This window comes from Rouxiella aceris, from assembly GCF_012933545.1.
Taxonomy (GTDB): domain Bacteria; phylum Pseudomonadota; class Gammaproteobacteria; order Enterobacterales; family Enterobacteriaceae; genus Rouxiella; species Rouxiella aceris.
In genome coordinates this window covers 57,672-115,342 of record NZ_JAADJU010000012.1, presented here as the reverse complement: position 1 = coordinate 115,342, position 57,671 = coordinate 57,672, and the positions used below count along the sequence as shown (strand labels likewise).

The window sequence follows — 57,671 nt, the reverse complement described above, 5'->3', positions numbered from 1 at the left end:
GGCTGGACAAGATGATCGGCGAGCTGCTGGCGCTGTCGCGTACAGAAAATAACGTAATGCCGGACGAAGAGTATTTTGATCTTAACGGTTTGGTTGCGGCGGTGGTCAATGACGCCTGCTATGAGGCGCAGCTTCCCGGGGTGGAAATTGTGCTCAATAGCAATGTGTCATGCGAACAGGATTATACGGTGAAAGGCAACGCCGAGTTAATGCGTCGGGCGATTGATAATGTGGTGCGCAATGCGCTGCGCTTTTCTGCTCGCGGTCAAACAATCAACGTCTCGCTGTCTACCACCAGCGATAATTATCTGTGTGTGGAAGTGGCCGATCAGGGGCCGGGCGTTGAAGAAGATAAGCTATCGAGCATCTTTGATCCCTTTGTCCGCGTTATGTCACCGCTTGCTGGCAAAGGCTATGGCCTTGGGCTGGCGATCACCAAGAAAGTGATACTGGCACATCAGGGGAAAATTGAAGCGCGTAACGGCTCACCCAGGGGCCTTATTATCGATCTTAAGGTTCCACACTGGAAAAGCTTGATCGCGCAGGGATGATATTGCTGGTAGTGCGGTAGTAACGGAGAAAGCAGAGACAAAAAAAACGGCGCAATCAGCGCCGTTTTTTTATTGGAGTGTCATTACTTTTTGATACGGATGATTGGGGTTTCACCCACCACCACAGTACCAGAAAGTTTGATCAGCTCTTTAATCTCATCCATATTGGAAATGACCACCGGTGTCAGCGTTGACTTGGCTTTTTCTTCCAGCAGGGCAAGATCAAATTCGATCACTAAATCGCCTTTCTTAACGCGTTGGCCTTCTTCAGCGATACGCTTGAAGCCTTCGCCTTTAAGTTCGACTGTGTCGATACCAAAGTGAACAAACAGCTCAATACCGCTGTCGGATTCGATTGAGAAAGCATGGTTAGTTTCGAAGATTTTACCAATAGTACCATCAACAGGCGCGACAATTTTGTTGCCTGTAGGTTTGATAGCAATACCGTCACCCACGATTTTTTCAGCAAAAACAACGTCGGGAACATCTTCAATATTGACAATTTCACCAGACAGCGGCGCAACAATTTCAATTGTGCCAACGTCTTTCTTATCATCAGAAACCAATGATTTTAGTTTATCGAACAAACCCATGATCTTCTCCTAAGCATTAATTTGGGCAGCTTTAAAGCCAACGGCAATTAGCAGAGTGTTTTTTCTTCAATGAACTTGTTAACCAGGTTCATCAACTCTTGCGCCGTAGGTTGAGCCAGAGCCTCTTCTGCCAGCGCCTTCACATCTTCGAAATTTGTATTACGAATGATTTTCTTGATGCGTGGGATAGAGATAGCACTCATGCTGAACTCATCTAGACCCATGCCCAATAACAGAAGTGTAGCACGTTCGTCACCGGCTAGCTCTCCACACATGCCAGTCCATTTACCGGCGGCATGAGATGCATCAATAACTTGTTTAATAAGTCCAAGAACTGATGGAGACATAGGGTTATAAAGATGAGAGATCATTTCGTTACCGCGATCGACCGCCAGAGTATATTGGGTAAGATCGTTGGTACCAATACTAAAGAAATCAACCTCTTTGGCCAGATGATGAGCAATCACTGCAGCGGCAGGTGTTTCCACCATCACACCCACTTCGATAGATTCATCAAAGGCTTTGCCTTCTTCGCGCAGCTGGCCTTTAAGCATTTCCAGCTCACTGTTCAACTCACGAACTTCCTCAACGGAAATAATCATTGGGAACATGATGCGCAGTTTGCCAAAAGCAGAGGCACGCAGAATAGCACGCAGCTGATCGTGAAGAATTTCTTTACGATCCAGGCAGATGCGGATTGCACGCCAGCCCAGGAACGGGTTTTCTTCTTTCGGGAAGTTCATGTACGGCAGTTCTTTGTCGCCGCCGATGTCCATGGTACGCACAATCACTGCCTGTGAACCCATAGCTTCAGCAACGGCTTTATAAGCCTGGAATTGCTCTTCTTCGGTAGGCAGACTGTCGCGGTCCATAAACAGGAATTCGGTGCGATACAAGCCAACGCCTTCTGCGCCATTGCGCTCAGCGCCCGCCACGTCACGTACGGTACCGATGTTTGCACAAACTTCAACCTGATGACCATCCAGGGTGATAGCTGGCAAATCTTTCAGCTTAGCCAGATCGTCTTTTTCAGTGATGTATTGATTTTGAACGCCTTTTAACTGATCAATAATATCTGCCGTTGGATTGACGTAGATTTTATTGTTGACCGCATCGAGGATCAGATAATCATCGTTCTTGACTTGCTGGGTCACATCGCTGGTACCGACAATGGCTGGCAGTTCCAGAGAACGCGCCATAATCGAGGTGTGCGAAGTACGACCACCCAAATCGGTGATAAAACCCAGAACCTTGTTCAGATTCAGCTGTGCAGTTTCTGACGGGGTCAGATCCTTGGCCACCAGAATAACTTCATCCTGAATGGAGCTGAGATCGACAATGGTCATGCCCAGAATGTTTCTCAACAGGCGTTTACCGATATCACGTACGTCGGCCGCACGTTCTTTCAGGTATTCGTCATCGAGCTCTTCCAGGGCCTTGGCCTGGCCTTCAATAACAGAGTAAGCAGCAGCATCGGCAGAGGCATGGTCATCTTTGATGAGGGCTATGATTTCTTGTTCTAGCTCTTCGTCTTCCAACAACATAATGTGGCCTTCGAAGATGGCTTCTTTCTCTTCACCGAAGGTCTGGCCGGCTTTGGTTTTGATCGTTTCCAGCTGTGCTGAAGCTTTCGCACGGCCAGACAGAAAACGTTCAACTTCCTGATCGACTTTCTCAGGAGAGATTTTTTTCCGGTCGATGACAATCTCATCTTCCTTCAGCAGTAATGCTTTGCCGAAAGCGATACCGGGAGATACTAAAATGCCTGAAATCATAACCCTACCTTACTGTTGACTGGTGTTAACTATGCAGAGACCGTTAGCGCCTGGTGGCAAGCATGAGTTAATTCAATGAATTATTTAGTTAGCTTCTACTTTACGGTCTCTCTGACTAAGCTGATTATTCGAGCTCTGCCATCAGTTTTACCAAGTGTTCAACGGCTTTCTGCTCGTCTTCACCTTCAGCAGAAAGGGTGACGACAGTCCCCTGGGTCAGACCTAAAGTTTGCAATTTAAACAGGCTTTTGGCGCTTGCGCTTTTACCGTTAGAGGTCACGGTAATGTCTGAAGTGAAACCTTTGGCTTCTTTCACAAATTGCGCAGCAGGGCGAGTGTGCAGACCATTTGGAGCGGTAATAGTAACTTCTTGCTGGAACATTGATGTTTCCCCAACTTAATTTAAAGTAATGTTGTGGAGCTAAAGTTTAGCTTATCAGCCTGATTTTAGCTTGTGAGATTAGCGCCTGACTATGGTCCAGGGGCAAGCTTCGATGCAACAGAAAAAGCAAAAATTCGCACGCAGGGATAAATCCTTTCACTCCATGCTGTCTCTTTTTCGTTCTGTGACCATTATGCCGCCTTTCACTATACTGTAACAAATCAGTAAATCGATTCAGCTTCCAGTATTTCGTTAGGCGATTAATTTTGCGCATCGAAATAATTGATGCGTTAAATACTAAACCTGGGCGCGAAAATCAATGATGAAGTGGTATAAACTTTGACGCAGTCCACAAAAAAGCACCCAAATAGGTGCTTTTTTAGTCGTTATTTGGAAATGTGGTATTATTGTTGCAATTCTTTTTCTGTAAACAAATCTGCAAACAATGCGGTACTCAGGTAGCGTTCACCGGAAGAAGGAAGAATAACCACGATGGTTTTGTCGGCAAAATCTGCTTCTTCGGAAAGCTTCACGGCGGCCGCGACGGCAGCACCGGAAGAGATACCGGCCAGGATGCCTTCTTCCACCATCAGACGACGCGCCATATCAATGGATTCATCATTGGTGATAAGTGTAACACGGTCAAGCAGGTCCAGGTCCAGGTTACCAGGAATGAAACCGGCACCAATACCCTGAATTTTATGTGGACCCGGTTTTACTTCCTGACCAGCCAGCGTCTGGGTAATGACCGGTGAATCTGTCGGTTCTACTGCCACCAAGGTAATGCTGCTTTTTTTGCTCTTCAGATAGCGGCCGGTACCGGTAATGGTGCCGCCGGTCCCCACGCCGGCAATCAGCACATCCACGTCGCCATCGGTATCTTCCCAGATTTCCGGGCCGGTGGTTTGCTCATGAATTGCCGGGTTGGCCGGGTTGCTGAATTGCTGCAGGATCAGATAGCGTTGCGGGTCGCTGGCCTGGATCTCTTCGGCTTTGGCAATGGCACCTTTCATGCCTTTTGCCCCTTCGGTCAGCACCAGATTGGCACCCAACGCCTTAAGCAGTTTGCGGCGTTCTACGCTCATGGTTTCAGGCATGGTCAGCGTCAGTTTATAACCGCGAGCGGCGGCGACGTAGGCCAGAGCTATCCCGGTGTTACCGCTGGTAGGTTCCACCAGCTCGATATCTTTGGTCAGAATACCGCGTTTTTCGGCATCCCAAATCATATTTGCACCAATACGGCATTTGACGCTGAAGCTTGGATTGCGTGATTCAACTTTAGCCAAAATGCGACCATTGCCAATACGATTCAGGCGAACCAGCGGCGTATGGCCGATTGTTAATGAATTGTCTTCATAGATCTTGCTCATAGCCCGTCCTTTAACTGTACCTTGAAATCAATAAGTATAATTTCATGAAAATAAGAGGAAAACGTAAAAATCATACGCTAACGCGTTTTCCCGTGAAGTAAAGAATTGGTATATGTTATGTGATTCGGAAATAAACTCCTTTGCCGCTGTACCACGGCAAAGGATAGCACGCTGATTATCCATCGATTACCTGCGCTGGCCGGGCGCTGGCAAGCTTTAACCTTAGCGCCCTGCGACGTTGCCAAGGTGATTATTGCGGTAACGATCGACCCACATGGCCGTTGCGCCGCAGACGGCAACCGGCAGAATTAACAGATTCAGTAGCGGAACCAGGGTACAGAGACTGACCAGCGAACCAAATTGCAGATTGTCGATTTTATGGCGTCCCAGGGAACGACGCATATCGGCAAAACTGACTTTATGATTATCGAAAGGATAGTCGCAGTATTGGATAGCCAACATCCAGGCGCTAAAAAAGAACCACAGCACCGGTGCCAGGGTTTGTCCTATTCCGGGAATAAAATGCAGTATTAGCAGTAGTAGGGCTCTTGGCAGGTAGTAGCCCAGTTTCTGGCACTCGCGTTTCATAATGCGCGGCAAATCTTTCATAATTCCCCAGATACCGGCATCGGGCAGCACTTTACCGGTCAGCCGCGCTTCGAGCTGTTCTGCCAACAGCCCGCTAAATGGCGCGGCGATCAGATTGGCCAGCGTACTGAACAGGAAACTGAATACCAGCAAAATGGAAACCACGGCGATGGGCCAGATAACATAGTCCAGCCAGCGCAACCAGGCGGGGACATGACTCATCATTGCCGGGATCCATTGTCCCAGTTGACTGAATAGCCACCAGAAGGCGCCACCCATCAATAATATATTGACCAAAAGGGGGATAATCACAAAGCGGCGGATACCCGGTAACGAGATTAACTTCCACCCTTGAGCAAAATAGTGAACACCGTTGACTTCAGATGACGACATAAAAGAAATTTTCTCTCTAAATTGAATAGGCTGGGCTATCATATCGGTATGATTTTGCACTGACCAGGCACTTGTTGGCTGAAAAGTAGTCAAAAAAGGTGCAGCAATCATGTTTATTGGCATAAAACAGTGTCCAGACTTGCACTTATCAACTCAGGCAAATAAAGTTAGACAGGTGAATGTTTGCCGTGGTGGCAATGAATTATTACCTAATTACATTTAAAATGCAGGTAGACGGCAATTTGGCTCATCGGTGATCACCCAGTGATGCGGGCGAGCAAGGAAAGTTAAGGCTTTCTGCATTTTGCATGATGACGGGTACAGAACAACAGAGATAGCAATGATGCAGGATTTGCGTCTGATATTAATCGTTGTTGGCGCGATCGCCATAATAGCGTTGTTATTACACGGTTTGTGGACCAGCCGTAAAGAACGCTCTTCGCTTTTTCGCGATCGTCCAATTAAACGAGTGAAAAAAGAAAGAGAGCAATCCCCGAGCGAAGACTTCGTTGATGGGGTGGGCGAAGTGCGCGTGCGTGCTGCTCATCCACAAGATGAGCCGGGCCTGGGACGCTATGACGAAAATGAAACATTTGCTCCGATGCATGCGCAACCCAAAGCTGCGCCTCAGCCATCTGTGCAGCAGGCCCCGCAACGAGCTGTGCCACCTCAGGCACCGGTTCAGCAGCCTGCACAACCTGCAGCGGGCTATGATGACCCGTTATTAGGCGGCTATTCGACGCAATCGACTCACGCACCGCGCCCTGAATCGCCGGTGACCTCTGCAGCCCAGCCTGCAGTGCGCACCGCTCCTGTACCGCCTGCGGAAATTCATGCCGATGCAGCGCCGGCGGCGCAAGCCGAACCGCAAGCTTTTCAACCGGCTGAGCCAGAAGCGCCACCAGCCAAAGCCAAACTGCAAGAGACCGTGCTGGTCCTGCATGTTGCTGCCCACCAGGGCGGCGTGATTGGCGGTGAAGTGCTGTTGCAGAGCGTGCTACAGTCAGGCTTTCAGTTTGGTGAAATGAACATTTTTCATCGTCATGTCAGCCCTGCGGGCAGTGGACCCGTGTTATTCAGCCTGGCGAATATGGTGAAACCGGGTTCCTTCGATCCCGAGAATATGTCTGAATTCACCACGCCGGGTATCACCCTGTTTATGATGGTGCCGTGCTATGGCGATGCTCACCAGAACTTTAAACTGCTGCTGCAGTCCGCTCAGCGAATTGCTGACGATGTCGGTGCCGTAGTGCTGGATGACGAACGTCGGATGATGACACCGCAGAAGCTGGAAACCTACAAGGCGCGCATTCGCGAAGTGCTGGAAGCTACGTCCTAGTTTCTGCCGACCGCTAACATTGTTATCTACCTAAAGCTTCCAAGACGCCCTGTTTTGAAAGCTTTAGGCTCCAACCCCCGTATAACGGGGGTTTCAGACTGCTGACAAAGTCCATTATTAGGGAGAGTGCACCGTTGGGGTCGTAGCGGGCTTGCCCGCCGGAGCGCCCCTAGGTGTGCTATGCCCGGGTATCTCGATCATCAAGACGACTTTGTCATCAAACTCCAACCCCCGTATAACGGGGGTTTTTATCTTTATGGTGAGTCATGGCCACAATTCAAGAAGAAATCAATCAACTGCGCAGCCAGCTGCGTCACCATGAATATCAATATCACGTGCTGGATGCCCCGCAAGTGCCGGATGCCGAGTATGACCGGCTGATGCAGACTTTGCGCCAACTCGAAGAACAGCATCCGCAACTGATCACCGCCGATTCCCCCACCCAACGCGTGGGTGCCGCACCGCTTGCGGCTTTTGAACAGGTTCGGCATCAGGTGCCAATGTTGTCTCTGGATAACGTTTTTGATGAAGACAGCTTCCTGGCGTTCTATAAGCGCGTTCAGGATCGTCTGAAAGTGACGACCCCTCTGACCTTTTGTTGTGAGTTGAAACTCGACGGTCTGGCGGTCAGTCTGCTGTATGAAAATGGTGAATTGACCCAGGCCGCCACTCGTGGCGATGGCACCACCGGTGAAAACATTACCCTCAATGTGCGCACCATTCGCGCTATCCCCTTGCGGCTGAGCGGTGACAATATCCCGTCACGCCTTGAGGTACGCGGCGAAGTCTTTATGCCGCAACAGGGGTTCGAAGCCCTCAATAATGAGGCGCGCCGTACCGGTGGCAAGGTGTTTGCCAACCCGCGCAATGCTGCGGCAGGTTCACTGCGCCAGCTCGATCCGCGGATTACTGCCAAACGTCCGCTAACCTTTTTCTGTTACGGCGTCGGGGTGCTGGAAGGCGGTTCGCTGCCTACCAGCCATTTACAGCGTTTGTTGCAATTTAAAGCCTGGGGGCTGCCGGTCAGCGATCGAGTGCAACTCTGTACCGGCAGTGATCAAGTATTGGCGTTTTATCGTCAGGTTGAGCAGGATCGTGCACAACTTGGATTTGATATTGATGGCGTAGTGATCAAAATCGATTCCCTGGAGACACAGGAAAGCCTCGGCTTTGTGGCTCGTGCGCCGCGCTGGGCCACTGCTTTCAAGTTCCCGGCCCAGGAACAGATCACCCAGGTCAAAGATGTGGAGTTTCAGGTTGGACGTACCGGGGCGATTACGCCGGTAGCGCGCCTGGAACCGGTGTTGGTGGCCGGGGTGATGGTCAGCAATGCCACTCTGCACAATGCCGATGAAATTGAGCGCCTGGGCCTGCGCATTAACGATACGGTAATTGTGCGCCGTGCCGGTGATGTTATTCCACAGGTGGTTGGGGTGATTGTTGAGCAGCGCCCAGAAGATGCCCGCGAGATAACGTTCCCTACGCAATGCCCGGTCTGTCATTCCGATATTGAACGCGTGGAAGGCGAAGCAGTAGCCCGCTGTACGGGCGGCCTGTTTTGCGCCGCGCAGCGTAAAGAAGCGCTCAAACATTTCGTCTCGCGCCGCGCCCTGGATGTCGATGGCATGGGCGACAAGATCATCGATCAACTGGTGGAAAAAGAGTACGTCAAAACGCCGGCGGACCTGTTTCGTCTTAGTGCCGGCATTATGACCGGGTTAGATCGCATGGGGCCAAAATCGGCACAGAATCTGGTTGCCGCGCTGGAAAAAGCCAAACAGACCACCCTGGCACGTTTTCTTTATGCCCTGGGGATCCGCGAAGTCGGCGAGGCCACCGCGGCTAATCTGGCTGCGCACTATGGCTCGATTGAGGCCCTGCGCGCCGCTGATATCGACTCGCTCAAACAGGTGCAGGATGTCGGCGATGTGGTGGCCAAACACGTGGTCAATTTCCTGTCAGAGACGCATAATCAGCAGGTGATTGCCGAGCTGCTCAGCCCGGAAATCAATATTCGCTGGCCGGCACCGCAGGTGATCGTTGCCGAGGAAATCGACAGTCCTTTTGCCGGTAAAGTGCTGGTATTAACCGGTTCTTTGTCGATCCTCTCCCGTGATGAAGCCAAAGATCGGTTAACGGCGCTGGGCGCCAAAGTGACCGGCAGCGTATCGAAGAAAACCGATATGGTGATTGCCGGTGAAGCAGCGGGTTCCAAGCTGGTGAAAGCCCAGGAACTGGGGATCCCGGTAATTGATGAAGCCGAAATGATCCGTTTATTAGGTGATTAATTCCTATGGAAAAAGAGGACCTGATTGAGATTGCCAACACCATCATGCCCTTTGGTAAATATCAGGGGCGCGTGTTGATCGATCTGCCGGAAGAGTACCTGCTGTGGTTTGCCAGAAAGGGCGAATTCCCTGAAGGCAAGCTGGGCATGCTGCTGGAAATGACGTTGGCGATCAAGATTGAAGGCCTGCAAGATCTGCTGACCCCCCTCAGGCACGGGGGGCGTGCTTTTCAGGGAAAAACCGAGCGCTGAAATCCGCGCTCGTTATCCTTACTGACCCTTGGCCTGCACTGTTGCGGTGACCAACTCTGACTGGGCAACTTTTCGCTGTTTATCCTGGTAGCGTTTGGCCAGCACGGCACAGGTCATCAACTGAACCTGATGGAAAATCATCAGCGGCAGCACCATCATACCCACGGCGCTGACCGGGAAAAGGATATTGGCCAATGGAATACCGTTGGCCAGACTCTTTTTCGAACCACAAAATACAATGGTGATCTCGTCTGCTTTGGCAAAACCCAGCCAGCGCGCCACATAAGTGTTAATCACCAGGATAAACGTCAGCAGCACCAGGCAAAATGCCACGATAAAGGCGAAGGATCCTACGCCCACCTTATGCCAAATCCCCTGCGTAACCGCTTCACTAAATGCGGTATAGACCACCAGTAAAATCGACGTCCGGTCGGTTTTGCCAATCATCTTTTTGTGTTTTTCCACAAATCCGCCAATCAGTGGCCGCAACAGGTGGCCGGCAACAAACGGCAGCAATAACTGCAGAATGATATGCCACATCTGTTCCAGACCGTTGCCGGTATCGCCCTGCACATGCATTAACAGACTGACCAGCAGCGGCGAGACAAAAATCCCCAGCAGGCTGGATGCCGACGCACTGCACACCGCAGCGGCCACGTTGCCACCGGCCATGGAGGTGAAGGCAATGGCCGACTGCACGGTCGCCGGCAAAATGCACAGAAAGACAAAGCCGGAATAGATTTGCGGGCTGACGTCAACCGGGTGCCACCACTGGAACAGCAGGCCAAGGATTGGAAACAGCACAAAGGTACTGAACATCACCCACAGATGTAACCGCCAGTTATTGCTGCCTTCAAGGATCGCTTTACGCGAGAGCTTGGCGCCATGCATAAAAAACAGCAGGGCGATGGCAAAAATGGTTAAGTCATTGAATGCGTCTACATAAACGCCTTGGGCCGGAACCACGGTGGCGAGTAATACGGTCGCCACCAACATCATGGTAAAACTGTCGGGTAAAAATCGCAGGGCTCTCATCGTTATCTCATTATTTTGTCAAGTCATGGCACTATGGTGAACGTTTCGCGTAGAATTAAAAAATTGATTTATTTAATCCATTTATGAAAAAAATTCATGAACTATTCATTGAAGCAGCTCAAGGTGTTTATCGCGGTTGCGCGCTACGGCGGGTTTAGCCGCACTGGCGAAGCAATAGGCCTCAGTCAGTCGGCGATCAGCCATAGCATCAAGGAGTTGGAAGGGGAGATGGGGGTGCGCTTATTGGATCGCACTACGCGAGAAGTTACCTTGACGGATGCAGGCCGTCGTCTGGCCAATCGCGTCGAACCACTGCTGGATGAGCTTCACGCTATGTTGCTGGATACCCGCAGCTTTGGCACCGAACAAAATGGCCGGGTACGCATTGCCTCCAGTCAGACGATTTCTGCGCATTTAATGCCGCAGTGTATCGCCAGCGGCAGCCAACAGTTTCCTGATATTCAGGTGTTATTGCGCGACCAGTCTCAACAGCTGGTGCTAAACAGTGTACGTAACGCCGAGGTGGATTTTGGTATTGTGATCGATCCCGGTCCGAATACCGATCTCGATAGCGAAGCGATCCTGCATGAGCCTTTTTTATTACTCTGCCAGGAAGATAGCCCTTTTGCGGCGCTCAAGGCTGTTCCCTGGCAGGCGTTACAAAATGCCAGACTGGTGCTGCAGGATTATGCGTCAGGGAGTCGGCAACTGATTGATAAGGCCCTGGCAGAGTTTGGCGTGCAAGCACAGATTGTGCAGGAGATTGGACATCCGGCAACTTTGTTTCCAATGGTAGAGGCGGGCATCGGCATTAGCGTGCTGCCCGCCTTGGCATTGCCTCTGCCCTCAGGCAGTAAACTGCTGATACGGCCATTGGTGCCAGAGGTAAATCGCGCGCTAATGCTGGTTAAACGCAAGAACCGGTCGTTAACCCCTGCCGCATTAGCTATTTGGCAGGTAGTTAAACAACAGGCTCAAGCGTTAACCGATAAGCGCAGCCTACAAGGATTATTATGAAGGATCACAAAACTAACCCTGGTGTCGGCAATTCTTAACTGTGCAATGTTTACTGCAAATATGCTTTCCCGCAGGCTGTAAACCTGAAAGCAGCATCAATTAAACGTAAATGTTGATCTGGTTTTGGGCTGTGGGCTTATTAACGCCTTCTTCAACCGATGATGACTGTGAAGTCGATGATGTCGCAGAAGTTGCTGCAGCAGTGGCAGAAGATGCCGCTGATGCTGCCGCAGTCTGCTGTGACGACTGCGCTTGCTGAGCCTCAAGCTGAGCAATCTGCGCTTCCAGCATTTGGATCTGTTCTTGTAACATCTCCTCTTGTTGTTGTACTTCCTGAGTCGTCTGTCCACTAGAGCCTGAACTAAGTGATTTAACTTCTTCAGACAGCTTTTGGACCTGTTTGGTCAGTTGCGCAATCTGATTCGCAGAAGAACTGCTGGAACCTGATGAGCTAACTGTAATTGTTACGGAACTGACACCACTGATTGATGACATAAGTACCCCCTATAGATGCAATTTTGCATGTAAGGTATCGGCAGCCTGAATATGAGCTTTATTGCCTTTTCAATAACCTTACATTTTGATGTGTAAATCCTGCCAAATCTCGGTCCATTTCTTCTCTGCGGCACGTGCCAGCAGCATTTCGGGTTTGCCGCATTTCGGATTGAGGGTGATGCTAAAATCAAATAACGCATCCACTCCCAGTGGGGCGATAAGTTCAAGCTGTTGATATTCATTGAGCCGCACGCCAATGGCGGTTTCTGTTTCGACCCAATAACTGATGGCTTCACTGCTTGAAGTATAGGGCGGGTGCTGATGCTTGAGGTGCATTCTGGCCTGATTTTTTACCGACCACGGCAAAGGCAGCAGATCGCGCAATCGTTGTTCATACTCGCGGTCAAGGTCTGCGTCCGGCTGTTGTGGGTTAAAATAAATAACATCGATATCGTTTAGCGGGGTGCTATGACGATAATTGTGCAGGCGATCCCACACCAGGTTGCGCACAAATCCCGCCGCCAGGCACCAGTCATCAAGCCCCAGTTGCTGCGCGGCGTTCAACGCCTGCATCCGCATGACATCCTGGCTGATCCAGTCCTTGATTTGCTGTTGTTTCATCGAGATATCTTTCCAGGTAAAGAGAAAAAACGGGTCTCACGGCGTACAGTTATTATAGCCGCCGCCATGACGACTTTGCAGAAACCTTGAGGGTTGTCACAAATTTATCATGCACCTTTTGTGGTCTAGACCAAGGTGCAGTGCGCCAAAATGAAGCAGACACCGGGTCCTGGACGGGTTACAGGTCCGGCCATTAACGTGGTTTTACAATAAAAACAGCCATTCCCCGAGTTGGTACAGCCTTTGCAACAGTGGTGTCGCAGGTTGATCAGTTGCCGGTACTTTGCGGCAACTTTCACTGCGGTGGGCTGGTTAGCCTGATAGATAACGTTTCGAGATACCACAGGGCTGGGGATTGGATATGCAAAATAATAAAGTCACACCCGTTTTAAAACGAACGCTGGGCAGTTTTCACTTGTGGGGGATTGCTGTCGGGCTGGTGATTTCCGGGGAATACTTCGGCTGGAGTTACGGCTGGGCGCAGGCCGGAACGCTGGGTTTTTTAATCACCGCCTTGGTGATTGCAGCAATGTACTGCGCATTTATTTTTAGCTTTACGGAATTGACCACCTCCATTCCGCACGCCGGTGGGCCTTTTGCTTATGCCTATCGCGCTTTTGGGCCGACTGGCGGTTTTATTGCCGGCTTTGCTACCCTGGTTGAGTTTGTTTTTGCTCCTCCGGCGATCGCCATGGCCATTGGTGCCTATCTGAATGTACAGTTTCCTGCCATTGACCCCAAATGGGTGGCAGTCGGGGCATACCTGGTGTTTATGACGCTGAATATTCTCGGTGTCGGTATTGCGGCCACCTTTGAGCTGTTGGTCACCCTGCTGGCGATTTTTGAACTGCTGGTATTTATGGGCGTGGTGGCACCTGGCTTTGACATGTCCAATTTTGTGCATGGCGGTTGGGCGGGCAGTGACAGTTTTAGTCCGGCGGCGTTTTCCGGTATGTTTGCCGCTATTCCTTTTGCTATCTGGTTTTTCCTGGCCATTGAAGGAGCATCGATGGCGGCTGAGGAAGCAAAAGATCCGCAGCGCACTATTCCCAAAGCCTTTATTGGCGGCATCCTGACCCTGACCGTTCTGGCGTTGGGGGTGATGGTTTTTGCCGGTGGCGTCGGCGACTGGACCAAGCTGGCGAATATTAACGACCCTTTACCGCAGGCGATGAAGCTGATTGTTGGCAGCTCCAGCGGCTGGTTGCATATGCTGGTATGGCTGGGGTTATTTGGGCTGATTGCCTCGTTTCACGGCATTATCATGGGCTATTCGCGGCAGATTTTTGCCCTGGCGCGTGCCGGCTACCTGCCTAAACGCCTGGCTTCGGTTAATGCCCGTTTCCAGACCCCGCACCTCGGCATTATTGCTGGCGGCGTGGTGGGTATTGCCGCCATTTTCTCCGACTCGCTGATCGTCATTGGTGGCCAACCGCTGACGGCCAATATCGTTACCATGTCGGTGTTTGGTGCCATTGTGATGTATATCATTTCCATGGCAGCGCTGTTTAAACTGCGTCGCAGCGAGCCTAACCTGATTCGTCCCTTCCGCGCACCAATGTATCCTTTTGCACCTGCGCTGGCGCTGCTACTGGCGATTGTCTGCCTGGTCGCTATGATTTATTACAACACATTACTATTTTTAATTTTCGCCGCCATGATGCTGCTGGCATACGCCTGGTTCCGCGTCACCCATCAGGCGCGTAGCAATGCCGCGCATGATCCGCAGCTCAGTGTATTGCAGACGGCACCGGCTAAAAGTGGTAAGTAACGCGCTTACCAGGGAGTGATATGTACCAGACAACGTTAAGTCATCGCAGCTATCGGTTTCGCGACTTGCGGGACCTGATGGCGAAGGCATCACCGGCGCGTTCCGGTGATTATCTTGCCGAGGTTGCCGCCGAAAGTGCCGAAGAGCGCATGGCGGCCAAAATGGCGCTGGCGGACGTGCCGCTGAAGACCTTTCTGCAACAGATGTTGATCCCCTATGAAGACGACGAGGTGACGCGGCTGATTATCGATAGCCACGACGCCGCAGCCTTTATCGAGATTTCACATTTGACCGTGGGGGATTTTCGCGACTGGTTGCTCAGTGAAACCACCGACTCGCGCGTGTTGGCGCGGGTTGCCAAAGGCATTACCCCTGAAATGGCCGCGGCGGTCAGCAAGCTGATGCGTAATCAGGATTTGATCCTGGTGGCCAAAAAATGCCGGGTGATCACCAGGTTCCGCAATACCATCGGTTTACCGGGACATATGAGCGTGCGTTTACAGCCCAATCACCCCACGGATAATGTGCAGGGGATTGCTGCCAGCATGCTCGATGGTTTGCTGTATGGCTCTGGTGATGCGGTGATTGGCATTAACCCGGCCAGCGACAGTTTGCCGCTGCTGGAAAGCCTGAACTATATGCTTGATGATGTGATCTCGCGTTTCGAGATCCCGACGCAGTCGTGCATTCTTACTCATGTTACCAATACCATCCGTTTGATTGAGCGCGGTGCGCCGGTTGATTTGGTGTTTCAGTCAATTGCCGGCAGCGAAGCGGCCAACAGCGGTTTTGGTATTAATCTGGCAGTGCTTGAAGAGGCGCAGCAGGCGGCATTAAGCCTTAAGCGCGGTACGCTTGGCGACAACGTGATGTATTTTGAGACCGGGCAGGGCAGTTGCCTGTCGGCCAATGCGCATTTTGGTGTCGATCAGCAAACCTGTGAAGCCCGCGCTTACGCCATTGCCCGGCGTTTTTCGCCGTTGCTGGTAAATACCGTCGTCGGTTTTATCGGGCCGGAATATCTTTATGACGGCAAGCAGATTATTCGTGCCGGTCTTGAGGATCACTTCTGCGGCAAACTGCTGGGTGTGCCTTTAGGCTGTGACGTGTGCTACACCAATCATGCCGAGGCGGATCAGGACGATATGGATACGCTGCTGACGCTATTGGCGGCGGCGGGTCTGACGTTTCTTATCGGCGTGCCGGGTGCTGATGACATTATGCTGAATTACCAAAGCACCTCTTTTCACGATGCGCTCTATATTCGCGAATTGTTGGGCCTGAAGCATGCGCCGGAATTTGCCGTCTGGCTGGAGAAAATGAAGATTATCGACGGGGCGGGAAGAATTCGCGATACGCGCGCATCGCACCCGCTGCTCAGTCAGTTGCCGCAGCTGGGAGTGCAATAATGAGCAATGATGTGGAAAAATCCGCGCTGCCGTTGACGCTGGTGCATAGCAATCCCTGGGAGGCATTGCGCAAATTTACCGCTGCCAGAATCGCCCTCGGGCGTTCGGGTGCCAGTTTACCTACCGATGAAGTGATGCGTTTTGGTATGGCGCATGCCCAGGCGCGTGATGCGGTACATCAACCCTTTAACAGCGAAGAGCTGGAACCTGAGTTGCACGCTTTGGGGTTGCAGACGCTGCGCGTGGACAGCGCGGCGGCCGATCGCACCACTTACCTGTGTCGACCAGATCTCGGGCGTAAGCTTTCTGCCTCCAGTCGTGAATTTTTACAGCAGCGCCATGGCGAGCCGGCAGATTTATTGCTGGTGGTGGCTGATGGTCTGTCATCGAAAGCTGTTCATCGTCAGGCGGTGCCGTTGATTACGGCATTATTGCCTTATCTGCGTCAGCTTGAAATAAAACTGGGGCCGGTGGTATTGGCACATCAGTCGCGGGTTGCGCTGGGTGATGATATTGCCGAGGTGATGAAAGCCCGTGCGGTGGCTATTTTGATTGGTGAGCGCCCCGGTCTTTCATCTCCCGACAGTCTTGGCATTTATATGACCTGGGGACCGCATACGCGGCGTCTGGAGTCTGAGCGCAACTGTATCTCCAACGTACGTCCGGAAGGGCTGGATTATCCGCAGGCGGCGTTTAAATTGGCCTGGCTGTTGGAGCAGGCTTTTCATCGTCGTTTGTCGGGGGTTAATCTTAAAGATGAGAGTGATAATCCGGCATTACATGGGAAGATTAGGCCGTTGGATCACGGTGGGGATGTTTTGAATCATCGCATTTGAAAATGGTGATGGGGTTAAGTTTGATTTTGCTTTTAATTGCAAATTTGCTTTTAACTTCAAGGTCGAGGTCAAGGTCAAGGTCAAGGTCAACTTCAAGGGCATTCGCTGCGCTCACTGGGCGGCGGCCCAGACCGCCCAAAGGAGGCGAAGGCGCGCCTCCTTTGGAATCCTGCGCCTTGTCCAAATTGAACAGTGTCGTGCCCTCGGTTCGAGTTCTTTCCAGTGACCCCGGTGTGTGGCCTAAACCACGCCGCTGCGCGGTCCCTTCACTCGGTCGCGAGCCAAAAGCGTCTCGCTCCACGTCGCTCAGCGTAGGTTTTGAATCGGCCAGGAAACATTTAAAGCAAAACCGGGATTGGCTTAAATGACAATTTTGGGTTTTAAAGTCAACTTCAAGGTCAAGGTCAACTTCAACTGCATTCGCTGCGCTCACTGGGCGGCGGCCCAGACCGCCCAAAGGAGGCGAAGGCGCGCCTCCTTTGGAATCCTGCGCCTTGTCCAAATTGAACAGTGTTGTGCCCTCGGTTCGAGTTCTTTCCAGTGACTTCAGTGTGTGGCCTAAACCACGCCGCTTCGCGGTCCCTTCACTCGGTCGCGAGCCAAAAGCGTCTCGCTCCACGTCGCTCAGCGTAGGTTTTGAATCGGCCAGGAAACATTTACGGCAAAACCGGCAACATTAAAGGTCAACGGCGAAAGATAAAAAGATAAAAAGTTTGCCGCTGAAACGGCACGGTGTGCATAGTTTGCTGGCACATTCAGAGACGGCGCCGCGCGAAGCGGAGGGAGACGTTTTTGGCTCCCGACCGAGCAAGGGGACTGCGGAGCAGCGCGGCTCGTGCCACGCTGGGGGTAACTGAAACATAGCCGGTAATAGGCAGCAGATGAATCAAAGACACCAAAAGGCCCAGGATTGTTAAGGAGCGGGCCAGCGCTCCTTAACTCGGTTCGGCACAGCGGGTTAAGCGGCCACCGCTATTATAAAACCGAAACAGCTCCTCATAGCCAATTGACTTTAAGCCATAAATTGATATTTAAGCCCAACCCGAAACAACTCCTCGTAGCTCATTGACTTTAAAAAAAGAAAATTGCCATTTAAGCCCAAAACAAAAACCCGCCGAAGCGGGTTCTTTAAATTTGGTGGAGATAAGCGGGATCGAACCGCTGACCTCTTGCATGCCATGCAAGCGCTCTCCCAGCTGAGCTATACCCCCACGGGTGTTCCGAACTTACTGTCTTATGCTTAACAGCGTTAAGCGACCAACCTGCTCTGAGAAGAAGATTGGTGGAGCTAAGCGGGATCGAACCGCTGACCTCTTGCATGCCATGCAAGCGCTCTCCCAGCTGAGCTATAGCCCCGTTCCAGACACATTAAATCCTGTGAACGGGGCGCATAATATGAAACCCCGCTTAGGCTGTCAACGGCTAAATCCGATAATGTAATCAAGCGCTGAAAAAGACACCAAATACAGGCGATAACAGCGATTTTTTGATCAGTTTGAACAAATCGTGCGCACCTGCAAAGCTTATCGGTCAGACAGAAATAACCTCAGCAATCGCCATTTGTATGATCATACTCATCATTTTTTATAACATGTGTAATTCAGTCTTTAATGCGGTGTTAATAAAGCGTCATAAAATGTTGTGATAAGAGAATTCTCATAATAGACTTCCTGCGCAATAATTCTCACACAAACTATTCGAGTCTACTCATGTCCTTGTATTCACCTAAAGAAATTGCGTCACTCGCCGTTACGGCCGGAGTGAACAAAAGCCGTGCATCTGTCGCCAATTTGTTAATTCTGGGTTTTCTGGCGGGTGCCTTTATCGCTATTGGCTTCCTGCTCGATCTGCATGTAGTAGGGACACTACCTGCATCCTGGGGATCATTCGGCGGTCTGTTGGGCGCAGCCGTGTTCCCGGTTGGTCTGATCCTGACCGTGCTGGCCGGGGGCGAACTGCTTACCGGTAATATGATGACCTTACCTATTGCCTGGTTTGCCCGCCAAATCAGCCTGTATGCTGTTATCCGCAACTGGTTCTGGGTCACCCTTGCCAATCTGCTTGGCAGCATTGCCGTGGCCTATTTCTTTGGTCATGTGCTGGCAATGACCGAAGGTGCCTTTTTGGCCAAAACCGTCGCCACCGCGCAAGCCAAAGTCAGCGCTGACTTTATGCATGCGTTTATTTCAGGCATTGGCTGTAACTGGTTAGTCTGTCTGGCGGTATGGCTGGCGTTTGCCAGTAAAGATGTCGGCGGTAAAGTGATTGGCATGTGGTTCCCGGTAATGGCCTTTGTTGCCATCGGTTTCCAGCACGTGGTGGCCAATATGTTTATCATTCCGGCTGCGATTTTTGCCGGTGCCTTGAGCTGGTCGCAGTATTTCCCTAACTTTGCTGCCGTCTTCCTGGGCAATGCGGTTGGCGGCGCGGGCTTTGTCGGGCTGATGTACTTTATGGCCTATCGCCCTACTGCCGAAACGGTAAAAACCACCTCGCAGTCTCATTAAGTCGTTTCGTCCCGTTTTTACAAGGGCAAATAAAAAGCCAGTGGGGCGTTAACCCGACTGGCTTTTTTACTAATTACAAAAAACCTTATTGCTGCGCTTCACGCTCGGCAATAAATGCCAGCGCCATATCAATACGCGCCAGCGTACGGCTCTGACCAATAGCATGGACGGTGACATCCATACCAGGCGACTGGCCTGCACCGGTCACGGCAACGCGCAGTGGCATACCAACCTTGCCCATACCGACACCCAGCTCGTCTGCGGTGCCCTGAATGGCGTTATGCACATTCTCAGGGGTCCACTCGCTGACGGCGGCCAGTTTGACGCGCACGGCTTCCAGCGGCTGACGGGCTACCGGACGCAGGTGTTTTTTCGCCGCATCGGCATCAAACTCAGTGAAGTCCTGATAGAAATAGTGGCAAGACTCGGCCATTTCTTTCAGCGTCTTGCAGCGTTCACCCAACAGTTTCACCAGTTCGGAGAGCTGCGGACCGGTATGGGTCTCAATCCCCTGCTGTTCCATATGCCATTGCAAATGCGTCGCCACGTATTCTGCTGGCAACGTATTAATGTAATGGTGGTTCAGCCACTGCAGTTTTTCGGTATTGAAGGCGCTGGCGGATTTGCTGACGTTTTCCAGGCTAAACAGTGCCTTCATTTCATCAACGCTGAAAATTTCCTGATCGCCATGAGACCAGCCTAAACGCACCAGGTAGTTAAGCAGGGCTTCTGGTAGATAGCCATCATCGCGATACTGCATCACACCGACGGCACCATGGCGTTTAGACAGTTTCTTGCCATCATCACCCAGGATCATCGATACGTGCGCGTAGACGGGCACAGGCGCGCCCAGCGCTTTAAGGATATTGATCTGACGTGGCGTATTGTTGATATGGTCTTCACCACGGATAACGTGAGTAATTTCCATATCCCAGTCATCTACTACCACGCAGAAATTGTAGGTTGGTGCACCATCGGTACGACGAATAATCAGATCGTCGAGTTCCTGGTTGCTAATTTCGATCGGCCCGCGGATCTGATCGTCAAAAATCACCGACCCTTCCTGCGGATTGCGGAAGCGAACCACACAAGGCTCATCGGCAGCATGATGTTCATGGCTATCGCGGCAACGACCGTCATAACGCGGCTTCTCGTTATTTGCCATTTGCTCTTCACGCAGAGCCTCCAGACGCTCTTTGGAGCAGTAACACTTATAGGCGGTGCCATTTTCCAGCATCTGGTCGATCACTGCGTTATAGCGATCAAAACGTTTGGTCTGGAAATAGGGACCTTCATCCCAATCCAGATTCAGCCAGTTCATGCCATCCATAATCGCATCGATGGCTGCCTGGGTTGAGCGCTCCAGATCGGTGTCTTCTATACGTAACACAAACTCTCCACCCAAATTGCGCGCATAAAGCCAGGAATAAAGTGCTGTACGAGCGCCGCCAACGTGCAGGTAGCCTGTTGGGCTGGGAGCAAAACGGGTTTTGATTTTCATCTGGGAAGCAGCCTTAACTATGTTTCAAATAGACGCCACGCAAAAAACGTGACCATCAATTACTAAAAAGTGGTCGCCATTCTACCACTCTGCACTGAATCCTCAACGTCGATACGGGCAAACTCACGGGCAATCAGCCCGTTGATGCATAAAGAATAGGCTGCATTGCACACTTTTTTGGCGGCTTGTCTAATTTTAAGCCGAACAGTGAATTTTGTTTTTAAAAACCGTTGACTCATTTCGAACTGTCCCTATAATGCGACTCCATCACGACGGGGCGATTAGCTCAGTTGGTAGAGCATCTCCTTTACACGGAGGGGGTCGGCGGTTCGAACCCGTCATCGCCCACCACTCTTTAAGAGTGACCGGTTGTGATAAGTAAGAAGAATTGAGAATTGGGCGATTAGCTCAGTTGGTAGAGCATCTCCTTTACACGGAGGGGGTCGGCGGTTCGAACCCGTCATCGCCCACCAATTCTCAGCAAGCTTCTTGCAAACAGTTTTCAGAAGTGGGCGATTAGCTCAGTTGGTAGAGCATCTCCTTTACACGGAGGGGGTCGGCGGTTCGAACCCGTCATCGCCCACCACTTCTGAAAATTGACATAGCACTAAACAGTGGGTCGTTAGCTCAGTTGGTAGAGCAGTTGACTTTTAATCAATTGGTCGCAGGTTCGAATCCCGCACGACCCACCACTTTAGTGATAAAAAAGGCGCCTAATGGGCGTTTTTTTGCATTTCAGTTTTGGCTTAAATGACAATTTTCTATTTTAAAGTCAATTGGCTTTAGAGAAGCTGTATCGGGTTGGGCTTAAATGGCAATTTCCTTTTTTTAAAGTCAATGGGCTATGAGGAGTTGTTTCGGTTTTATAATAGCGGTGGCCACTTAACCCGCTGTGCCGAACCGAGTTAAGGAGCGCTGGCCCGCTCCTTAACAATCCTTGGCCTTTTGGTGTTGTTGATGCGTCTGCTGCCTATTACCGGCTATGTTCCAGTTACTCCCAGCGTGGCACGAGCCGCGCTGCTGCGCAGTCCCCTTGCTCGGTCGGGAGCCAAAAGCGTCTCCCTCCGCTTCGCGCGGCGCCGTCTCTGAATGTGCCAGTCAGCATGTCTTAAATGGCAATGTATGGCTTAAAGTCAATTAACTCCGAGGAGCTGTTTCGGTTTTATAATAGCGGTGGCCACTTAACCCGCTGTGCCGAACCGAGTTAAGGAGCGCTGGCCCGCTCCTTAACAATCCTTGGCCTTTTGGTGTCTTTGATTCGTCTGCTGCCTATTACCGGCTATGTTTCAGTAACCCCGAGTGTGGCACGAGCCGCGCTGCTGCGCAGTCCCCTTGCTCGGTCGGGAGCCAAAAGCGTCTCCCTCCGCTTCGCGCGGCGCCGTCTCTGAATGTGCCAACTAGCTATGTACGTCGTGCCGTTCCAGCTTAAATGGCAATTGTTATTTAAAACCAATTGGCTATGAGGAGCTGTTTCGGTTTTATAATAGCGGTGGCAACTTAACCCGCTGTGCCGAACCGAGTTAAGGAGCGCTGGCCCGCTCCTTAACAATCCTTGGCCTTTTGGTGTTGTTGATTCGTCTGCTGCCTATTACCGGCTATGTTTCAGTCACTCCGCGCGTGGCACGAGCCGCGCTGCTCCGCAGTCCCCTTGCTCGGTCGGGAGCCAAAAGCGTCTCCCTCCGCTTCGCGCGGCGCCGTCTCTGAATGTGCCAGCAAACTATCTACACCGTACCGTTTCAGACAAAGATTTTTTGTCTTTTTGTCTTTGCAGTTGACCTTTAATGTTGCCGGTTTTTCAGTAAATGCCGCTTGGCCGATTCAAAACCTACGCTGAGCGACGTGGAGCGAGACGCTTTTGGCTCGCGACCGAGTGAAGGGACCGCGAAGCGGCGTGGTTTAGGCCACACACTGAAGTCACTGGAAAGAACTCGAACCGAGGGCACGACACTGTTCAATTTGGACAAGGCGCAGGATTCCAAAGGAGGCGCGCCTTCGCCTCCTTTGGGCGGTCTGGGCCGCCGCCCAGTGAGCGCAGCGAATGCAGTTGACCTTGACCTTGAAGCTAAAAGCAAATTTGCAATTAAAACCCTCTCCTCACAACAAATTGACTTTAAAGCAAAAAATTGACTTTTAAGCCCAAAAAAAAAGGCGCCGAAGCGCCTTCCTTTAAACCAATAACTTGTCTATCGCTTACGCCAGTACCAGCCCTGCAATCGATGCAGACAACACGCTAACCAGCGTTGAGCCGTACAGCAGCTTCAGGCCAAAGCGTGAAACCACGTTGCCCTGATGCTCGTTGAGGCCCTTGATTGCCCCCGCCACGATACCAATTGACGAGAAGTTGGCAAAAGAGACCAGGAACACAGACAGGATACCGACCCCGCGTGGTGACAGGTCGTGCGCCACTTTCTGCAAATCCAGCATCGCCACAAACTCGTTGGAGACCAACTTGGTCGCCATAATACTGCCCACCTGCAACGCTTCGTGGCTTGGTACACCCATTACCCAGGCAAATGGATAGAAGACGTAGCCGAGAACACCCTGGAAGCTGATGCCGAAAATGGTGTTGAACAGGGCGTTAAGACAAGAGATCAGCGCAATAAAGCCGATCAACATCGCCGCAACGATAATGGCTACTTTAAAACCGGCGAGAATATATTCCCCCAACATTTCAAAGAAGCTTTGACCCTGGTGCGTATTGGTCATTTGCAAATCGGCCTCATCTTCAACTTTATAAGGGTTGATTAAAGAGAGTACGATAAAGGTGCTGAACATATTAAGCACCAGTGCGGCGACCACAAACTTTGGTTCCAGCATAGTCATGTAAGCACCGACAATCGACATGGAAACTGTCGACATCGCCGTGGCGGCCATGGTGTACATGCGTTTTTCTGACATTTTGTTCAGAATATCTTTATACGCGATAAAGTTTTCTGACTGACCGAGGATCAGCGAGCTGACGGCGTTGAAGGATTCCAGTTTCCCCATACCGTTAACTTTCGACAATACAGTACCAATGATACGGATGATCACTGGCAGGACACGAAGGTGTTGTAAAATACCAATCAGTGCGGAGATAAACACAATTGGACACAATACATTCAGGAAGAAGAACGCTAATCCTTTTTCGTTCATGCCTCCAAACACGAAACCCGTCCCCTCTGCTGCAAATTTCAACAGCTTTTCAAACAAGTCTGAGAAACCTTTTACAAAACCTAATCCGATTTCAGAATTGAGGAAGAAATAGGCTAATAAGACTTCAATGACTAATAACTGTACGATAAAACGTAAACGAATGTTTTTACGATCACGACTTACCAGTAAAGCCAGTACTGCGACAACAGCTAACGCTAACACAAAGTGCAGTATTCGGGACATGTGTGCTCCAAATTTGAGGCAGGCAATATTTCGACGGACATTTTATGTAACACGTACATTTAAAACGTGATATGCACTGCAAATATAGAAATTAAGTGGCTAAAAAGCAACATTTCCAGCGACATAACACCAAAAGTTAAGATGTTAAGAAAAATACGCAGAAATGGAATTATTGTGCTAGTTTTAATAGAAGCCGTATTAGGTTCTGAGTTTTATAAAAAATGTCTGCATTAGGAAAGCGAGCCACGTGTTTTTGGCTTTTTTGGCTTGTGTGCCCTTTGGCGGTTATCTGCCGCGTTGTTACTGACCCGATTGACTCTGGTTACTGACTTTTTCAGCTACAGGAAGAGGGGAGCAACGCTTTGCCGATGACCAATATCATGGCTATCGAGAGTGTAAAAGCTGTCTGTGTTAACTTAGACGCTTACTCCCTATCAGAGAAATAACCAATACCAATCTAAATGCGCTTGATAATCATTCTCAATTAGATATGATATTTGTAAGTGCAAAAACTGTAAGGGTTAACTGATATGCTGAATAGCCGAGCTGAGTCCTCCAGCCGTTCCTCCCGGAAGATAAAGCTTTCTTTGATGGGGCCTGCCTTTATTGCCGCCATCGGCTATATCGATCCTGGCAATTTCGCCACCAATATCCAGGCCGGTGCCTCTTATGGCTATCAACTGCTGTGGGTGGTGGTGTGGGCCAATGTGATGGCGATGCTGATCCAACTAATGTCCGCCAAGTTGGGTATCGCTACCGGCAAAAACCTGGCAGAACATATCCGCGATCGTTTTCCTCGTCCTGCCGTCTGGGCTTACTGGATACAGGCCGAAATTATTGCCATGGCAACGGATCTGGCGGAGTTTATCGGTGCTGCTATTGGCTTTAAGCTGTTGCTTGGCGTCTCGTTGTTGCAAGGTGCTGTGCTTACCGGTATTGCCACCTTTATTATCCTCGCTTTGCAAAAACGCGGACAAAAACCGCTGGAGCTGGTGATTGGCGGTTTGCTACTGTTTGTCGCTGCTGCCTATATTGTTGAACTGTTTTTCTCCCAGCCCAAGATGTTGGCGCTGGGTAAGGGGATGCTGACCCCTGTGTTGCCGGATCGGGATTCGGTATACCTGGCCGCCGGGGTGCTGGGCGCGACCATTATGCCGCATGTCATCTACCTGCACTCTTCGCTGACCCAACGTTCCAGTCTCAACTCAAAAGCACAACGCTATTCGGCCACCAAGCTGGATGTCGCTATTGCCATGACCATTGCCGGGTTTGTTAATCTGGCGATGATGGCCACCGCGGCGGCGGCGTTCCATTTCAGTGGGCATAAAGGGATAAGCGAACTAGAAGATGCTTATCTGACGCTCTCGCCATTGCTGGGGCATGCGGCGGCTACCACGTTTGGCTTGAGTCTGGTGGCGGCGGGATTATCTTCTACCGTCGTCGGGACTTTGGCCGGTCAAGTGGTGATGCAGGGATTTGTGAAATTCTATATCCCCATTTGGGTCAGACGTGCCGTCACCATGGCTCCCTCTTTTATCGTCATCCTTGCCGGAATGGACGCCACCAAAGTTCTGGTGATGAGTCAGGTATTGCTGAGTTTTGGCATTGCCCTGGCGCTATTGCCGCTGTTGGCCTTTACCGGTAATCGCGAGCTGATGGGAGATATGGTCAATTCACGGGGCATGCAATATACCGGGCGATTGATTGTATTGGTGGTGATTAGCCTGAATATGTATCTACTGGTGGGAATGCTGCTGTAACTCGGTTTGCTGCTGACAAGCATTGGGAGTTATCAAGAGATGATTAGGCGTAGGTCATTGTTGAAACAATGCGATATCAGGCAGATGAGGAAATATCTTGCGGGTTAATGACGCCCGACAGGAGATATCGGGCGTATTTTTACTGCTGATTAATGATTATTACCGCCAGGGCCACCCGGTGGTATCACTCTTTCCTGACCGCCCTGTCCGTGACCACCACCCTGGCCACCCTGTCCACGGTTATCGCCTTGTCCATGACCACCCTGGCCACCTTGTCCATGGTTCTCACCCTGTCCATGGTTCTCATGGCCACCTTGCCCACGGTTATCGCCCTGTCCATGATTATCGTGACCACGGTCTGGACCATGACCGTAATCAGGTCCGCCACGTCCACCTTCAAAATGTGGCTGAGGGTGAGGTCCTTCGCGACGATGGTCACGATGCTCATTCCACCAACCCTGGTCACGCCAGCCACGACCATCCCAGTAATAACCACGCTCATTGCGGTAGCCATAATAGTTGTCGCGGTTTTGCCACCAGTCCGGGGAACGCCAGTCGTAACCGTCCCAGTAATAGCCACGTTCATCCCGTGAGCCAATGCTGATTGATAAGCCAGGCATACTGATGCTGATACCGTCTGCATGGGCGGGGATAGATGCAGGTAACAGGCCGAATAGCAGGGCACCGAGAGCAATTTTCGTTACGGGTAATGATTTCATTGTGTTTCTCCATTCAACCCTGGCCCGTCATCATTCAAGGGCACTGGCGCTGGTTTGCTCGTTGCCGCTTGAGATTTATTGGGTGTATTTGTATTTATTGATGACAGTTATAAGGCCGGGATTGCGGGTAATCTATTGCCCGCAATCCTGTTTTGATTGTTTTACCCAGTTTAACGGTTTACTTACAGTAAGTCCCTGATAGCTTTGTGAACAAAATTTACCAATTTGACGTAAACGGTTACATCAGTATTTTTTCAATATCACTGATTTCCTGTTCACTTAATTGCAAATTGCCAAGACTAATAACCGCATCATCAATTTGGCTGGTTTTACTGGCACCAATTAACACCGAGGTCACTCGATCGCCGCGCAGTACCCAGGCCAGCGCCATCTGCGACAGTTTCTGCCCTCGCGCCTGGGCAATGGCGTTTAGTTGACGCACTTTATCCAGTTTTTCTACGGTGAGCTGTTCAGGTTTAAGAAAAACGCTGCCGCTGGCGGCGCGTGAATCCTCGGGGATGCCAGCCAGATAACGGTCGGTTAATACGCCACCGGCCAGGGGAGAGAAGGCGATCGACCCGACGCCGTTTTGTTGCAGGGTATCCAGCAAGCCACCCTCCACCCAGCGTTCAAACATTGAGTATTTCGGTTGGTGGATTAAACACGGAGTGCCGAGTTTATTGAGGATATTAAAGGCGCGCTGGGCCAGTTCGGCCGGATAGTTGGACAGACCGATATACAACGCCTTACCTTGACGCACGATCAAATCCAGAGCGGCCATGGTCTCTTCCAGCGGCGTATTGGGATCGGGGCGGTGATGATAAAAAATATCCACATAGTCCAGCCCCAGACGCTTAAGGCTCTGATTCAGGCTGGCTACCAGATATTTTTTAGATCCCCAGTCACCATAGGGACCTTCCCACATGGTATAGCCAGCCTTGGAGGAAATAATCAGCTCATCACGCCATGGCAACAGATCTTCACGCAGGATACGGCCAAAATGTTCTTCTGCCGAGCCTGGAGGCGGCCCGTAGTTATTGGCTAAATCAAAATGGGTGATCCCCAGATCGAAGGCATGACGCACCAGTTCACGGCCGGTTTCAAAGCGGGTGGTGTCACCAAAGTTATGCCAAAGACCAAGAGAAATGGCCGGAAGTTTCAGACCGCTATGACCACAACGGCGATAGAGCATGTTTTTATAACGTGCTGGGTTGGCTTGATAAAGCATAGGCATCCTTTATGAGCGAATATCATAAAAATCGTTATCAAGTGTATGCGCTTTCACGCCACTTTGCCGTTGTGTCGATCACAGCCGTTACAATTTGCTGAGCGCGCTAGCTATACCGGTTGCGGATCAAGCAGGTTATCAATAAACCAGCGTCCTGCCGGACCAGGCGGATTGAGCTTTGACCAGACGGCATCAATGGCGATCATTTTCGGCCAACCATTGACGCCAAGTGGCACCAGCAGTTGATGACCAAATTGCGCCACCAGCCAGCGTGGCAAAATCGCCCAGCCAAACCCCTGTTCGGCCATTTCCAACAGCATCAGATAACTGGGGGCCGACCAGGTCTGCCCCTGGGTGTTGGGCGGGGTCTGTCGACCGTAGGTTTGCAGGTAAAGCTGGCGATAGAGGGTTAAATCCTGCTGAGTGAGCTCGGGCATAGTGGCCAAGGGATGGTTTTTGGCAACAAAAATGGCCATTTCCGTGCGATCGGGCAAGCGTGAGTAAGCGATATCGGGTGGATAGCTTGCCTGCACGGCCAGCAAGCCGATATGTGCCCGTCCGCCGTGGATCAGATCGAGCACGTCCTGGTCTTCGGCGATCAGGCATTCAAACTCGATATCCGCATAGCGCTGCTCAAAGCGCCGCAATAAGCTTTCGTAATGGGTTGGTTGATAAGTATCTGACAACACGAAGGTCAGGCGGGGTTCACTTTGCGTCGACAACCGTACCGCCAGTTCATCCAGTTTCTCACTGGCTGCCAGGATCGCCTGGACATGACTTAACACTCGCCGGCCTTGCGGGGTCAAAATTGGTTGCCTGCCATCACGGTTAAACAGGGTGATCCCCAGATCCACCTCAAGATTGGCCACGGCGGTGCTGACGGTTGACTGACTTTTGTGCAGTTTACGTGCAGCGGCGGAGAAGGAGCCGCTGGCGGCCGTTTCCACAAAGGCTAGCAGAGCTTCGGGGGAGTAAAGCATGCGGGTCTCCTGTTAGGTGTTGTCCATCTATTTTATCGATACTTTCTATCTTTTAACTATCTTTATTTTCGATGAGAATGGCGGCATTGAACAGCGCTTTCACCACGTAAAAACTAAAGGTAGAACGGTATGTCAGTATTAAATAAATCCTTGGCCATCAGCCAGGTCAAGGCGAATCAAGCCAACTTGCAGGCGAAAAGACATTTGCCTGAACGTATTTTTCATGCCGTCAGTTTTGAAGCCTTGGCGTTGGTCATCTGTGCTCCCACTGCCGCCTGGCTGCTGGATAAACCGGTGTTTGCCATGGGGGTACTGGCGGTGCTGCTGTCCACCACGGCAATGGTGTGGAATGTGGTTTATAACAGCATTTTTGACTTTTTTTGGCCCATGCAGCGCGTGCCCAGAAGCTGGCCGTTGCGTATTGGCCATGCTCTGGGTTTTGAAGGCGGTTTTATTCTCTTTGGTTTGCCAATAGCCGCAGGTTGGCTGCAGATTAGTTTGCTCGATGCCTTTCTGCTCGAGATCGGTTTCTTTTTGTTTTTTTTGCCTTACACCATGCTTTATAACTGGCTCTACGACAGTTTGCGTCAACGTTGGCTGAGCCGTCGCTGACAGGCCGCTGCGGCGCCTTGTCAACGACGGAGTGCTCGGTTATGTTGGTTTGACCCGCAGGCATAAGGATAAACAGATGAGAACCCTGGGATTGATTGGCGGCATGAGTTGGGAATCGACAGTGCCTTATTACCGGCTGATTAATGAAACAGTCAAACAGCAGCTGGGAGGCCTACACTCGGCGAAACTGGTACTTTACAGCGTTGATTTTTTTGAAATAGAACAACTGCAAATGCAAGGTGACTGGGAAAAAGCCGGGCAGATCCTTGGCGAGGCGGCGCTGGCGCTGAATAAAGCCGGGGCGGAGAGGATTGTGCTCTGTACCAATACCATGCATAAAGTGGCCGATATCATTGAGCGGATTGGTGGATTGCCGTTACTGCATATCGCCGATGCTACCGCCCAGGCGATCCGCGCGCAGCAGATAGGCCGCGTGGGATTGTTGGGCACCCGTTTTACCATGGAGCAGCAATTTTATCGCGGTCGTCTGCAGGCGCAGGGCATTGAGGTTATTACGCCGGATGCTGCCGATCGGGCCATCATCCACGATATTATTTATCAGGAGTTGTGCCTGGGCAACGTGGTTGCCGCTTCTCGCGAGGCGTATCGCCGCATTATTGGCAAGCTGGAACAGCAAGGAGCACAAGGGATTATTCTTGGCTGCACCGAGATCACCTTGCTGGTGGGGGCCGCGGATGCCAGTGTGCCGGTGTTTGATACCACCGTTATCCATGCCCAGACAGCGGCTGAATTCGCCCTCGGCTAAAAAACAGTCCGTTAGCTATTTTATATCACTCTCGCGGGTTTTGCCGTTGCGGGCCACCAGCATCAGCGGTTTGCCTGCCAGGATCATCCAGGCAGGCAACATCACAATGCACAATACCGGCAACAGTTTGATATCAGGCACCACCGCCAGCGCCAGAAACAGGCTTAACCAGCCATCCCGAGTGACCACCAGCACCAACCCCATCACCGCACAGGATACGGTAATTGCCGCCGGCACCGAGTCCACATGATTGTGCAACATCAGGCCCAGCGAAACGCCAACAAATAGCGCAGGAAAGATCCTCCCGCCGCGAAAACCGCAGGCTGCTGCCACGACCAGTGCCGCCAGCTTGCTGATGGTGATAGCCAGTAATTGTCCCAGTGACAGGCTGTCACTGCTTTGCGCCAGCAGCTTCATTTCATCAAAGCCGCGAAACAGGGTGATCTGCCCGCCGATCAGCGCCAACAGACCAAGAACAAAGCCACCAATCCCTAGCATGATGATCGGATTACGCAGGCGATGAAACAGGTGATGCAGATGAGGAAAACACCAGACGGCCAGCATCCCCAGGGCAATCGCCATTAGGGTCACCAGCGAGCCGCTGAGAATATCCACCAGATGGGGCGCGCTATAAGGGGCAAGATTAAGCGAGAAATCCGGCTCAAAGAACAGATTACTGGTCATTGCACCCGCAGCAGCGGCCAGCAATGGCGGAAACAGCCGATCCCACAGCGGCAGATCATTGCTGCTATTCAGGGTTTGCGAAAAGATCAGCGCTGCTGCTACCGGCGCGCCAAACAGCGCACCCAAGGTGCCGGCGGCGGCGAGAATAATCCAGTCTACGGCCGGGACACGCGGCAGAAGACGCGCGCCAGCGGCCACCGCCACGGCGATATTAATGGCGGTGATCGGGTTTTCCGGCCCGAGGCTGACGCCACCGGCCAATCCGATAACTAATGCCAGCAGCAAGCCGGGCAGGGCCACCGGCGGGACCGGCATGCCAATCAGCGATTCGCTGGCCGGATCGGGACCGGCGTGTCCCGGCATATTGCGGATCAACGCACCCACCGCGATACCGGTCAGGGTCAGCATAAACAGCGTCCAGCCCGCAGATTGCGTGTTGATACTTAAAACGTTGGGGATCTTTTGCCAGAGTAATATCTGCAGCGCCTGGGCGAAGCGCATCACGGCGACCAAAATAATACTGCAGCCACAGCCGATCACCAGTGCCGGAATGCCGAAGGTCAACATGGTTTTTGCACGAGGATGTAGCATGCAAGAATTCCCTTATTGTGCTGTTTTTATCCCATCAGCATTTACGCTGTCGATGACTAAAAAAAATCCTGGTCTCGAGAGAATACCCGGATTGTGACTTTGGCCATTACCACCTGGCCGCGTCGTTGCAGTTTGCGATATTAGCGAGTTATTTTGCTCGCCGCCGCTACATATATCACCAATAGGCTAAATCGGCGTTGCAGCATAGGTCAATTACCGCTATTTTGCCCACACTAATGCTTATTCCTCGCCTGTTTCAAGTAACGGCCGCATGGGCATCGCTATGGCGATCGGGCGTGGGATAATAGCGTGCTGCCGGCCGAGTTTTTCCCTTCTGCCAGCGAGCATGTCACAACAGGCTAATAGTCGTTACCGAATGCTCGCCGAAGGCAGGGCAAGCTATTTAATTTTTGCGGAGACCAACATGACCAAATACTCCCTGGTGGGCGATGTCGGCGGCACCAATTGCCGTCTGGCGCTTTGTGCTCTCGACAGCGGTGAGATCTCTCAGGCTCAGACTTTTTCGGGGCTGGACTTCGACAGTCTGGAAGCGGTAGTTCGCCAGTATCTGGAGTCGCAGCATCAGGACGTTGAAGATGCCTGCATTGCTATTGCCTGTCCCATTACCGGTGACTGGGTAGCGATGACCAATCATACCTGGGCATTTTCTATTGCCGAGATGAAGAAAAACCTCGGACTGCAACATCTGGAAGTCATCAATGACTTTACCGCCGTTTCTATGGCGATCCCAATGCTGAAACCGAGCGACTTGCTGCAGTTTGGCGGCAAAAGCCCCCTCGAAGGAAAACCGGCGGTGATTTACGGTGCCGGTACCGGTCTTGGTGTTGCCCACCTGATCCATGCCGACCAGCGCTGGCTGAGTCTGCCGGGTGAAGGCGGACACGTTGACTTTGCACCCAATAGCGAAGAAGAAGACAGTATTCTCGAGCAACTGCGCACCGAAATTGGCCATGTCTCTGCCGAACGTATTTTATCAGGTCCGGGGCTGGTGAATCTCTATCGGGCGATTGTTAAAACCGACCAACGTCAGCCTGAGAATTATGCTCCAAAAGACGTGACCAGACTGGCATTGGAAGACAATCTTGACTGCCGTCGCGCGCTGTCGCTGTTTTGCGTGATTATGGGGCGTTTTGGCGGCAACCTGGCGCTGAATATGGGCACCTTCGGTGGGGTTTATATTGCTGGTGGCATTGTGCCGCGTTTCCTGGAGTTCTTTAAGGCCTCGGGTTTCCGCGCAGCCTTTGAAGATAAAGGCCGTTTTAAAGATTACCTGCGGGATATCCCGGTCTATCTGATCACCCACGATCAACCGGGATTACTGGGGGCCGGCGCTTATTTGCGTCAGTCAATCGGTATGATCATCTGATGATCTCGCCGCCTTCTTTATCATAAGAAGGCGGCACGGATTATAGCCTCATCAATTGCCGGAATTCCTTTACCTTGCTACGACTGACCGGCACCTCAAAATCCAGATCGCTTAAGCGCAGAATATAGGTGTTATTAAACCAGGGCACGATTTCGCGGATCTTGGATAAATTCACACAATATGAGCGGTGACAGCGGAAGAAATACTCTTCCGGCAGTCGATTACAGAGTTCGGAAATATTCATCGGCATGGTGAACTCCTCCCGACGGGTGTAGACCTGGGTTACTTTTTCCTGCGCGGCGGCATAATAAATATCGTTGATATCAGTAACGATAATGCGCTCATCTTTCATCAGATTAATGCTGTGGCTGACCCGATTATTGCCTGTTGTTCCGGCAACCGCCGGGACTTCTGCCTGCTTATCCCGTTTGAAATGCGCCTCCAGCTTTTGCAGCATGGTTACGATGCGCGACTCGTGATAAGGCTTGAGAATATAATCAAAGGCCTCGATCTCAAAAGCTTCAGCCGCATGCTCCTTATAGGCAGTAATAAAAATAATATAAGGCTTATGGCTGAATTTACTGATGTTTTGCGCCAGCAATACGCCGTCGAGAGAGGGAATATTGATATCGAGAAAAATGGCGTCGACCTGGTTGCTTTGCAGGTATTTTAGTACCGCCAATCCATCATCAAATTTAGCAACGATATCGATGCTGCTATGGGTGCTAATCAGATAGCTGAGCTCTTCCTGAGCCAGGAACTCATCCTCTACAATAATGGCTTTCAATGATGTTTTCCCTTGCAAGATGGCCCAGCGCAGGCTGGACAATGTCTACCCGTCGTCATAACGGCGGGCAGGTTGGTGAGGATAGCAGCAAACCCTCTCAGGCTATTTTGCTCTCGGTGGCCGCTTTCCCCTGATCGATCATAAATGAAATTTCCGTGCCGGGCTCCAGGCGGCGGATCTGTAACCCCTGTCCATACAGCAGGCTGACGCGATGATGGACGTTCAGCAGACCGATTTTATTCCCCGGCATCTCGTTATTGGCTACCCGATCGATAACGTCCTGCACAATACCTCGTCCGGTATCTTTTACCGATACTTTAATTTGCTTACCCACATGTTTGACCGAGATGACTACCACTCCTTTACCGCTACAGGGTTGGATACCGTGGACAATAGCATTTTCAACCAGTGGCTGGATCAGCAGGCTGGGGATCGATACCGAGATATCATCATCAATATCGTAGATTACCGTCAACTTGCTGCCAAAGCGCGCCTGCTCAATGGCGATATAATCCTGCACCTGGTGCAGCTCTTTGCGCAGATCGATCATTTCATCGTTCAGTTCCAGGTTATAGCGCAGGTAGCGCGACAGATTAATAATCAACTGGCGTGAGGTATCGGGATTAATGCGAATGGACGACGAGATGGCGTTAAGGGCATTAAACAGAAAATGGGGATTGATCTTGCTCTGCAAGGCGCGCATTTCGGCTTTATTGGCCATTTCGCGCAGCTGTTCGGCGCGGGAGACTTCCATTTGCGTCGAGATAATCTGCGACAGGCCGACCGCCATCACTTTGAGCGAATAGGTAATGCGGTGGGCGTGACAGTAGTAGATTTTTAGCGAGCCGGTGATCACCCCCTGTTCCCACAGCGGAATAATCATCTGTGAATGGATCTGCGGGGTGCGATCCATTTCATCATTATTTTTGATGGTAATGCGGCCGCGGCTAATGGCATCTTTAGTGGTTTCGCTGATGATCTCGTGACCGATATTATATTGTTCGGCACCGGTGCCGACGTAGGCCAGAATATTCTTGGTGTCGGTTATCGCCACCGCATCGGCATTGATATCTTCGCGGATAATATTGCATACCGTTGCCATGGATTCGGCGTTGATATTGCGAAAATAGGGCAGGGTTTTATTGGCGATATCCAGCGCCAGTTTCGCTTGCCGCGCGGCGATCACTTCTTTCTCGTCTGCAACGCTTTGCACCAGCAGAACAATCAGCCCAATCGAGCTGGCGCCGAGGATTAGCGGCGCAGAAATATTCATCACAATATCCAGCCCCAGGGAGAAGGGGCGAGACATCACTAAAATCAGCATCATGGTCAGCGCTTCGCACAGCATGCCCGCAGCGATGCCGACTTTCCAGTGCATCTCTTTTTTAACTTTTAAATTGATATAGCCGGAAAGAAATCCGGCAGTAATACTGGTGATCAGACAGGGAATTGAGGTGACGCCGTGAATATCAATCAGGTAGCGATGGGTGCCCGATATCAGCCCAGTGACAATTCCTACCCAGGGGCCGAACAGGATACCGCCGGAGACAATGGCAATGGTGCGCACATTGATCAGCGATCCTTCAACATTGATCCCCGACAGCGTGCCAAAAATGGCAAACAGAGAAAATATGGCGGTCACCGTCGCCAGTTCCAGCGGCGTATGCGCTTCGTTCTCTTTTTGCAGCAATTTGCGAAACAGATGGGTACGGGTCAGGAAAAACAGACAGATCAACATTAACGCGGCGCGATCAAATACCGCCAGGGTCATATCAAATACGTTTTGCACAACAGACTCTCGATACGATGCGCGGGCATCGTGCTCAATGGGCGTAATCTGAATTATAAGGAAATGCGCTGGTACAGGCTACAAAGAGCAGCATGAAACGACAATAAAGCTGTTTCATGCGATAACGCATGTAAAAATCCCGCATTTTATGGCGTACTTCAGCTTACATGACATTGAGGTACCAGGAGAGGGTGCATGATTACCCTGACAACGTCCCGCTTGACTCTGCGATCTATCGATAGTGCAGACTGGCCGCTATTTTTAGCCCTTTATCAAACCCCCTCGGTGATGAAATATATCGGTGATATCGAGAAACCGGCGCAGGTGCGCAGCCGTTTTGAACAGCGGTTGGGTCGATGGGATAAATATGCCGATTTTTGGCTGTGTCTGGTAATTACCGAACGGGAGACCGGTGCGGCCATTGGCTTGACAGGTTTTTTCCCGGACTGGCGTCCTTACCAGCAGGCCGAAGTGGGCTTTATGCTGTTGCCAGCATATCAGGGCAAAGGCTATGGCCAGGAGTCGCTGCACGAAGTGCTGAACTATGCTTTTAACACCTGTGGTTTTCACCGTTTGCAGGCCAATGTTATCGAAGGCAACATTGCTTCTCGGCGCTTGCTGGAACGTTGTGGCTTTCGCCTGGAAGGCACCCTGCGTGAAAGTTATCGCATGCAGGGGGAGTGGCAAAACGATTGGCTGTTGGCGCTGTTGTGTAGCGACTACGTTAAGGACTAAACGGCAGAAGTAAAAAATTTGTGTAATCTATCGACAGATTTTAGCCGCTGAGATATGTTGATTCATCGGTCCGTTATTGCTGCCCGGCTGGCACCTTAATTGACCCGCGTCGCTCGGATGGTCCGGGCGCTTACGTTACTCGAGGAAAACATGGCTGAATCTACCGCTCCAAAACGTCGTTTCACACGCATTGAACGTCTTCCCCCTTACGTTTTCAACATTACCGCTGAGTTAAAAATGGCTGCGCGACGTCGCGGCGAAGATATTATTGACTTCAGTATGGGTAATCCCGACGGCCCAACGCCGCCGCATATTGTTGAAAAACTGGTCACCGTTGCCCAGCGTGAAGATACCCATGGTTATTCCACCTCACGGGGTATTCCGCGCCTGCGCCGGGCCATTTCCCGCTGGTATGCCGATCGCTACCAGGTGGATATCGATCCGGAAAGCGAAGCCATTGTGACCATTGGCTCGAAAGAGGGGCTGGCACACCTGATGCTGGCGACGCTGGATCACGGTGATACCGTACTGGTGCCTAACCCGAGCTACCCGATTCATATTTATGGTGCCGTGATTGCCGGTGCCCAGGTGCGATCTGTACCCTTGACCGAAGGCGTCGACTTTTTTGGCGAGTTGGAAAGGGCGATCAGAGAGACCATTCCACGTCCGAAAATGATGATCCTCGGTTTTCCCTCCAACCCGACGGCGCAGTGCGTTGAACTCGATTTCTTTGAGCGGGTGGTGGCCCTGGCCAAGCAGTATGATGTGATGGTGATCCACGATCTGGCCTATGCCGATATCGTCTACGATGGCTGGAAAGCACCGTCTATTATGCAGGTGCCGGGGGCAAAAGATATTGCCGTCGAGTTCTTTACCCTGTCAAAAAGCTACAATATGGCCGGATGGCGTATTGGCTTTATGGTGGGCAACCAGGAACTGGTCAACGCCCTGTCACGTATCAAAAGCTATCACGACTACGGCACCTTTACGCCGTTGCAGGTTGCCGCTATTGCCGCGCTGGAAGGCGATCAGCAATGTGTGAAAGATATTGCCGAGCAGTATCGCCAGCGTCGCAATGTGCTGGTGCGCGGACTGCATGAAGCGGGCTGGATGGTCGAGAATCCCAAGGCGTCGATGTACGTCTGGGCCAAAATCCCGTCGGTTTATGCCCACCTCGGTTCCCTCGAGTTTGCCAAACGGCTGCTGGCCGAAGCCAAAGTCTGTGTCTCGCCGGGCATTGGTTTTGGTGACTATGGCGATACCCACGTACGTTTTGCGCTGATTGAAAACCAGGATCGTATTCGTCAGGCGGTGCGCGGCATTAAAGCCATGTTCCGTGCCGACGGTCTGATCCCGCAGAAAAAAACCAGCGGTGATGGTGTTGTGGCAGACAAGAAACCCCTGGTGGATGAGATCTGATAAGCCAACAGACTGCTATATGCCAGCAAATCAACCGGACTTAATGTCCGGTGAGTTTGATGACAAAGTCGTCTTGATGATCGAGATACCCGGGCATAGCACACCTAGGGGCGCTCCGGCGGGCAAGCCCGCTACGACCCCAACGGTGCACTCTCCCTAATAACGGACTTTGTCAGCAGTCTGACCGGACTTAATGTCCGGTTTTTTTATATCTGTAAAAGCGTGTTTTCCATAAATATATCGCAATTTAGCGCTATGCTGACATTCTGTTGATAACCACGACAGTAACTCGTTGGGAGTTGAGGGAAATTTGATGAAAAACCGTTATTCTTTGCTGCAAATCAGCCTGCACTGGCTGACACTATTACTGATTGTTCTTACCTATGCCGCCATGTTGACACGCGGCTACTTTCCTGAAGATCAAAGGCCCTGGGTACGCCTGTTGCACTATAACTTTGGCATTGCCGTCTGGGTGCTGGTATTTATCCGTATCGGACTGCGCCATCGCTATCTCTCTCCACCCATCACCCCGGCTATCCCGCAATGGCAAGCGCTATTGGCAACCCTGATGCACTGGTGTCTCTATCTGTTGTTTCTGGCCTTGCCGATTTTAGGCGTGCTAGCCCTGGAATACGGCGGTCGCAGCCTGGTGTTCCTTGGCTGGCAGGTGCCGCAGTTTGTCACCCCCGACCCTGCGACCCGTTCCTGGATAAAAAACACTCATGAGCTGCTGGCATCCGTGGGCTACTATGTGATCGCCCTGCATGCGCTGGCGGCACTGTTTCATCACTATATTGTCAAAGACGATACCCTTAAGCGCATGATGCCAGGGAAATAAAACGGCGGCGGCGACGGCGAATTGTCAGCAACCCCGGGGTTTTGTCAGCCAGCTTCGATATTTGTTACCGGCCATTGCCAGAGAATAAGTTGTCTGGATGCAAGCGAAGGTGCTGGCTATACTGCTGCAACTTTATTTCTTTGTTATCTGGCCGGAATTCATGAATTTACGTAAACGACTGAGTCTGATGTTCGCCGTATTTGCGGTATCTGTATTAATTGATCAGCTCAGCAAGGCGATCGCCAAGGCAACGTTATCGATGGATGTTGTGCGCGAATACTTTGGCGGCAGCCTTAAACTGGTGCTAACTCATAACGACGGTGCCTTTTTAAGTCTGGGCGAAGCTTTGCCTAGCGCGCTGCGTCATACGCTGTTGTTGATCGGCGTTGGTATTTTTTTATTGGGCCTGGTGATCTACACCGCACTTAACAAACGCGCGGATACTGGCACGATAATCGCGTTGTCGATGGTGTTTTCTGGCGGCCTCAGTAACCTGCTCGATCGCATTATTTATGGCGGCTATGTGGTCGACTTTCTTAATTTTAGCCTCGGCAGTTGGCATACCGGCGTGTTTAATGTGGCCGATATCGCGATTATGGCTGGCGCAGTGATGCTGTTCTTGGTGGGGTTTAAGGGTAAATCGCGTAGTGTTTTGGGATAACGGGTGCGGCAAAGCGCAGGAGATGGCAAGGCAGAATTGAGAAGGCCTCGGGCTGCAGAACAGCGTCGAGGCCACACAGTTCATTGCTACATGAAGAGGCGAACAATTATCTGCTTAACCATTAGTTTAGTAAACAAAAACAAGCCAAAGACCTGAAAAAAAATCTACTGGTGGATTAGTGAGCAAGAGTGATATCCGGCAGATAGGATGGCAACAGAGAGGGGTATGGCGGCTGTTTGACGATTGTCAGCTAATTCACTGTTTATTTAGGGAGTAGATTACCTGGGCAGTAATCAGCAGTAGATCACCTTCCGTGTTTACGCATACCTTTTTCCAGGTTCAGAAAGTATAAAGTAGCGCCACACTGGCTGAAGCGCCGCTGCGTCGAAAGACGATAGGGCTGTCAGCAGCATGATCGCCGAGCCAGATATAGTCGGCAGTAAGCGCGCCTGACCAATGTTTTGTCAACTGATGACTCCAGGTCAGCGTATTGTCTACGCCATAGAATCCCCCGGCTGCCTGGTAGGCCGTATAGCCGCTACGTTCACTTTGCCGGTTGCTGACCCCGTAGAAGGTATTCATATAGCGGCGATCGCCGAAGAGTGCGGCAGACTGGAATGCCAGGGTATCCGTTGCATTTTGTACCGGGATCAAGGTCACCGAGGTTTGGTAGTGTCCGCCCTGGCCGTCACTCAGGGGCAGAGTGGCCTTGCCCTCGATAGCCAGCCAGGACGTCGGAGTCCAGCCAACCGCCAGCGCGGTGTTTACTGTGGCTGCAATATTGCCCATACCTTGCAGTTTGTCTGCGCCGTCCCGCCAGTTTGAATTACGATCCGCTCGCCCCAGGCTATAACCCAGCGTATGTTCCAGATAGAACCCGCTTTGGCTTTGCAGGTCATAACCCAGCCCTTTTAGCGAATCAAAGAAAAAAGCCCCCTTGCGTGCCTGCACAACCGGCACAACTTGCCAATGGTGCTGATCAGCACCGCTATAGCGCGGTGCGCTTTGCGCGGCCAGGCCGACGGAGACATTATCCTCCGCTGCCGGAGCATCATCGGCAAAGGCATTGCAAGTTGAGCTAATTAGTACAAAACAGGTAATGTGCAAGACAAAATTTCTGGTTATCATTGTTACTCCTCTGGACCCAACGTTTAGCGCCTTGATGCGGATTGCGGCCGTATCTGAAACCCGAGTATGCAGAGGCAGTGTCAATAAACTGTCGGGGATTTATGAAGAAACCATCAAGGCAACCACTATGCGAACCAAACGGATCCTGATTATTGAAGACGATGCTGATGCAGCTGACGTCCTCGATGCCTATTTAAAACGTGAAAATTTTGAAGTACTTGTCACCGGTGATGGCTTGTCCGGGCTGGAAATGGCGCAAAGCTGGAAACCCGACCTGATCTTGCTGGATGTGATGCTGCCGACAATGAGCGGCACTGAGGTGCTGGCTGCCGTGCGGCGTAAAAGCATGACACCGGTGATTATGGTTACGGCAATGACCGATATGCCCGATAAAATTGCCGCCCTGCGTTATGGTGCCGATGACTATGTGGTCAAACCCTATAACCCCGGTGAAGTTGTCGCACGGGTGCAGGCGGTGTTACGACGAGTTACATCGTCAGAGAAGCAGACCTCGAGCCTGCGCTGGCAGAATCTTGACGTAGATGCCGAAGCCATGACCGCCGCTATTACCGATGCGGAAGGTGAACAACGCTATCTTGAGTTAACCCCAACCGAATTTACGGTGCTGACCACACTGATGAGCGCGCCGACGCGTCCCTTCTCTCGTCAGTCCCTACTGGAACGCTGCCTGCCGGAGAGTGAAGCGCTGGAAAGGGTGGTGGATACCCATGTTTATAATTTACGCAAAAAACTCGAATCGGCGGGGATCACCAACGTGTTAGTTAACGTGCGCGGTGTGGGATACAGGTTTAGACAGCCATGAGTCGCTTACATTATCAGTCTCTCTGGCGCTGGATTTGTGTGCGTATTCTGGCGCTGGCTATTGGCACCGTGGTGGTGATCGCGCTGTGCATGTGGTTACGCTTTGCCATTGAAAACCTTTGGGTTCTGCATCATATGCCGCTCAGTATCCGCCAGGAGTTTTTACGCTTGCACGGCAACCCGGAACTCAATCTCGTGCGCTTTCATCAGATTGTTGATGAAGGCTGGGGCGCGCGTTATTCCGATCCCTCCATTGCTTCTGCCGACTGGATCATGGTCGGCATTCTGGTGGTGGTGATGATCCCTTTTATTGTGCTGCTGGGATTAAAAGCCGCCCGCCCGCTGTCGGCGCAGTTTAGCCGTCTTGCCGACGCTGCCGGTGCGGTGTCAAAAGGGGATTTTCGCACTCGCGTTGAGCCGGTTAAAAACGCCCCGGCAGAACTTATCCAGTTCACCGAAGATTTTAATATCATGATGCAGCAACTCGCAGGCTACGAGCGAGAGCTGCGGGCCTCGCATGTGGCGATGGCGCATGAGTTACGATCGCCACTGACCGCCGCGGTGGGGCGGTTACAGGGCATGCTGGATGGCGTATTCCAGCCTGAGCCAAAACAGTTGGCCATGGTAATGAAGCAACTTCTGCACCTTAATCGTCTGATTGACGAACTGCATCTGCTTTCCCTGGCCGATGCCGGTCAGCTTAATCTCAGTAAAAGCCAACTGGATCTGGTTGAATTGCTGCGCGAGCGGGTGGCGTGGCTAAAACCGCAGGCAACGGCAGCAGGCATGACCCTCTCCATTACCGCCGAAGGCACTGGCAGCTATCTCGGCGATCCCTTTCGGCTGGGGCAGGTATTTGGCATCTTGATGGACAATGCGTTGCGCTATGCCGCCATAGGCAAAAATCTGGATATCAGATTACAGCGACTGGTCAGCGGTTATGAAATTACCTTTCGTGATTGCGGGCCTGGAGTCGATGCTGATTTTCTGCCGCTGATGTTTGATCGTTTTACGCGGGCAGAATCCTCCCGTGCGCGCCATTCCGGCGGCAGTGGATTGGGCCTTTCTATCGCTCGGGCGATTTGTGAAGCCCATGGCGGGAACGTCAGCGCCTCACTGGCAGAAAACGGTGGTTTGGTGATCAGCGTACGCTTACCGGAGATGCCACCGGCGACACAGTAAAAAATTTTCAACCTTGATGGTTTCTTGATGAAATATCATCAGGATCTGGACAGTTTCTGGATTGAATAGCGTCATATCAATTCAGGAAGAGAGCCATGACCATTACTTTTACTGATTATGCCCGTCACGCGGTAAGACATTTGGCCCTGCCAGGCAGAATAGTACATCTGCTGCCGTGGTTTATTGCGCTGATGTTACTGGCGGTCGGGCTGAGCGGCTGCGGTGACAAGGAAAGCAAGCCGCTGGTGCCCCCTCGCCAGGTTCGCGTGGTGATTGCACCTGAGCCTGCCGCCGCTCGCCAGTATGTCGACAGCGGAGAAATTCGTGCCGCCGATGAGGTAACGCTGGGGTTTCGCCAGGAGGGGCATCTGCTGAATCGCTCAGTTGATGTCGGAAGCCAGGTTGTGACAGGACAAATCCTCGCCACGCAAGAAAATAGCACCAGCCGCAACCAGCTTGACAGTGCGCAAGCTGACCTGAGTAGTGCTCGCGCCGCCGAGCAAGTAGCTTCCCTTAACCTCAAGCGCATGAAGCTGCTTATGCCGCATGGGGCGATTGCCCGCTCCCAGCTTGATACGGCGCAATATGACTGGCAGGCGGCATTATCACGGCGACAAAGCAGTGAGGATGCGCTGAAAAACGCCCGCGAGACGCTGGGTTGGTCGCGTCTGCTTGCTCCTGCTTCCGGCGTGGTGACCCAGGTATCGGCCTCGGCGGGGCAGGTGGTCAGTGCCGGTCAGTCCATCGTTACGCTGGCTGCGGGGGACGGGCGAGATGCCGTATTTGACGTCGCCGATCCGCAACTACTTGCGCAGGCAGCCAATCTCTCTTTTGTTGTTTCCCTGCTCGCCGATCCCACTGTCAGCACCTCGGGACATCTGCGTGATATCAGCCCCCAGGCCGATGCGCAGACGCGGACCTGGCGCGTTCGCGTTACCCTCGATAAACCGCTTGCCGCCCTGGCGCTGGGTGCCAGTGTGCAGGTGGCATGGCAGCAAACAGGGCAAAGTATGATCGCGCTGCCTGCCGCTGCCCTGACCAGCGCGGGCGGTAATCCGGCCATTTTTATCGTTAACAGAAAAAGTCTGCAACTCTATCTGCGCCCTGTTTCCCTTGGCCGTTATAGCACCGAGGAAATTTTTATTACCTCCGGCCTGCAACCCGGGGAAACCGTAGTGGTTGCCGGGGTAAGTAAACTGCGACAGGGCGAGCGCGTCACGCTTGGCGAGGCCAGCGAATGAATCCGCAACCGACTTCTTCCGCCTTTAACCTGTCAGCCTGGGCACTAAAAAACCAACAACTGATCGCTTTTTTTATGCTGCTGTTGATGGCGGCGGGTGTGGTCAGCTATCAAAGCCTGCCGCGTAATGAAGATCCCGCCTTTACCATTAAGACCGCGGTGGTTTCTGCGCAATGGCCGGGTGCCAATGTCCAGGATACCCTCAACCTGGTTACTGACGTTGTCGAGAAAAAACTGCAAGAGACGCCGTACCTGGACTTTGTCGAGAGCAATACCCGCGCCGGTCAGACAGTCATTTTCGTCAATTTGCGCGATAGTACCCCACCGGCAGCCGTGGCCAATATCTGGTACCAGGTACGTAAAAAAATGCAGGATATTACCGCCTCGCTGCCTGAGGGGGTTCAGGGGCCATCAGTCAATGATGAATTTGATGATACCTTCGGCACGATTTATGGTTTTACCGCCGAAGGCTTTACTCCCCGTGAATTACGCGATCGGGTTGATGAGATAAGCCGCAGCCTGATATCGCTGCCAGATATTGGCAAAATCAATGTGCTGGGCGTGCAGGAACAGCAGATGGTGATCAGTTTTTCTCCGCGTCAGTTGGCGGTGATGGGCCTTGATTTGCAGCAGGTGGGCGACGCGATAAAATCGCAGAATGTCGTGGTACCGGCAGGCGTATTACGCAGCGACCGCGAAAATATCTCGTTACGCGTTAGCGGCGCTCTGGCGTCGGAACAAAGTCTGCGGGCGATCACCTTACATATTGCCAACCGCTATATTCCTTTGACCGATATTGCGACCATCAGCCGCCAAAACGCACAACCACCGGCTCCTGCCTTTCGCGTTAACGGACAACCCGCCATCGGGCTTGCCGTTTCTATGGCGGCCACCGGCAATATGCTGACTTTTGGCCAGGCGCTGAATGGGCGCATGGATGACATCCGCAGTCGACTTCCCCAGGGAATAGAACTGGTAAAAGTGGCGGACCAGTCGGCGGTGGTTTCGCAAGCGGTCAGCGGTTTTGTCAGGGTATTAATTGAAGCGATTGTCATTGTATTGGCGGTTTCTTTTGTGTCGCTGGGAATGCGCGCGGGGCTGGTGGTTGCTGCCGCGATTCCATTGGTGTTGGCCATGACCTTTATAGGCATGATGTTTGCCGGTATTGGTCTGCAGCGTATTTCACTGGGCGCGTTGATTATTGCTCTTGGCTTGCTGGTAGATGATGCGATGATCACCGTCGAGGCGATGGTTTCCCGCCTGGAAGCGGGAGACTCACGCTGGCGGGCGGCCAGTTATGCCTTTGAAACCACTGCCTTTCCAATGCTTACCGGCACGCTGGTGATGATTGCCGGCTTTATTCCGGTCGGCTTTGCTGCTTCCAGCGCCGGGGAATATTGTTTCTCCCTTTTTGCGGTGGTGCTTATTTCACTGTTATGTTCCTGGCTGGTGGCCATTCTGTTCTCTCCGCTAATCGGGACCTGGCTGCTGCCGGATCGAGTAAAAATCCACAAGGATAAGCCCGCGAAGATGATGTCGGCCTATCTCTATCTGCTCAACGCGGTACTGAGCCACAGAGCCTTGACCCTGAGCTGTGCGCTGGGGTTATTGGCCCTGGCCGCCTATGCCACCACTTTTATGCAGGGGGGATTCTTCCCGGCCTCTGATCGCCCGGAGCTGTTGGTCAGCCTGACGTTACCGGCCAATGCCTCGCAGAGCGAAACCGAAAGGCAAACCGAGCGGCTGGAAGAGGTGCTAAAAGCCAACCCTAATGTCGCGCATTTCTCCAGCTATGTCGGCTCCGGCGCAGTTCGTTTTTATTTACCGATGGATGTGTTGCTGGCTAATGAGAATACCGCGCAACTGGTGGTGGTAGCCAAGGATCTCCAGGCTCGAGACCAGCTGCGCGGTCAACTTTTAACTCTGCTGGCCCGTGATTTTAACGATATCACGACCCGGGTCTCGCCTTTGGAACTGGGGCCGCCGGTGGGCTGGCCGATCAAATATCGTGTCAGCGGCCCTGATTACAGTAAGGTACAGGCGATAGCCCGACAGCTTGCCGCGGAAATTGGCAACAATCCGCTAAGTCGTGAGGTTAACCTGACCGCCGGTGAACCCGAGCGAAGCATCACTCTGGCTGTCAATCAGACCGCCGCGCGGGCGGTAGGCGTCTCTTCCGAAACGCTGGCGGATCTGCTTAATGCGGTCTGGTCGGGACGAACCATCACTACGCTGAGAGATCGTAACCGATTGATTGACGTGGTGCTGCGGGCAAATGACCGGGAGCGACTGGATATGGCGACGCTGTCGAGTCTGCGCGTCACTACTGCCAACGGTGACAAGATCCCGCTGAGCCAGGTTGCCACGCCGGTATGGGGCATTGACGATCCCATTGTCTGGCGCCGCCAGCGGCTGCCTTTTATTACCGTACAGCTGGATTTGGCTCCAGGATTGGGGGCCGAGGCGGTATCGCAACAACTTTCGCCGTTACTCTCACATCTCAGTGCTTCTCTGCCGCCGGGCTACAGCATCGAGGAGGGGGGCGCGGTAGCGGAGTCGGATAAAGGCAATAGCTCTGTCTATTCCGTGTTGCCGGTCACCCTGTTTGTGATGTTGATCCTGTTAATGGTTCAGCTAAAGCGTATCTCACGCATGTTATTGGCGTTGCTGATGGCACCTTTTGGGTTGATTGGTATTGTGCTGGCCATGCTGCCTACCGGTACGCCAATGGGCTTTGTCGCGCTGCTCGGGGTGATTGCCTTATCGGGGATGATTATTCGCAACGCGGTGATCCTTATCAGCGAAGTGGATAACAATACTGTGGCGGGTATGGACCGAGAAGCGGCAATCATTGCCGCGGCCAGACACCGTTCAAGGCCGATCCTGTTGACCGCCTGTGCCGCCATTCTCGGTATGATCCCCATTGCCGAGCAGGTGTTCTGGGGACCCATGGCTTTTGCCATTATCGGTGGATTGATTATCGCTACCCTGATTACGCTGACCGTCCTGCCGGCGTCACTGAGTGTGGTGATGCAGTGGGAAGATAAGTGGCAAAAAGGTAAAATTTGCCACTAAATCGAGGCGGTCGTTAGGGAAGCGGTATCACCAGGCAGTCAGCTAGCTGATATCGGCCACGGATCCCCGGGCCACCAGGCGTCCGGTCACCGTCTGGCCTTCCGGGATATAGATCGGACGGCCATTAATCAGCAAGCGAATTCGCTGCACACAGATATCCAGCAGCTGTTCCAGGGGATAGGCAATACAGGTTAATGGCGGGTAAAGCAAAGAGGCCAGCGGCGAATCTTCCAGACTTATCAGCGAGACTTCCTGGGGAACGGCAATATTGAACTCGCGTAGCAAACGCATGGCTTCTGCGGCGTAACAATCGCGCTTGGTGATAATTGCCGTGTACTTGGTAAAGCTGTTGATCAGGGTAATCAGCCCTTGTTCGACGTTGTTGTTTGCTGCGACCAGCAGTTGACGATTAAAGGGCAGCGAGTAGTTCTGCAATACATTGCGATAGCCTTCAAGCATTTGCTTACTGGCTTCATCCTGTTGATTATCGATCAGCAAGGCAATATTGCGATGACCTTTGCCCAGCATATAACGACAGGCACTTTCAGTGGCGAAAGCATAGTTATAGCCATGAGTGGTGCTCCCTTCGACCGAATACTCATCAAAGGCGATAAGATTACTGGCGTTTACCTGGCTTTTTTTACCCAGCACCACCACTGCCACACACTGATGCTGCAGATCCTCGATGGTGGGCTGCTGTTCTGCTTCGCTATGGACATACTGCACCAGCAAGGATTTATTAAGGGATTTTACCGCCTGCGAAAGCAGGGGCAGCAAGGCATGGCTAATCCCGGTTTCATAAGCAGGGATAACCAGGCCAACGTAGCTGGATGTCTGACTAGCCAGATTTTGGGCAGCAAAACTGGGGCGGTAGTTAAGTTCTTCTACCGCCCGCAATACGGCCTCACGGCTCTCATCGCGCACGCCACGCGTCCCGGTCAGGACACGTGAAACGGTGGCGCGTGAAACGTTGGCTAACTTTGAAACATCATCTATGGTGGCCATGGTGTCGTCTGTATTACGATTTATCCTCGAATAATAACATAAAAACTAACCAGAATTCGTGCCCTTGCTTGCGCCAGATAGTGGCCTGTGGCTCACCGTTATCAGATGAAGAGAGATTGGGCCTCTCTTCATCTGCCTTAATCAATGGCGACTACGGTAAATTTCAATCAGCTCGGTGACCATTTCTTTGGCGAGCATTGAAGTCATCAAATGATCTTGTGCATGCACCATGATCAAGGTCATTTTGGTTTTGCCTTCCCCTTCATCGTCGGCAATTAACTGGGTCTGCACCAGATGGGCTTCGCGGGCAAAGTGTGTTGCCTGCTGCATTTTTTCGTCGGCATCGCTGAAGTCGCCTGCTTTGGCACTGTTGAGTGCTTCATAACACAGACTACGTGACTGACCGGCGTTAATAATGATCCCCATCACTTGCTCTTCTAATTCCATTACAACCTCTACTTTCTCGAGAGTAACAATCAGGCAGTTTTTGTTTGAGAAGCCACGCGCTGCGGGATATTTCCGCCTTCCTCCTGGGCCAATAGCTGCCTTTCGTAGGCTTTAAAGAAGGGGAAGTACATAAGACCTGAGGTCAGCATACAAATCAGGCACATAATCAATGGACTAAGCGTCCAGTTTGCCGCCCAGGAAGCCCCTATTGGCGCGGGCGTGGTCCATGGCGTCAAGGCGACAACATGGGATACCAGGTCGAAATCTACCGCGAAATAGGCCAGGGTAGCGTTGATCATCGGCACTAATACAAAGGGCAGAAAGAACAGCGGGTTCATAATAATTGGCGCGCCGAACAGAATAGGTTCATTGATATTGAACAAGCCCGGTACACCGCCCATACGACCGATAGTACGCAAATGGGCCGCTTTACTGCGCATTAGCAAAAATGCCAGCGGCAGCGTAGAACCCACGCCACCAATCAGCAGGTAATGGTCCCAGAACCCCTGCACATAAATATGTGGAATAGCGGCACCGGCGGCCAGCGCGGCCTGATTAACCGACAAATTGGCCATCCAGAACGGGTTCATAATGCCCGTGACGATCAGTGCGCCGTGAATACCGGCAAACCACAAGATTTGGCAAACCAATACCGATAGCAGGATCGCCGGGAGCGTATCCGAGGCGGCAACCAGCGGTTTTACCAGCGACATAATCGCTTCCGGGATAATCATGCCAAACTGGGCTTCAATAAACAGATTGAGCGGATGTAGCGTCACCACAACCGCCAGCACCGGGATAAGAATTTCAAACGAGCGAGCGACACCGGTCGGCACTTCTGGCGGCAGACGGATGGTAATATGGTTGCGCTTTAACAAAGCATAAAGTTCAGTGGTATAAATCGCCACCAGAATAGCGGTGAAAATCCCTTGCCCGGAAAAGTAGTCGGTAGAGATTTTTCCTTCATGCAGTGGCGCGGCCACCAGAAAAAAGCCCATCAGTGACAGCATCCCCGAGGTCAGCGGATCAAGGGAGTGATGACGCGCCAGACTGGCGGCAATCCCCACCGAAATAAATAGGGTCATCATGCCCATGCTGAAATAAAACGGCAGCATCAGATTGGCACGGTGGGCTAATGAAAACTGCAGCCAGGCATGGGCGAATCCCCAGGTGGTATCCGGCGAAAAAGGCGGGAAAATAAAGACCATCATAAAGGAGCCGACAATCATAAACGGCAGGGCAGTAATAAACCCGTCACGAATTGAGGTGACATATTTCTGTTGTCCTACCGCACCGGCCATTGGCGTGATTTTGTCTTCAATCACGGCAATTAATTTAGCGTACAGAGAGCTCATGGTTTTTCCTTTACTTATTTTTTTCAATTAATGAAAGGGCAAAGTCTAAAACCGCTGCACCATTTTGCATGCCGTAATCCATCATATTGATGGGCTCGACCTGTATGCCGTAAGTGCTGGCCTGGTTTTGCAGTGTTTTTTGCATGTACTTGACCTGGGGGCCGAGTAATACCACCTGATAATTGCCGACCTCTTGTTCAAACTCAGCAACGCCAAATGCCTTGATCTCCACATCAAGACCGCGAGCATCGGCTTCCGCCACCATTTTTTTGACCAACAGGCTGGTGGACATTCCTGCGGAACAGCAAAGCATGATTTTTTTCATCGATTACTCCTGGCTGGTAGTCACAATGAGCGGACTATAGTTTTATGGATTAGAAACGGAAAGCGCTTTCCGTAAATCAATCCGTTAATTGTGAGCATGATCACCAGATGGGGACTTTCACTTTCAGTTGATGTGGGCGATTATCGCGGCACTTATCGTTCCCTAAAGGTTGCGCCATGAACATTCAGTTTATGAATGTTGCCGTCACGCTGATTGAGCAGCGTGTGACTCCCTTTGCCAATCTGCTTACCCGCAGCCAGCACATTACGGCAATGCGCGAAAGCTTTGCTCTGGCCATGCCCTTTGTGATTATTGGCAGTTTAATGGTGCCGCTGATTTTCCCGCCTTTGGCCATCAACCCTTTCTCCTGGTATGGCGAGCTATATCGCTTACTGCGTCCACTGCTGATGCCAACATTCCAGTTAACCATTGGTCTGGTGGCGATCATTATCGCTTTTGGTGCCAGTGCCAGCCTGGCTAAACAGTACCGGCTACCGGAACGCTTATCCGGCTTGACTGGCTGCCTGGCTTTTTTGATGTTTATCGGCTTTAAAGAAAATGGCGGAACCAATATCTTTTTGGGGGGCATGGGGATTTTTAGTGCGCTGATATCAAGCTTTTATTCTATTGAAATAATAAGATTTTTTTATCGACGAGGCTGGTGTATTCGTTTGCCGGAAGAGGTGCCGTTGATGACGCGCAATGGCTTTCAGTTACTGATACCGCTATTAGTGATTTTGCTCTCTATTACCGTGGTCAATGCCGTACTTCAACTCACTACCGGAATGATTTTACCCAACCTGGTCAGCGCTGCATTTCGCCCGCTGATTATTGCCTCGGATACCTTGACGGCGTTGCTGATTTCATTACTGATTTGCCATTTACTCTGGTTTGTCGGCATTCACGGTGCACTGATTATCACCGGGATCATGAACCCATTTTGGATGACTTATCTTTTTGAAAATCAACAGGCGTTGGCGCAGGGACTCACACCGCTGCCGCATATCTATCTGCAGGGTTTTTGGGATTACTATCTGCTGATCGGTGGCATAGGGTCAACGCTGCCCCTGGTGTTTATGGCCATGCGCAGTCGTTCCCGACAGCTGAAAAGCGTGGGCAAAATCGGTTTTATTCCCTCACTTTTCAATATCAATGAGCCGATTCTGTTTGGTTTTCCGATCATCCTGAACCCCGTCTTCTTGTTGCCCTTTATTGGTGTTCCCCTGGTTAATGCCTGTATTGCCTGGTATTTAACGCACCTTGGGGTGCTCGATCGTACGGTGGCCATGTTGCCCTGGTCGATGCCTGCTCCTCTTGGCGCGGCATGGGCGGCCAACGGTAGCTGGAAAAATATGTTTATGTGCCTGTTTGCCATCTTTAATTCATGGATGATTTACCGTCCCTTCTTCAAGGTTTACGAGCGGCAACTGGCGGAATCAGAAAAAAGCTGATCCTTATCAGCTGCAGACGGCTGACAAAGTCCGTTATTAGGGAGAGTGCACCGTTGGGGTCGTAGCGGGCTTGCCCGCCGGAGCGCCCCCAGGTGTGCTATGCCCGTGTATCTCGATCATTAAGACGACTTTGTCATCAAACTCAAGCTGATCCTTATCAGCTGTTCATTAGTTTTCCATGATTATGTGATGTACATCCAATAACGGAAAGCGGTTTCCATTATTGGATGTACATCTCCTTGCTTGAATCGTAAATTCCTCGTGAGCTGTGTCGCCCAAGGCAATCCGATTTCATTGGGCTTTGATCTGGCTGTTTCGGCATCCCATGGCGACTTTTCCGGGCGTTGTAACCACCCGAATCATTGAGGAGATTATATGACCACCTATTCATTCCCCGAGAACTTTTTCTGGGGCGCTGCCGCTTCTGGCCCGCAAACAGAGGGGACCGCTGACAAGTTGCATCCTTCTATCTGGGATAGCTGGCATGCCAATCACCCTGAGCGTTTTTTTCAGGGTATTGGGCCGCAACAGGTCTGTGACACTTTGTATAAATATCGGGAAGATGTCGCGCTGATGAAAAATATCGGCCTCAACTCTTTTCGCACGTCGATTCAATGGTCGCGACTTATTGAAGATTTTGAAACCGGCCAGGCGAATGAGCAAGCGGTGCGCTTTTATAACGACTATTTTGATGAAATGATTAACCAGGGTATTGAGCCCATGATCAATCTTTACCATTTTGATATGCCGGAAGAACTGCAAACTCGCTATGGTGGCTTTGAATCTGTGCATGTCACCGATCTTTTTGCCCGCTTTGCTGCCACCGCCTTCCGCCTTTTTGGTGAAAAAATAAAGTACTGGACCACCTTCAATGAGCCGATTGTGCCAGTCGAAGGAGGCTATCTGTATGACTTCCATTACCCTTGCAAGAAAGATGGCAAGCTGGCAGCACAGGTGGCTTTTAATATTATGCTGGCCCATGCCAAGGCGGTGAAATGCTATCGCGAGTTGGATCTGGACGGTGAAATTGGCGTTGTGCTCAACCTGACTCCTTCTTACACCCGTAGCGACTCGGCAGAAGACCATAAAGCGGCATGGTATGCCGACTTGCTGTTTAACCGCAGCTTTCTCGATCCCTTGGTTAAGCATCAGTTTCCGCCTGAACTCTGTGAGGTTCTGGCCGCCAATAATTGTTTGCCGCAGGTTAGTAAAGACGATATTGCGCTGATTACCAGCTCGAGCATTGATTTTCTGGGGGTGAATTACTATGTTCCTCGCCGGGTGCAAGCGCGTGAAACCCCTTACAATCTCGACTATTTCACCCCAGAGTTTTATTTCGAAAACTATGTTGACCCTGATGGCCGTTTTAATCCCTACCGCGATAATAACGAGATCCTGCCGCAGGCTATCTATGATATCGCTGCCAATATTCGTAATAACTACGGCAACATCAAATGGTATCTGGCTGAAATTGGTATTGCCATGGATCTGGAGTCAGAGGGACCAGTGCTGCAAGATGGCGTGATTGACGACAGTTTTCGTATTGGTTTAATGGAAGAACATCTGATACAGCTTCACCGCGCCATTGCCGAAGGGGCAAACTGTTTTGGTGTACATCAATGGACCTTTATTGATAACTGGTCGTGGATTAACTCATTTAAGCGTCGCTATGGTTTCTATCGCCTGGACCTGGTTAGCGGCCAGCGGCAAATAAAGCGCAATGCTCTGTGGTTTAAGGCATTGGCACAAAGCAATCAATTAACTACCGAGGATAAATAGTCGTTAGGTGCTCACTGCTTTTGCGCGCCGTATACGCAAGGACTGGTACGGCGTAACAGGATAGGCAGTATGACCCCTGCCTGCGCGATAAACAGGGCGATATTTTGCGGGATCTTGATTATCATCTTTACAGTTCAGCAGCAGATAAACCTTCAGTGAACGGGATTAATTTGGCTTTGGGGTAAATTGACTGGTGCACGATACAGGACCAGGCCGATATTTGGTCGCGCTACAGTAAGGTATTGATATCATCCAGGGCTACTGACTTATAAAGGTAGCCTTGTACTCCGGTAATACCCAGACTGCTGAGCAGGTTGAGTTGCAGCGGGTTCTCAATACCGACAATAATTATCTGACTGCAAAGTTCGCTGATTTTTTCGACGGTAATCGGCCACATCATTGAGCGCGTATTACCCCAATAGAAATTGCGGTCAATTTTGATAAGTTCAAAAAGACCTGCTTGCAGTGCCTCTACATTAGCATGCCCGGCACCTAAATCATCCAGCCATAAGTGATAGCGTTCATGTAATTCACTTAATAATGGATTTTTTAATCCATTGGATATATTGGGGAAGCGTTCGGAAACTTCCAATCGTATAAAATCATACTTATCTAAAATAGTTTTTATCGCATTATCCATTACCAGCAATTTTGCCATGGTGAAATCTATATTGATCGAGCATAATAAGTTATGCTTTTTGAAAAAATGCGATTTCTTGCCAATTTCATGAAGCTGGTTAAGCATTAGTTTGCGTTTATTTTCGATACTAAGTTCTTTGATAAAACTTGCCGAATTCAACTGCTCGTTCGACGTATCGTTAGAACTAAAACGCGTTAATAGTTCAACACCCAAAAGCTGACCATTTACTCTGTAAATAGGTTCACATATGTATTCGCATGACACCCGGATGCTGAAATTTAACATAGTTACTGTCCGTTACCACCGACCTTGACCCTCATTTATTATCATTTTTTTCGGTAAAAGACAAATTATATAAAACCCCATCTTTTGATAAGGCTGAAAATGCGTGGTTTTTTAAGAGAGAATTCTTTTAATTTATTGATTATAAATGGATATTTTTATTTTCTTGATAATGCTCATAAAGTGAGGGTATTTGACTTAATTCTATTTAATTTGACTTAATTTAGATTTTCACCGGCAGGGAGCAAGTTTTCTATTTTAGTTAATAACACCGCTGGAAATAAGAAACCCTGAACGCCATAAATGCCGGTGTTAGTCAGGCTGCGAAATTGAGAGGCAGTTTCTATGCCTTCGACAATAATTTTACTGCAATATTTTTGTATTTCACTCATGGTCGCTGGCCACATAACTGAAGTGCCATTTTCCCAAAAGAATTTCTTGTCAATTTTTACTGATTCAAACTGACTGTTTTTGAGCGTATTAATATTACTAAAATCGACCCCATAATCATCAAGCCAGAGTTTATATATTCGACTTAATTCATTTAGGATGATATTACCATTGACCTTATCAATCCTGGGAAATCTCTCTGATATTTCAAGCCTGATATATTCGTTTTCTTTGATAATATCGCTGATCTCGCTGTCCTCAAGGATCATGAGTGCCATTGCCTGATCAATATTGAGTGAGCAAAATATATTATTGGTTCTAAAAAATAAGGCTTTACGACTAATCGCCTGAAGTTGACTACTGAGTAAGGTGTGTTTTGATTTGGTGTCTAACAAGCTTATAAAGTTTTGAGGCTCAAGTTTTCCCCCGGAAAAGCCACCGGTGAACATGGTCAGCACTTCTACCGCATAAAGTTTACCTTCGGTACTATAAATTGGCTCGCATCTGAATTCACATGAAACTTGAAAGTTAAGATTTAACATTTACCTGCCCATAGTTTCTTCTCTTATAGTTACATCATTGATCACTTTTACCTATTAAAAAAGGATTTTTTACCGTAAAAACCCATGTTAAAACCTATCAATAACGCTATTTTGATCGGAAAAACAACTCAACATATTGATTTTTAGAACTATATAGGAATAGTTCTAAAAGTGCGCATTTTGTTGCGTAAAATAAGTACTTGATTAACCTACTTTCCCCGACTTGAACTCACATCATACCCGTCTTTTTTGTCATTAATTGATTAGGATCTTTTTCAGGGAAAATTTTTTTTGGGCAAAAATTGACCAGGAAGGGGAGTGATAATTTTATGATTGGTTTTACCTCTTATGCTTAGCCTTAAAAATAAACTTTACGCGCTATGACATCACCGACACTTTTTACTGAAGAGCTTTGATAATGCTTAACTTCATCAACGGATAGGAGCAAGATAAAGATCTCTATTGTTCACGCTGAGAATCCATCATGGTGTACAAATATGAATATAAAGGTTTCGAAGTTGCTGCGCAGGTTGCTGAAAGTCCAACGACCTGGCAAGTACGCGTTGATGTGCAGAAATTTGATAATGATGTGGTGGTAAAAGCCTTTCCCCCTTTTGAAGAATCTTTCGCGCGTTCTAATGGCGTGTTAAGTGCCGTATTACATATGAAAAAAATAGTCGAACAGACCATTGATGATTACATCTCGTCAGGGGGGTAAATGCCGCAAGCGATATTAAGTGCACTTAATTGAAAAGCCACGAGCATTTGCTGGTGGCTTTTTTTTGGTGCTATTAGCATGATGGGTCTCTGAGTGCTGCGGCGAAAAGAGATCAGAAAAATGAAATATGCCGATTTATCAATGAATATTCTATTGCTGCTTCCCACGCTGTTTTTGTCCGCGATAAACGGCGCTATAGCGGGTGATACTCGTAGCGTCAGTGAACCCGTGGTCCCGCAAAGCTGCCAGATGCTTAAAGCCAACGGCGCAGCCGATTCGACAAGCTATATTCAGGATGCTCTCAACGCTTGTACCAGCGGCAAGGCGGTTTATCTGACGGCGGCTACAGGCTCTAGCGCGTTCTACAGTGGACCACTCAAGCTGCCATCGGGTGTCAGCCTGCGGGTAGAAAAAGGGGCAACACTGCTGGCTATTGCCAATCCGTCGCTGTTTGATAACGGCAATCATACCTGCGGCACACTGGATGACACAGGGAAAGGCTGTAATCCGTTTATCCAAATAAAAAATGCATCGGGCAGCGGGATTTACGGACCGGGCAGCATTGATGGGCAGGGTAATGCAATCATGACCGGAAAAAGCCAGAGCTGGTGGCAGCTGGCAACGGCAGCCAAAAATAAAAACACCAGGCAGAACGCGCCCCGCTTAATACAAATTGATAACTCAAAAAATATCACGCTCTACCAGATAACCCTGAAGAACGGGCCGAATTTCCATGTAGTCAGTAATAACAGCAACGGATTGACCTTATGGGGGATCACCATCGCGGCACCAGCCAATGCTCGTAATACCGATGGCTTTGACCCTATGGGATCCCAGAACGTTACCCTGATCCACTGCCGCATTAGTACCGGCGATGACAACGTCGCTATCAAGGCCGGTAATGCCAGTTCGGCACATATTTCGATACTCGATAACCACTTTGGTACCGGGCACGGTATGTCCATTGGTAGTGAGATCAATCAGGGCGTCAGTGATGTAACGGTAAACAGCCTGATCCTAAGCGGTACCACCAATGGTTTGCGTATTAAAAGTGACAGTTCACGGGGAGGGAAGGTTACCGACGTAACCTATGAGAATATCTGTATGCAGAATGTCAAAAACCCCATCGTGCTGGACACCCGTTATGATAGCGCCGCCACGGGGAGTCTGATCCCCGAGTATCGCGATATTACCTTTCGCAATCTAAACGTCCTGACTGCCGGGACCTTTACCTTTGCGGGATATAGCGCTAGCAAGCCGTTATCGCTAACGTTAGACAACGTACATATTAGCAAGGGATCTGTCTGGCATAAGCAATACGCCATTATTCAGGGGACGGTGGTGGAAGATGGGGGAGGGAGTTGTGATAACTAAACACATTTTTATATTAATGGCTTATACGCATTAGCTTTTAAGAATTTCAGAGAGAGTGATTTATCTGTGTTTACGCGTTGGGCTGAAGACATGATTATAAATGGTGAAGAGTCAGAGGATCTGGTCATGCTGGCTTCACTTGGCCTGGATCTGTCACCTGTACATGAAGAAGCGTGATGAGCCATGGTTCATCACGTGCAATTGCATATTTGTTCGCAATTATCAGGCCCATCAACATGTTTAACAGAACGAACTGGCAAACTGCGGAGCAGTCGGATGATTAGCTCGCCAGGAATTTATGGCGGGGAGCACCATTTTCTCGCGCTACGGATTGTCGAGATGCTATAAACTAAACACAGGTAATTAAACCATGGATGAGTATATGTCTATCAAAATTATAGAGATTTTACAGTACACATTGAATAAAGGAACTGGCGAAGAATTTCATAAAGTAATGGAAGAGGTTAGTGTTCCTTTACATCTGGCATACGGACTGGATGTTGTTTCCTTCGGCAAATCGCTACATGATCCCGATTCGTATTTTTTAATCAGAGCTTTTGACAGTCTTACGGATCTGGAAAATTCACAAGAAAAATTTTATAAGAGTGCCGAGTGGATCCAAGGGCCGAGAGCAGACATTATCGAACGCATTCAACACTCTCTTAAAACAGTTATTGAATTGCCTATTGCTGCTGTCGAACAACTGCGAACTTGCGGATAGTTAGCTGAAAAACCAGGGATAAGATTTTCCGATGTTCCAGAATGTGGCCAGCGGGAGTGGTCCCAAATTTTGTCGTCTCCGGTAACTTACCGTCCTTGATTTGTGAATAGAAGTGTTTTGATGTAAACCCGGAATCCGT

General features: G+C 50.8%; 51 protein-coding genes and 6 tRNA genes (1 of these 57 only partly in view). 31 read left to right on the top strand and 26 right to left on the bottom strand.

Going from position 1 to position 57,671, the window contains the following annotated elements:
• Window positions 1-551, top strand: partial view of a HAMP domain-containing sensor histidine kinase gene (locus tag GW590_RS20305; protein ID WP_169404894.1) — the end only. The gene continues 817 nt to the left of window position 1, outside the view; only the last 551 of its 1,368 coding nucleotides appear in the window; its start codon lies beyond the left edge, outside the window; it ends in the stop codon at window positions 549-551.
• Window positions 552-634: 83 nt separating this feature from the next.
• Here GW590_RS20305 and crr read toward each other — a convergent pair whose 3' ends face one another.
• The 5 genes from crr to cysZ all read right to left on the bottom strand — a co-directional run bounded on the left by crr (window position 635) and on the right by cysZ (window position 5,652).
• A complete protein-coding gene (gene crr, locus GW590_RS20300; RefSeq protein WP_169404893.1) occupies window positions 635-1,144 on the bottom strand; it encodes a PTS glucose transporter subunit IIA in 510 nt (169 codons plus the stop codon).
• A 47-nt stretch (window positions 1,145-1,191) separates the two neighbouring features.
• Window positions 1,192-2,919 carry a phosphoenolpyruvate-protein phosphotransferase PtsI gene (ptsI, locus tag GW590_RS20295; protein WP_169404892.1) on the bottom strand — a complete coding sequence of 576 codons (1,728 nt, stop codon included), beginning with the start codon at window positions 2,917-2,919 and terminating at the stop codon, window positions 1,192-1,194.
• Window positions 2,920-3,043: 124 nt separating this feature from the next.
• The gene (gene ptsH / locus GW590_RS20290) at window positions 3,044-3,301 is read right to left on the bottom strand and encodes a phosphocarrier protein Hpr (protein WP_003038086.1); all 258 of its coding nucleotides are present in this window, start codon (window positions 3,299-3,301) and stop codon (window positions 3,044-3,046) included.
• A gap of 404 nt (window positions 3,302-3,705) precedes the next feature.
• Window positions 3,706-4,671: a cysteine synthase A gene (gene cysK, locus GW590_RS20285; RefSeq protein ID WP_169404891.1), complete on the bottom strand. Its 966-nt coding sequence runs from the start codon at window positions 4,669-4,671 to the stop codon at window positions 3,706-3,708.
• A gap of 222 nt (window positions 4,672-4,893) precedes the next feature.
• Window positions 4,894-5,652: a sulfate transporter CysZ gene (cysZ, locus tag GW590_RS20280; RefSeq protein WP_169404890.1), complete on the bottom strand. Its 759-nt coding sequence runs from the start codon at window positions 5,650-5,652 to the stop codon at window positions 4,894-4,896.
• Between the two features lie 340 nt (window positions 5,653-5,992).
• On the opposite strand from cysZ, the gene zipA reads away from it, so the two are divergent.
• The 3 genes from zipA to GW590_RS20265 all read left to right on the top strand — a co-directional run bounded on the left by zipA (window position 5,993) and on the right by GW590_RS20265 (window position 9,530).
• Window positions 5,993-6,991, top strand: coding sequence for a cell division protein ZipA (gene zipA, locus GW590_RS20275; RefSeq protein ID WP_169404889.1), 999 nt, complete (start codon window positions 5,993-5,995; stop codon window positions 6,989-6,991).
• A gap of 266 nt (window positions 6,992-7,257) precedes the next feature.
• Window positions 7,258-9,279, top strand: coding sequence for an NAD-dependent DNA ligase LigA (gene ligA / locus GW590_RS20270; protein WP_169404888.1), 2,022 nt, complete (start codon window positions 7,258-7,260; stop codon window positions 9,277-9,279).
• 5 nt (window positions 9,280-9,284) lie between these two features.
• A complete protein-coding gene (locus GW590_RS20265; protein ID WP_169404887.1) occupies window positions 9,285-9,530 on the top strand; it encodes a DUF3820 family protein in 246 nt (81 codons plus the stop codon).
• A gap of 18 nt (window positions 9,531-9,548) precedes the next feature.
• Here the strand turns inward: GW590_RS20265 and GW590_RS20260 are convergent, their stop codons facing one another.
• The gene (locus GW590_RS20260) at window positions 9,549-10,556 is read right to left on the bottom strand and encodes a bile acid:sodium symporter family protein (RefSeq protein ID WP_211186860.1); all 1,008 of its coding nucleotides are present in this window, start codon (window positions 10,554-10,556) and stop codon (window positions 9,549-9,551) included.
• Window positions 10,557-10,661: 105 nt separating this feature from the next.
• Here GW590_RS20260 and GW590_RS20255 point away from each other — a divergent pair, with 105 nt between their 5' ends.
• Complete coding sequence (locus GW590_RS20255) at window positions 10,662-11,582, top strand: LysR family transcriptional regulator (protein ID WP_169404885.1); 921 nt, start codon at window positions 10,662-10,664, stop codon at window positions 11,580-11,582.
• A gap of 99 nt (window positions 11,583-11,681) precedes the next feature.
• Here GW590_RS20255 and GW590_RS20250 read toward each other — a convergent pair whose 3' ends face one another.
• Window positions 11,682-12,077, bottom strand: a complete 396-nt coding sequence (locus GW590_RS20250; protein WP_169404884.1) for a FlxA-like family protein — start codon at window positions 12,075-12,077, stop codon at window positions 11,682-11,684.
• Between the two features lie 78 nt (window positions 12,078-12,155).
• Complete coding sequence (locus GW590_RS20245) at window positions 12,156-12,698, bottom strand: nucleotidyltransferase family protein (protein WP_169404883.1); 543 nt, start codon at window positions 12,696-12,698, stop codon at window positions 12,156-12,158.
• Window positions 12,699-13,059: 361 nt separating this feature from the next.
• Here GW590_RS20245 and eat point away from each other — a divergent pair, with 361 nt between their 5' ends.
• From eat to eutC, 3 genes are read left to right on the top strand one after another with little or no spacing between them, the layout of a single operon-like run.
• Entirely contained in the window at window positions 13,060-14,469 is a 1,410-nt protein-coding gene (eat, locus tag GW590_RS20240; RefSeq protein WP_169404882.1) for an ethanolamine permease, read from the top strand.
• Between the two features lie 20 nt (window positions 14,470-14,489).
• Entirely contained in the window at window positions 14,490-15,878 is a 1,389-nt protein-coding gene (locus GW590_RS20235) for an ethanolamine ammonia-lyase subunit EutB (RefSeq protein WP_169404881.1), read from the top strand.
• Entirely contained in the window at window positions 15,878-16,714 is an 837-nt protein-coding gene (gene eutC, locus GW590_RS20230; protein WP_169404880.1) for an ethanolamine ammonia-lyase subunit EutC, read from the top strand. The genes GW590_RS20235 and eutC overlap by 1 nt, the downstream gene beginning before the upstream one ends.
• Here eutC and GW590_RS20225 read toward each other — a convergent pair.
• The 3 genes from GW590_RS20225 to GW590_RS20215 form a co-directional block, all read right to left on the bottom strand.
• On the bottom strand, window positions 16,668-17,333 hold the full coding sequence (locus GW590_RS20225) for a hypothetical protein (RefSeq protein ID WP_169404879.1): 666 nt from the start codon (window positions 17,331-17,333) through the stop codon (window positions 16,668-16,670). The genes eutC and GW590_RS20225 overlap by 47 nt on opposite strands.
• Window positions 17,334-17,849: 516 nt before the next feature.
• Window positions 17,850-17,925, bottom strand: a tRNA-Ala gene (locus GW590_RS20220).
• A 69-nt stretch (window positions 17,926-17,994) separates the two neighbouring features.
• Window positions 17,995-18,070: transfer RNA gene (locus tag GW590_RS20215), tRNA-Ala, on the bottom strand.
• A 353-nt stretch (window positions 18,071-18,423) separates the two neighbouring features.
• On the opposite strand from GW590_RS20215, the gene GW590_RS20210 reads away from it, so the two are divergent.
• A complete protein-coding gene (locus tag GW590_RS20210) occupies window positions 18,424-19,221 on the top strand; it encodes a formate/nitrite transporter family protein (RefSeq protein WP_169404878.1) in 798 nt (265 codons plus the stop codon).
• 85 nt (window positions 19,222-19,306) lie between these two features.
• Here the strand turns inward: GW590_RS20210 and gltX are convergent, their stop codons facing one another.
• The gene (gltX, locus tag GW590_RS20205) at window positions 19,307-20,722 is read right to left on the bottom strand and encodes a glutamate--tRNA ligase (RefSeq protein ID WP_169404877.1); all 1,416 of its coding nucleotides are present in this window, start codon (window positions 20,720-20,722) and stop codon (window positions 19,307-19,309) included.
• Window positions 20,723-20,997: 275 nt separating this feature from the next.
• Here gltX and GW590_RS20200 point away from each other — a divergent pair.
• The 5 genes from GW590_RS20200 to GW590_RS20180 all read left to right on the top strand — a co-directional run bounded on the left by GW590_RS20200 (window position 20,998) and on the right by GW590_RS20180 (window position 22,849).
• A tRNA-Val gene (locus GW590_RS20200) sits at window positions 20,998-21,073 on the top strand.
• Window positions 21,074-21,119: 46 nt separating this feature from the next.
• Window positions 21,120-21,195 (top strand) — tRNA-Val (locus GW590_RS20195).
• A 37-nt stretch (window positions 21,196-21,232) separates the two neighbouring features.
• Window positions 21,233-21,308 (top strand) — tRNA-Val (locus GW590_RS20190).
• Between the two features lie 30 nt (window positions 21,309-21,338).
• Window positions 21,339-21,414, top strand: a tRNA-Lys gene (locus tag GW590_RS20185).
• Between the two features lie 1,117 nt (window positions 21,415-22,531).
• Window positions 22,532-22,849 carry a hypothetical protein gene (locus GW590_RS20180; RefSeq protein ID WP_169404876.1) on the top strand — a complete coding sequence of 106 codons (318 nt, stop codon included), beginning with the start codon at window positions 22,532-22,534 and terminating at the stop codon, window positions 22,847-22,849.
• Between the two features lie 63 nt (window positions 22,850-22,912).
• Here the strand turns inward: GW590_RS20180 and GW590_RS20175 are convergent, their stop codons facing one another.
• Window positions 22,913-24,100 carry a NupC/NupG family nucleoside CNT transporter gene (locus GW590_RS20175; RefSeq protein WP_169404875.1) on the bottom strand — a complete coding sequence of 396 codons (1,188 nt, stop codon included), beginning with the start codon at window positions 24,098-24,100 and terminating at the stop codon, window positions 22,913-22,915.
• Between the two features lie 530 nt (window positions 24,101-24,630).
• Here GW590_RS20175 and GW590_RS20170 point away from each other — a divergent pair.
• Complete coding sequence (locus GW590_RS20170) at window positions 24,631-25,860, top strand: Nramp family divalent metal transporter (protein ID WP_169404874.1); 1,230 nt, start codon at window positions 24,631-24,633, stop codon at window positions 25,858-25,860.
• Between the two features lie 149 nt (window positions 25,861-26,009).
• On the opposite strand, the gene GW590_RS20165 is transcribed toward GW590_RS20170, so the two are convergent.
• The 3 genes from GW590_RS20165 to GW590_RS20155 form a co-directional block, all read right to left on the bottom strand.
• A complete protein-coding gene (locus tag GW590_RS20165; RefSeq protein WP_169404873.1) occupies window positions 26,010-26,579 on the bottom strand; it encodes a DUF2502 domain-containing protein in 570 nt (189 codons plus the stop codon).
• Between the two features lie 238 nt (window positions 26,580-26,817).
• Window positions 26,818-27,807, bottom strand: coding sequence for an L-glyceraldehyde 3-phosphate reductase (gene mgrA / locus GW590_RS20160; RefSeq protein WP_169404872.1), 990 nt, complete (start codon window positions 27,805-27,807; stop codon window positions 26,818-26,820).
• A 110-nt stretch (window positions 27,808-27,917) separates the two neighbouring features.
• Window positions 27,918-28,787, bottom strand: a complete 870-nt coding sequence (locus tag GW590_RS20155; RefSeq protein WP_169404871.1) for a LysR family transcriptional regulator — start codon at window positions 28,785-28,787, stop codon at window positions 27,918-27,920.
• 129 nt (window positions 28,788-28,916) lie between these two features.
• Here GW590_RS20155 and GW590_RS20150 point away from each other — a divergent pair, with 129 nt between their 5' ends.
• Both GW590_RS20150 and GW590_RS20145 read left to right on the top strand, forming a co-directional pair.
• Window positions 28,917-29,399 (top strand): multidrug/biocide efflux PACE transporter, encoded by a 483-nt coding sequence (locus tag GW590_RS20150; RefSeq protein WP_169404870.1) that lies wholly within the window; start codon window positions 28,917-28,919, stop codon window positions 29,397-29,399.
• A gap of 76 nt (window positions 29,400-29,475) precedes the next feature.
• Window positions 29,476-30,165, top strand: coding sequence for an aspartate/glutamate racemase family protein (locus tag GW590_RS20145; protein ID WP_169404869.1), 690 nt, complete (start codon window positions 29,476-29,478; stop codon window positions 30,163-30,165).
• Between the two features lie 15 nt (window positions 30,166-30,180).
• Here the strand turns inward: GW590_RS20145 and GW590_RS20140 are convergent, their stop codons facing one another.
• Entirely contained in the window at window positions 30,181-31,440 is a 1,260-nt protein-coding gene (locus tag GW590_RS20140) for an ion channel protein (protein ID WP_169404868.1), read from the bottom strand.
• Between the two features lie 424 nt (window positions 31,441-31,864).
• Between GW590_RS20140 and glk the strand changes: the two genes are divergently transcribed.
• A complete protein-coding gene (gene glk / locus GW590_RS20135; protein ID WP_169404867.1) occupies window positions 31,865-32,827 on the top strand; it encodes a glucokinase in 963 nt (320 codons plus the stop codon).
• Window positions 32,828-32,867: 40 nt separating this feature from the next.
• On the opposite strand, the gene GW590_RS20130 is transcribed toward glk, so the two are convergent.
• The gene (locus GW590_RS20130) at window positions 32,868-33,614 is read right to left on the bottom strand and encodes a LytR/AlgR family response regulator transcription factor (protein ID WP_169404866.1); all 747 of its coding nucleotides are present in this window, start codon (window positions 33,612-33,614) and stop codon (window positions 32,868-32,870) included.
• 97 nt (window positions 33,615-33,711) lie between these two features.
• Window positions 33,712-35,385: a LytS/YhcK type 5TM receptor domain-containing protein gene (locus GW590_RS20125; RefSeq protein WP_211186859.1), complete on the bottom strand. Its 1,674-nt coding sequence runs from the start codon at window positions 35,383-35,385 to the stop codon at window positions 33,712-33,714.
• A 213-nt stretch (window positions 35,386-35,598) separates the two neighbouring features.
• Between GW590_RS20125 and GW590_RS20120 the strand changes: the two genes are divergently transcribed.
• The 4 genes from GW590_RS20120 to lspA all read left to right on the top strand — a co-directional run bounded on the left by GW590_RS20120 (window position 35,599) and on the right by lspA (window position 39,056).
• Window positions 35,599-36,138, top strand: coding sequence for a GNAT family N-acetyltransferase (locus tag GW590_RS20120; RefSeq protein ID WP_169404864.1), 540 nt, complete (start codon window positions 35,599-35,601; stop codon window positions 36,136-36,138).
• Window positions 36,139-36,288: 150 nt separating this feature from the next.
• Window positions 36,289-37,557 (top strand): alanine transaminase, encoded by a 1,269-nt coding sequence (gene alaC, locus GW590_RS20115; RefSeq protein ID WP_169404863.1) that lies wholly within the window; start codon window positions 36,289-36,291, stop codon window positions 37,555-37,557.
• 313 nt (window positions 37,558-37,870) lie between these two features.
• The gene (locus tag GW590_RS20110) at window positions 37,871-38,395 is read left to right on the top strand and encodes a cytochrome b (RefSeq protein WP_169404862.1); all 525 of its coding nucleotides are present in this window, start codon (window positions 37,871-37,873) and stop codon (window positions 38,393-38,395) included.
• Between the two features lie 97 nt (window positions 38,396-38,492).
• Complete coding sequence (gene lspA / locus GW590_RS20105) at window positions 38,493-39,056, top strand: signal peptidase II (protein ID WP_235955993.1); 564 nt, start codon at window positions 38,493-38,495, stop codon at window positions 39,054-39,056.
• Between the two features lie 339 nt (window positions 39,057-39,395).
• Here lspA and GW590_RS20100 read toward each other — a convergent pair whose 3' ends face one another.
• On the bottom strand, window positions 39,396-40,184 hold the full coding sequence (locus tag GW590_RS20100; protein WP_169404861.1) for a MipA/OmpV family protein: 789 nt from the start codon (window positions 40,182-40,184) through the stop codon (window positions 39,396-39,398).
• A gap of 127 nt (window positions 40,185-40,311) precedes the next feature.
• Between GW590_RS20100 and GW590_RS20095 the strand changes: the two genes are divergently transcribed.
• The 4 genes from GW590_RS20095 to GW590_RS20080 all read left to right on the top strand — a co-directional run bounded on the left by GW590_RS20095 (window position 40,312) and on the right by GW590_RS20080 (window position 46,503).
• Window positions 40,312-41,007 (top strand): response regulator, encoded by a 696-nt coding sequence (locus GW590_RS20095; RefSeq protein ID WP_169404860.1) that lies wholly within the window; start codon window positions 40,312-40,314, stop codon window positions 41,005-41,007.
• A complete protein-coding gene (locus GW590_RS20090; RefSeq protein ID WP_169404859.1) occupies window positions 41,004-42,188 on the top strand; it encodes a sensor histidine kinase in 1,185 nt (394 codons plus the stop codon). Before GW590_RS20095 ends, GW590_RS20090 begins: the two co-directional genes overlap by 4 nt.
• 95 nt (window positions 42,189-42,283) lie before the next feature.
• Window positions 42,284-43,429: an efflux RND transporter periplasmic adaptor subunit gene (locus GW590_RS20085; RefSeq protein WP_169404858.1), complete on the top strand. Its 1,146-nt coding sequence runs from the start codon at window positions 42,284-42,286 to the stop codon at window positions 43,427-43,429.
• Window positions 43,426-46,503 (top strand): efflux RND transporter permease subunit, encoded by a 3,078-nt coding sequence (locus GW590_RS20080; protein ID WP_169404857.1) that lies wholly within the window; start codon window positions 43,426-43,428, stop codon window positions 46,501-46,503. Before GW590_RS20085 ends, GW590_RS20080 begins: the two co-directional genes overlap by 4 nt.
• Window positions 46,504-46,545: 42 nt before the next feature.
• Here GW590_RS20080 and GW590_RS20075 read toward each other — a convergent pair whose 3' ends face one another.
• The 4 genes from GW590_RS20075 to GW590_RS20060 form a co-directional block, all read right to left on the bottom strand.
• A complete protein-coding gene (locus GW590_RS20075; RefSeq protein ID WP_169404856.1) occupies window positions 46,546-47,508 on the bottom strand; it encodes a LacI family DNA-binding transcriptional regulator in 963 nt (320 codons plus the stop codon).
• A 141-nt stretch (window positions 47,509-47,649) separates the two neighbouring features.
• Window positions 47,650-47,955, bottom strand: coding sequence for a PTS lactose/cellobiose transporter subunit IIA (locus GW590_RS20070; RefSeq protein ID WP_169404855.1), 306 nt, complete (start codon window positions 47,953-47,955; stop codon window positions 47,650-47,652).
• 29 nt (window positions 47,956-47,984) lie between these two features.
• Window positions 47,985-49,310, bottom strand: a complete 1,326-nt coding sequence (locus GW590_RS20065) for a PTS sugar transporter subunit IIC (RefSeq protein WP_169404854.1) — start codon at window positions 49,308-49,310, stop codon at window positions 47,985-47,987.
• A gap of 10 nt (window positions 49,311-49,320) precedes the next feature.
• On the bottom strand, window positions 49,321-49,635 hold the full coding sequence (locus GW590_RS20060; RefSeq protein WP_169404853.1) for a PTS sugar transporter subunit IIB: 315 nt from the start codon (window positions 49,633-49,635) through the stop codon (window positions 49,321-49,323).
• Between the two features lie 176 nt (window positions 49,636-49,811).
• On the opposite strand from GW590_RS20060, the gene GW590_RS20055 reads away from it, so the two are divergent.
• Together GW590_RS20055 and GW590_RS20050 are read left to right on the top strand one after the other, a co-directional pair.
• A complete protein-coding gene (locus GW590_RS20055; RefSeq protein ID WP_169404852.1) occupies window positions 49,812-51,086 on the top strand; it encodes a PTS sugar transporter subunit IIC in 1,275 nt (424 codons plus the stop codon).
• Window positions 51,087-51,461: 375 nt separating this feature from the next.
• Window positions 51,462-52,865, top strand: a complete 1,404-nt coding sequence (locus GW590_RS20050) for a glycoside hydrolase family 1 protein (protein WP_169404851.1) — start codon at window positions 51,462-51,464, stop codon at window positions 52,863-52,865.
• A 229-nt stretch (window positions 52,866-53,094) separates the two neighbouring features.
• Here the strand turns inward: GW590_RS20050 and GW590_RS20045 are convergent, their stop codons facing one another.
• Window positions 53,095-53,790 (bottom strand): EAL domain-containing protein, encoded by a 696-nt coding sequence (locus GW590_RS20045; protein ID WP_169404850.1) that lies wholly within the window; start codon window positions 53,788-53,790, stop codon window positions 53,095-53,097.
• Between the two features lie 215 nt (window positions 53,791-54,005).
• Window positions 54,006-54,719: an EAL domain-containing protein gene (locus GW590_RS20040; RefSeq protein WP_169404849.1), complete on the bottom strand. Its 714-nt coding sequence runs from the start codon at window positions 54,717-54,719 to the stop codon at window positions 54,006-54,008.
• 484 nt (window positions 54,720-55,203) lie between these two features.
• Here GW590_RS20040 and GW590_RS20035 point away from each other — a divergent pair, with 484 nt between their 5' ends.
• The 3 genes from GW590_RS20035 to GW590_RS20025 all read left to right on the top strand — a co-directional run bounded on the left by GW590_RS20035 (window position 55,204) and on the right by GW590_RS20025 (window position 57,532).
• Complete coding sequence (locus tag GW590_RS20035) at window positions 55,204-55,437, top strand: hypothetical protein (protein ID WP_169404848.1); 234 nt, start codon at window positions 55,204-55,206, stop codon at window positions 55,435-55,437.
• Window positions 55,438-55,557: 120 nt separating this feature from the next.
• Window positions 55,558-56,811, top strand: coding sequence for a glycoside hydrolase family 28 protein (locus GW590_RS20030; RefSeq protein WP_169404847.1), 1,254 nt, complete (start codon window positions 55,558-55,560; stop codon window positions 56,809-56,811).
• 388 nt (window positions 56,812-57,199) lie between these two features.
• Entirely contained in the window at window positions 57,200-57,532 is a 333-nt protein-coding gene (locus GW590_RS20025; RefSeq protein ID WP_169404946.1) for an NIPSNAP family protein, read from the top strand.
• Window positions 57,533-57,671: the final 139 nt, after the last annotated feature.

Bases quoted from the DNA above. Each gene is read 5' to 3' on its own strand.
- gltX (WP_169404877.1), bottom strand. From the start codon at position 20,722: ATGAAAATCAAAACCCGTTTTGCTCCCAGCCCAACAGGCTACCTGCAC.
- GW590_RS20040 (WP_169404849.1), bottom strand. From the start codon at position 54,719: ATGTTAAATCTTAACTTTCAAGTTTCATGTGAATTCAGATGCGAGCCA.
- GW590_RS20140 (WP_169404868.1), bottom strand. From the start codon at position 31,440: ATGCTACATCCTCGTGCAAAAACCATGTTGACCTTCGGCATTCCGGCA.
- GW590_RS20175 (WP_169404875.1), bottom strand. From the start codon at position 24,100: ATGTCCCGAATACTGCACTTTGTGTTAGCGTTAGCTGTTGTCGCAGTA.
- mgrA (WP_169404872.1), bottom strand. From the start codon at position 27,807: ATGCTTTATCAAGCCAACCCAGCACGTTATAAAAACATGCTCTATCGC.
- ligA (WP_169404888.1), top strand. From the start codon at position 7,258: ATGGCCACAATTCAAGAAGAAATCAATCAACTGCGCAGCCAGCTGCGT.
- GW590_RS20035 (WP_169404848.1), top strand. From the start codon at position 55,204: ATGGTGTACAAATATGAATATAAAGGTTTCGAAGTTGCTGCGCAGGTT.
- glk (WP_169404867.1), top strand. From the start codon at position 31,865: ATGACCAAATACTCCCTGGTGGGCGATGTCGGCGGCACCAATTGCCGT.
- zipA (WP_169404889.1), top strand. From the start codon at position 5,993: ATGATGCAGGATTTGCGTCTGATATTAATCGTTGTTGGCGCGATCGCC.
- GW590_RS20100 (WP_169404861.1), bottom strand. From the start codon at position 40,184: ATGATAACCAGAAATTTTGTCTTGCACATTACCTGTTTTGTACTAATT.
- GW590_RS20125 (WP_211186859.1), bottom strand. From the start codon at position 35,385: ATGACCCTGGCGGTATTTGATCGCGCCGCGTTAATGTTGATCTGTCTG.
- GW590_RS20060 (WP_169404853.1), bottom strand. From the start codon at position 49,635: ATGAAAAAAATCATGCTTTGCTGTTCCGCAGGAATGTCCACCAGCCTG.
- GW590_RS20030 (WP_169404847.1), top strand. From the start codon at position 55,558: ATGAAATATGCCGATTTATCAATGAATATTCTATTGCTGCTTCCCACG.
- GW590_RS20255 (WP_169404885.1), top strand. From the start codon at position 10,662: ATGAACTATTCATTGAAGCAGCTCAAGGTGTTTATCGCGGTTGCGCGC.
- GW590_RS20110 (WP_169404862.1), top strand. From the start codon at position 37,871: ATGAAAAACCGTTATTCTTTGCTGCAAATCAGCCTGCACTGGCTGACA.
- GW590_RS20090 (WP_169404859.1), top strand. From the start codon at position 41,004: ATGAGTCGCTTACATTATCAGTCTCTCTGGCGCTGGATTTGTGTGCGT.
- GW590_RS20245 (WP_169404883.1), bottom strand. From the start codon at position 12,698: ATGAAACAACAGCAAATCAAGGACTGGATCAGCCAGGATGTCATGCGG.
- alaC (WP_169404863.1), top strand. From the start codon at position 36,289: ATGGCTGAATCTACCGCTCCAAAACGTCGTTTCACACGCATTGAACGT.
- ptsH (WP_003038086.1), bottom strand. From the start codon at position 3,301: ATGTTCCAGCAAGAAGTTACTATTACCGCTCCAAATGGTCTGCACACT.
- GW590_RS20070 (WP_169404855.1), bottom strand. From the start codon at position 47,955: ATGGAATTAGAAGAGCAAGTGATGGGGATCATTATTAACGCCGGTCAG.
- GW590_RS20075 (WP_169404856.1), bottom strand. From the start codon at position 47,508: ATGGCCACCATAGATGATGTTTCAAAGTTAGCCAACGTTTCACGCGCC.
- GW590_RS20150 (WP_169404870.1), top strand. From the start codon at position 28,917: ATGTCAGTATTAAATAAATCCTTGGCCATCAGCCAGGTCAAGGCGAAT.
- GW590_RS20065 (WP_169404854.1), bottom strand. From the start codon at position 49,310: ATGAGCTCTCTGTACGCTAAATTAATTGCCGTGATTGAAGACAAAATC.
- lspA (WP_235955993.1), top strand. From the start codon at position 38,493: ATGCAAGCGAAGGTGCTGGCTATACTGCTGCAACTTTATTTCTTTGTT.
- GW590_RS20250 (WP_169404884.1), bottom strand. From the start codon at position 12,077: ATGTCATCAATCAGTGGTGTCAGTTCCGTAACAATTACAGTTAGCTCA.
- GW590_RS20265 (WP_169404887.1), top strand. From the start codon at position 9,285: ATGGAAAAAGAGGACCTGATTGAGATTGCCAACACCATCATGCCCTTT.
- GW590_RS20085 (WP_169404858.1), top strand. From the start codon at position 42,284: ATGACCATTACTTTTACTGATTATGCCCGTCACGCGGTAAGACATTTG.
- GW590_RS20055 (WP_169404852.1), top strand. From the start codon at position 49,812: ATGAACATTCAGTTTATGAATGTTGCCGTCACGCTGATTGAGCAGCGT.
- GW590_RS20120 (WP_169404864.1), top strand. From the start codon at position 35,599: ATGATTACCCTGACAACGTCCCGCTTGACTCTGCGATCTATCGATAGT.
- GW590_RS20210 (WP_169404878.1), top strand. From the start codon at position 18,424: ATGTCCTTGTATTCACCTAAAGAAATTGCGTCACTCGCCGTTACGGCC.
- GW590_RS20095 (WP_169404860.1), top strand. From the start codon at position 40,312: ATGCGAACCAAACGGATCCTGATTATTGAAGACGATGCTGATGCAGCT.
- GW590_RS20045 (WP_169404850.1), bottom strand. From the start codon at position 53,790: ATGTTAAATTTCAGCATCCGGGTGTCATGCGAATACATATGTGAACCT.
- eutC (WP_169404880.1), top strand. From the start codon at position 15,878: ATGAGCAATGATGTGGAAAAATCCGCGCTGCCGTTGACGCTGGTGCAT.
- GW590_RS20235 (WP_169404881.1), top strand. From the start codon at position 14,490: ATGTACCAGACAACGTTAAGTCATCGCAGCTATCGGTTTCGCGACTTG.
- cysZ (WP_169404890.1), bottom strand. From the start codon at position 5,652: ATGTCGTCATCTGAAGTCAACGGTGTTCACTATTTTGCTCAAGGGTGG.
- GW590_RS20165 (WP_169404873.1), bottom strand. From the start codon at position 26,579: ATGAAATCATTACCCGTAACGAAAATTGCTCTCGGTGCCCTGCTATTC.
- GW590_RS20145 (WP_169404869.1), top strand. From the start codon at position 29,476: ATGAGAACCCTGGGATTGATTGGCGGCATGAGTTGGGAATCGACAGTG.
- GW590_RS20155 (WP_169404871.1), bottom strand. From the start codon at position 28,787: ATGCTTTACTCCCCCGAAGCTCTGCTAGCCTTTGTGGAAACGGCCGCC.
- GW590_RS20050 (WP_169404851.1), top strand. From the start codon at position 51,462: ATGACCACCTATTCATTCCCCGAGAACTTTTTCTGGGGCGCTGCCGCT.
- GW590_RS20170 (WP_169404874.1), top strand. From the start codon at position 24,631: ATGCTGAATAGCCGAGCTGAGTCCTCCAGCCGTTCCTCCCGGAAGATA.
- crr (WP_169404893.1), bottom strand. From the start codon at position 1,144: ATGGGTTTGTTCGATAAACTAAAATCATTGGTTTCTGATGATAAGAAA.
- ptsI (WP_169404892.1), bottom strand. From the start codon at position 2,919: ATGATTTCAGGCATTTTAGTATCTCCCGGTATCGCTTTCGGCAAAGCA.
- cysK (WP_169404891.1), bottom strand. From the start codon at position 4,671: ATGAGCAAGATCTATGAAGACAATTCATTAACAATCGGCCATACGCCG.
- eat (WP_169404882.1), top strand. From the start codon at position 13,060: ATGCAAAATAATAAAGTCACACCCGTTTTAAAACGAACGCTGGGCAGT.
- GW590_RS20080 (WP_169404857.1), top strand. From the start codon at position 43,426: ATGAATCCGCAACCGACTTCTTCCGCCTTTAACCTGTCAGCCTGGGCA.